The organism is Geomicrobium sp. JSM 1781026 (assembly GCF_041949955.1).
Lineage (GTDB): Bacteria > Bacillota > Bacilli > Bacillales > Marinococcaceae > Geomicrobium_A.
In genome coordinates this window covers 1-56,003 of the sequence record NZ_JBHFQF010000014.1, presented here as the reverse complement: position 1 = coordinate 56,003, position 56,003 = coordinate 1, and the positions used below count along the sequence as shown (strand labels likewise).

The 56,003-nt window shown below is 44.7% G+C and carries 70 protein-coding genes, 2 tRNA genes, 1 rRNA gene and 2 other annotated features (1 of these 75 running past the window's edge); all 73 genes read right to left on the bottom strand.

Annotation, left to right across the window (positions count from 1 at the left end; translation table 11 throughout):
- On the bottom strand, positions 1-1,263 hold the 5' portion of the coding sequence (locus tag ACE1TF_RS18865; RefSeq protein WP_375019047.1) for a PQQ-dependent sugar dehydrogenase. Its footprint begins 90 nt before the window's first position; the window shows 1,263 of its 1,353 coding nt (coding positions 1-1,263); it begins with the start codon at positions 1,261-1,263; its stop codon lies beyond the left edge, outside the window.
- A 551-nt stretch (positions 1,264-1,814) separates the two neighbouring features.
- Entirely contained in the window at positions 1,815-2,099 is a 285-nt protein-coding gene (locus ACE1TF_RS18860) for a hypothetical protein (RefSeq protein ID WP_375019045.1), read from the bottom strand.
- Positions 2,100-2,331: 232 nt separating this feature from the next.
- Positions 2,332-2,724, bottom strand: coding sequence for a 30S ribosomal protein S9 (gene rpsI, locus ACE1TF_RS18855; protein ID WP_042429318.1), 393 nt, complete (start codon positions 2,722-2,724; stop codon positions 2,332-2,334).
- Positions 2,725-2,741: 17 nt separating this feature from the next.
- The gene (gene rplM, locus ACE1TF_RS18850) at positions 2,742-3,179 is read right to left on the bottom strand and encodes a 50S ribosomal protein L13 (protein WP_042402185.1); all 438 of its coding nucleotides are present in this window, start codon (positions 3,177-3,179) and stop codon (positions 2,742-2,744) included.
- Positions 3,180-3,437: 258 nt separating this feature from the next.
- The gene (gene truA / locus ACE1TF_RS18845; RefSeq protein ID WP_375019042.1) at positions 3,438-4,193 is read right to left on the bottom strand and encodes a tRNA pseudouridine(38-40) synthase TruA; all 756 of its coding nucleotides are present in this window, start codon (positions 4,191-4,193) and stop codon (positions 3,438-3,440) included.
- 19 nt (positions 4,194-4,212) lie between these two features.
- Complete coding sequence (locus ACE1TF_RS18840) at positions 4,213-5,010, bottom strand: energy-coupling factor transporter transmembrane component T family protein (RefSeq protein ID WP_042402180.1); 798 nt, start codon at positions 5,008-5,010, stop codon at positions 4,213-4,215.
- A gap of 1 nt (position 5,011) precedes the next feature.
- Positions 5,012-5,866: an energy-coupling factor transporter ATPase gene (locus ACE1TF_RS18835; protein ID WP_375019040.1), complete on the bottom strand. Its 855-nt coding sequence runs from the start codon at positions 5,864-5,866 to the stop codon at positions 5,012-5,014.
- Positions 5,842-6,675 (bottom strand): energy-coupling factor transporter ATPase, encoded by an 834-nt coding sequence (locus tag ACE1TF_RS18830; protein ID WP_375019038.1) that lies wholly within the window; start codon positions 6,673-6,675, stop codon positions 5,842-5,844. Before ACE1TF_RS18830 ends, ACE1TF_RS18835 begins: the two co-directional genes overlap by 25 nt.
- A gap of 76 nt (positions 6,676-6,751) precedes the next feature.
- Positions 6,752-7,117, bottom strand: coding sequence for a 50S ribosomal protein L17 (gene rplQ, locus ACE1TF_RS18825; RefSeq protein ID WP_042402176.1), 366 nt, complete (start codon positions 7,115-7,117; stop codon positions 6,752-6,754).
- Positions 7,118-7,204: 87 nt separating this feature from the next.
- Complete coding sequence (locus tag ACE1TF_RS18820) at positions 7,205-8,149, bottom strand: DNA-directed RNA polymerase subunit alpha (RefSeq protein ID WP_042402173.1); 945 nt, start codon at positions 8,147-8,149, stop codon at positions 7,205-7,207.
- Positions 8,150-8,306: 157 nt separating this feature from the next.
- Positions 8,307-8,699: a 30S ribosomal protein S11 gene (gene rpsK / locus ACE1TF_RS18815; protein WP_375019035.1), complete on the bottom strand. Its 393-nt coding sequence runs from the start codon at positions 8,697-8,699 to the stop codon at positions 8,307-8,309.
- A gap of 22 nt (positions 8,700-8,721) precedes the next feature.
- On the bottom strand, positions 8,722-9,087 hold the full coding sequence (rpsM, locus tag ACE1TF_RS18810; RefSeq protein ID WP_042402168.1) for a 30S ribosomal protein S13: 366 nt from the start codon (positions 9,085-9,087) through the stop codon (positions 8,722-8,724).
- Between the two features lie 21 nt (positions 9,088-9,108).
- A complete protein-coding gene (gene rpmJ, locus ACE1TF_RS18805; RefSeq protein ID WP_042429335.1) occupies positions 9,109-9,222 on the bottom strand; it encodes a 50S ribosomal protein L36 in 114 nt (37 codons plus the stop codon).
- Positions 9,223-9,282: 60 nt separating this feature from the next.
- Complete coding sequence (gene infA, locus ACE1TF_RS18800; protein WP_042402165.1) at positions 9,283-9,501, bottom strand: translation initiation factor IF-1; 219 nt, start codon at positions 9,499-9,501, stop codon at positions 9,283-9,285.
- Positions 9,502-9,504: 3 nt separating this feature from the next.
- Positions 9,505-9,810 (bottom strand): KOW domain-containing RNA-binding protein, encoded by a 306-nt coding sequence (locus ACE1TF_RS18795; protein WP_042402162.1) that lies wholly within the window; start codon positions 9,808-9,810, stop codon positions 9,505-9,507.
- A gap of 18 nt (positions 9,811-9,828) precedes the next feature.
- Complete coding sequence (gene map / locus ACE1TF_RS18790) at positions 9,829-10,572, bottom strand: type I methionyl aminopeptidase (RefSeq protein WP_375019031.1); 744 nt, start codon at positions 10,570-10,572, stop codon at positions 9,829-9,831.
- Positions 10,569-11,222, bottom strand: coding sequence for an adenylate kinase (locus ACE1TF_RS18785; RefSeq protein ID WP_042402157.1), 654 nt, complete (start codon positions 11,220-11,222; stop codon positions 10,569-10,571). Before ACE1TF_RS18785 ends, map begins: the two co-directional genes overlap by 4 nt.
- 36 nt (positions 11,223-11,258) lie before the next feature.
- A complete protein-coding gene (gene secY, locus ACE1TF_RS18780) occupies positions 11,259-12,554 on the bottom strand; it encodes a preprotein translocase subunit SecY (RefSeq protein WP_375019029.1) in 1,296 nt (431 codons plus the stop codon).
- Entirely contained in the window at positions 12,554-12,994 is a 441-nt protein-coding gene (rplO, locus tag ACE1TF_RS18775; protein WP_042402154.1) for a 50S ribosomal protein L15, read from the bottom strand. Before rplO ends, secY begins: the two co-directional genes overlap by 1 nt.
- Before the next feature lie 31 nt (positions 12,995-13,025).
- A complete protein-coding gene (gene rpmD, locus ACE1TF_RS18770) occupies positions 13,026-13,214 on the bottom strand; it encodes a 50S ribosomal protein L30 (protein WP_042402152.1) in 189 nt (62 codons plus the stop codon).
- Positions 13,215-13,227: 13 nt separating this feature from the next.
- Positions 13,228-13,722 carry a 30S ribosomal protein S5 gene (rpsE, locus tag ACE1TF_RS18765; protein WP_042402149.1) on the bottom strand — a complete coding sequence of 165 codons (495 nt, stop codon included), beginning with the start codon at positions 13,720-13,722 and terminating at the stop codon, positions 13,228-13,230.
- A 21-nt stretch (positions 13,723-13,743) separates the two neighbouring features.
- Positions 13,744-14,106: a 50S ribosomal protein L18 gene (gene rplR / locus ACE1TF_RS18760; RefSeq protein WP_042402146.1), complete on the bottom strand. Its 363-nt coding sequence runs from the start codon at positions 14,104-14,106 to the stop codon at positions 13,744-13,746.
- Between the two features lie 75 nt (positions 14,107-14,181).
- The gene (gene rplF, locus ACE1TF_RS18755; protein ID WP_042402143.1) at positions 14,182-14,718 is read right to left on the bottom strand and encodes a 50S ribosomal protein L6; all 537 of its coding nucleotides are present in this window, start codon (positions 14,716-14,718) and stop codon (positions 14,182-14,184) included.
- Between the two features lie 30 nt (positions 14,719-14,748).
- A complete protein-coding gene (gene rpsH, locus ACE1TF_RS18750) occupies positions 14,749-15,147 on the bottom strand; it encodes a 30S ribosomal protein S8 (RefSeq protein ID WP_042402141.1) in 399 nt (132 codons plus the stop codon).
- A gap of 31 nt (positions 15,148-15,178) precedes the next feature.
- Entirely contained in the window at positions 15,179-15,364 is a 186-nt protein-coding gene (locus ACE1TF_RS18745; protein ID WP_042402139.1) for a type Z 30S ribosomal protein S14, read from the bottom strand.
- 39 nt (positions 15,365-15,403) lie between these two features.
- Entirely contained in the window at positions 15,404-15,943 is a 540-nt protein-coding gene (gene rplE / locus ACE1TF_RS18740; protein ID WP_042402136.1) for a 50S ribosomal protein L5, read from the bottom strand.
- Between the two features lie 26 nt (positions 15,944-15,969).
- On the bottom strand, positions 15,970-16,296 hold the full coding sequence (rplX, locus tag ACE1TF_RS18735; RefSeq protein ID WP_042429357.1) for a 50S ribosomal protein L24: 327 nt from the start codon (positions 16,294-16,296) through the stop codon (positions 15,970-15,972).
- 37 nt (positions 16,297-16,333) lie between these two features.
- The gene (gene rplN, locus ACE1TF_RS18730; protein ID WP_042402133.1) at positions 16,334-16,702 is read right to left on the bottom strand and encodes a 50S ribosomal protein L14; all 369 of its coding nucleotides are present in this window, start codon (positions 16,700-16,702) and stop codon (positions 16,334-16,336) included.
- A gap of 31 nt (positions 16,703-16,733) precedes the next feature.
- On the bottom strand, positions 16,734-16,997 hold the full coding sequence (gene rpsQ, locus ACE1TF_RS18725; RefSeq protein ID WP_042402130.1) for a 30S ribosomal protein S17: 264 nt from the start codon (positions 16,995-16,997) through the stop codon (positions 16,734-16,736).
- 20 nt (positions 16,998-17,017) lie between these two features.
- Positions 17,018-17,221 carry a 50S ribosomal protein L29 gene (rpmC, locus tag ACE1TF_RS18720; protein ID WP_042402127.1) on the bottom strand — a complete coding sequence of 68 codons (204 nt, stop codon included), beginning with the start codon at positions 17,219-17,221 and terminating at the stop codon, positions 17,018-17,020.
- Positions 17,211-17,645, bottom strand: a complete 435-nt coding sequence (rplP, locus tag ACE1TF_RS18715; protein ID WP_042402124.1) for a 50S ribosomal protein L16 — start codon at positions 17,643-17,645, stop codon at positions 17,211-17,213. Before rplP ends, rpmC begins: the two co-directional genes overlap by 11 nt.
- Positions 17,646-17,647: 2 nt before the next feature.
- Positions 17,648-18,307 carry a 30S ribosomal protein S3 gene (gene rpsC, locus ACE1TF_RS18710; protein ID WP_042402120.1) on the bottom strand — a complete coding sequence of 220 codons (660 nt, stop codon included), beginning with the start codon at positions 18,305-18,307 and terminating at the stop codon, positions 17,648-17,650.
- Positions 18,308-18,310: 3 nt separating this feature from the next.
- Positions 18,311-18,652: a 50S ribosomal protein L22 gene (gene rplV, locus ACE1TF_RS18705; protein WP_042402119.1), complete on the bottom strand. Its 342-nt coding sequence runs from the start codon at positions 18,650-18,652 to the stop codon at positions 18,311-18,313.
- A gap of 19 nt (positions 18,653-18,671) precedes the next feature.
- Positions 18,672-18,950, bottom strand: coding sequence for a 30S ribosomal protein S19 (rpsS, locus tag ACE1TF_RS18700; RefSeq protein ID WP_042402116.1), 279 nt, complete (start codon positions 18,948-18,950; stop codon positions 18,672-18,674).
- Positions 18,951-19,054: 104 nt separating this feature from the next.
- The gene (gene rplB, locus ACE1TF_RS18695) at positions 19,055-19,894 is read right to left on the bottom strand and encodes a 50S ribosomal protein L2 (protein ID WP_375019022.1); all 840 of its coding nucleotides are present in this window, start codon (positions 19,892-19,894) and stop codon (positions 19,055-19,057) included.
- 27 nt (positions 19,895-19,921) lie between these two features.
- Positions 19,922-20,209 carry a 50S ribosomal protein L23 gene (gene rplW / locus ACE1TF_RS18690; protein WP_042402114.1) on the bottom strand — a complete coding sequence of 96 codons (288 nt, stop codon included), beginning with the start codon at positions 20,207-20,209 and terminating at the stop codon, positions 19,922-19,924.
- Entirely contained in the window at positions 20,209-20,829 is a 621-nt protein-coding gene (gene rplD, locus ACE1TF_RS18685; RefSeq protein WP_042402113.1) for a 50S ribosomal protein L4, read from the bottom strand. The genes rplW and rplD overlap by 1 nt, the downstream gene beginning before the upstream one ends.
- Before the next feature lie 25 nt (positions 20,830-20,854).
- Positions 20,855-21,484, bottom strand: a complete 630-nt coding sequence (gene rplC, locus ACE1TF_RS18680; protein WP_375019019.1) for a 50S ribosomal protein L3 — start codon at positions 21,482-21,484, stop codon at positions 20,855-20,857.
- A gap of 70 nt (positions 21,485-21,554) precedes the next feature.
- Positions 21,555-21,863, bottom strand: coding sequence for a 30S ribosomal protein S10 (gene rpsJ / locus ACE1TF_RS18675; RefSeq protein WP_042402109.1), 309 nt, complete (start codon positions 21,861-21,863; stop codon positions 21,555-21,557).
- A 327-nt stretch (positions 21,864-22,190) separates the two neighbouring features.
- A complete protein-coding gene (locus ACE1TF_RS18670) occupies positions 22,191-22,343 on the bottom strand; it encodes a hypothetical protein (RefSeq protein ID WP_193744273.1) in 153 nt (50 codons plus the stop codon).
- A gap of 308 nt (positions 22,344-22,651) precedes the next feature.
- On the bottom strand, positions 22,652-23,842 hold the full coding sequence (gene tuf, locus ACE1TF_RS18665; protein ID WP_042402106.1) for an elongation factor Tu: 1,191 nt from the start codon (positions 23,840-23,842) through the stop codon (positions 22,652-22,654).
- A gap of 101 nt (positions 23,843-23,943) precedes the next feature.
- Entirely contained in the window at positions 23,944-26,022 is a 2,079-nt protein-coding gene (gene fusA / locus ACE1TF_RS18660) for an elongation factor G (RefSeq protein ID WP_042429367.1), read from the bottom strand.
- Positions 26,023-26,073: 51 nt separating this feature from the next.
- The gene (rpsG, locus tag ACE1TF_RS18655) at positions 26,074-26,544 is read right to left on the bottom strand and encodes a 30S ribosomal protein S7 (protein ID WP_042402105.1); all 471 of its coding nucleotides are present in this window, start codon (positions 26,542-26,544) and stop codon (positions 26,074-26,076) included.
- A 66-nt stretch (positions 26,545-26,610) separates the two neighbouring features.
- Entirely contained in the window at positions 26,611-27,030 is a 420-nt protein-coding gene (rpsL, locus tag ACE1TF_RS18650; RefSeq protein ID WP_042402103.1) for a 30S ribosomal protein S12, read from the bottom strand.
- A 187-nt stretch (positions 27,031-27,217) separates the two neighbouring features.
- On the bottom strand, positions 27,218-27,466 hold the full coding sequence (locus ACE1TF_RS18645) for a ribosomal L7Ae/L30e/S12e/Gadd45 family protein (protein ID WP_042402100.1): 249 nt from the start codon (positions 27,464-27,466) through the stop codon (positions 27,218-27,220).
- Positions 27,467-27,544: 78 nt separating this feature from the next.
- The gene (gene rpoC, locus ACE1TF_RS18640) at positions 27,545-31,156 is read right to left on the bottom strand and encodes a DNA-directed RNA polymerase subunit beta' (protein ID WP_375019014.1); all 3,612 of its coding nucleotides are present in this window, start codon (positions 31,154-31,156) and stop codon (positions 27,545-27,547) included.
- 113 nt (positions 31,157-31,269) lie between these two features.
- A complete protein-coding gene (rpoB, locus tag ACE1TF_RS18635; RefSeq protein ID WP_375019012.1) occupies positions 31,270-34,809 on the bottom strand; it encodes a DNA-directed RNA polymerase subunit beta in 3,540 nt (1,179 codons plus the stop codon).
- Between the two features lie 331 nt (positions 34,810-35,140).
- Positions 35,141-35,743: a class I SAM-dependent methyltransferase gene (locus ACE1TF_RS18630; RefSeq protein ID WP_375019010.1), complete on the bottom strand. Its 603-nt coding sequence runs from the start codon at positions 35,741-35,743 to the stop codon at positions 35,141-35,143.
- Positions 35,744-35,870: 127 nt separating this feature from the next.
- Complete coding sequence (rplL, locus tag ACE1TF_RS18625) at positions 35,871-36,233, bottom strand: 50S ribosomal protein L7/L12 (RefSeq protein WP_042402097.1); 363 nt, start codon at positions 36,231-36,233, stop codon at positions 35,871-35,873.
- Between the two features lie 39 nt (positions 36,234-36,272).
- Positions 36,273-36,773, bottom strand: coding sequence for a 50S ribosomal protein L10 (gene rplJ / locus ACE1TF_RS18620; protein WP_375019008.1), 501 nt, complete (start codon positions 36,771-36,773; stop codon positions 36,273-36,275).
- Positions 36,774-36,800: 27 nt separating this feature from the next.
- Positions 36,801-36,950, bottom strand: a sequence feature (ribosomal protein L10 leader region).
- A 48-nt stretch (positions 36,951-36,998) separates the two neighbouring features.
- Positions 36,999-37,697, bottom strand: coding sequence for a 50S ribosomal protein L1 (rplA, locus tag ACE1TF_RS18615; protein ID WP_375019006.1), 699 nt, complete (start codon positions 37,695-37,697; stop codon positions 36,999-37,001).
- A 166-nt stretch (positions 37,698-37,863) separates the two neighbouring features.
- On the bottom strand, positions 37,864-38,289 hold the full coding sequence (gene rplK / locus ACE1TF_RS18610) for a 50S ribosomal protein L11 (protein WP_042402090.1): 426 nt from the start codon (positions 38,287-38,289) through the stop codon (positions 37,864-37,866).
- Between the two features lie 137 nt (positions 38,290-38,426).
- Positions 38,427-38,963: a transcription termination/antitermination protein NusG gene (nusG, locus tag ACE1TF_RS18605; protein WP_042402087.1), complete on the bottom strand. Its 537-nt coding sequence runs from the start codon at positions 38,961-38,963 to the stop codon at positions 38,427-38,429.
- A 57-nt stretch (positions 38,964-39,020) separates the two neighbouring features.
- Positions 39,021-39,200, bottom strand: a complete 180-nt coding sequence (gene secE / locus ACE1TF_RS18600; RefSeq protein WP_042402084.1) for a preprotein translocase subunit SecE — start codon at positions 39,198-39,200, stop codon at positions 39,021-39,023.
- A gap of 250 nt (positions 39,201-39,450) precedes the next feature.
- Positions 39,451-40,119, bottom strand: coding sequence for an RNA polymerase sporulation sigma factor SigH (gene sigH / locus ACE1TF_RS18595; RefSeq protein ID WP_042402081.1), 669 nt, complete (start codon positions 40,117-40,119; stop codon positions 39,451-39,453).
- A gap of 71 nt (positions 40,120-40,190) precedes the next feature.
- Positions 40,191-40,703 (bottom strand): NYN domain-containing protein, encoded by a 513-nt coding sequence (locus ACE1TF_RS18590; RefSeq protein WP_042402079.1) that lies wholly within the window; start codon positions 40,701-40,703, stop codon positions 40,191-40,193.
- 4 nt (positions 40,704-40,707) lie between these two features.
- A complete protein-coding gene (gene rlmB / locus ACE1TF_RS18585; protein ID WP_042402077.1) occupies positions 40,708-41,457 on the bottom strand; it encodes a 23S rRNA (guanosine(2251)-2'-O)-methyltransferase RlmB in 750 nt (249 codons plus the stop codon).
- Positions 41,454-41,858 carry a Mini-ribonuclease 3 gene (locus ACE1TF_RS18580; RefSeq protein ID WP_042402074.1) on the bottom strand — a complete coding sequence of 135 codons (405 nt, stop codon included), beginning with the start codon at positions 41,856-41,858 and terminating at the stop codon, positions 41,454-41,456. The genes rlmB and ACE1TF_RS18580 overlap by 4 nt, the downstream gene beginning before the upstream one ends.
- A gap of 4 nt (positions 41,859-41,862) precedes the next feature.
- The gene (cysS, locus tag ACE1TF_RS18575; RefSeq protein WP_375019002.1) at positions 41,863-43,260 is read right to left on the bottom strand and encodes a cysteine--tRNA ligase; all 1,398 of its coding nucleotides are present in this window, start codon (positions 43,258-43,260) and stop codon (positions 41,863-41,865) included.
- Positions 43,261-43,265: 5 nt separating this feature from the next.
- Positions 43,266-43,916, bottom strand: coding sequence for a serine O-acetyltransferase (gene cysE, locus ACE1TF_RS18570; RefSeq protein WP_042402071.1), 651 nt, complete (start codon positions 43,914-43,916; stop codon positions 43,266-43,268).
- A gap of 183 nt (positions 43,917-44,099) precedes the next feature.
- Positions 44,100-44,318 (bottom strand) — a binding site (T-box leader).
- Positions 44,318-45,781, bottom strand: coding sequence for a glutamate--tRNA ligase (gltX, locus tag ACE1TF_RS18565; protein WP_375019057.1), 1,464 nt, complete (start codon positions 45,779-45,781; stop codon positions 44,318-44,320). (Overlaps the previous feature by 1 nt.)
- 43 nt (positions 45,782-45,824) lie before the next feature.
- Positions 45,825-46,298: a 2-C-methyl-D-erythritol 2,4-cyclodiphosphate synthase gene (gene ispF / locus ACE1TF_RS18560; protein WP_042402068.1), complete on the bottom strand. Its 474-nt coding sequence runs from the start codon at positions 46,296-46,298 to the stop codon at positions 45,825-45,827.
- Positions 46,295-46,996, bottom strand: coding sequence for a 2-C-methyl-D-erythritol 4-phosphate cytidylyltransferase (gene ispD, locus ACE1TF_RS18555; RefSeq protein WP_042402063.1), 702 nt, complete (start codon positions 46,994-46,996; stop codon positions 46,295-46,297). The genes ispF and ispD overlap by 4 nt, the downstream gene beginning before the upstream one ends.
- A 107-nt stretch (positions 46,997-47,103) precedes the next feature.
- Positions 47,104-48,201, bottom strand: a complete 1,098-nt coding sequence (locus ACE1TF_RS18550) for a PIN/TRAM domain-containing protein (RefSeq protein WP_042402060.1) — start codon at positions 48,199-48,201, stop codon at positions 47,104-47,106.
- A 149-nt stretch (positions 48,202-48,350) separates the two neighbouring features.
- On the bottom strand, positions 48,351-49,421 hold the full coding sequence (gene disA / locus ACE1TF_RS18545; protein WP_375018999.1) for a DNA integrity scanning diadenylate cyclase DisA: 1,071 nt from the start codon (positions 49,419-49,421) through the stop codon (positions 48,351-48,353).
- Between the two features lie 22 nt (positions 49,422-49,443).
- Complete coding sequence (gene radA / locus ACE1TF_RS18540) at positions 49,444-50,838, bottom strand: DNA repair protein RadA (protein ID WP_375018997.1); 1,395 nt, start codon at positions 50,836-50,838, stop codon at positions 49,444-49,446.
- 85 nt (positions 50,839-50,923) lie between these two features.
- Complete coding sequence (clpC, locus tag ACE1TF_RS18535) at positions 50,924-53,389, bottom strand: ATP-dependent protease ATP-binding subunit ClpC (protein ID WP_375018995.1); 2,466 nt, start codon at positions 53,387-53,389, stop codon at positions 50,924-50,926.
- Between the two features lie 17 nt (positions 53,390-53,406).
- A complete protein-coding gene (gene mcsB, locus ACE1TF_RS18530; protein WP_042402057.1) occupies positions 53,407-54,474 on the bottom strand; it encodes a protein-arginine kinase McsB in 1,068 nt (355 codons plus the stop codon).
- A complete protein-coding gene (mcsA, locus tag ACE1TF_RS18525) occupies positions 54,474-55,028 on the bottom strand; it encodes a protein-arginine kinase activator protein McsA (protein WP_375018993.1) in 555 nt (184 codons plus the stop codon). Before mcsA ends, mcsB begins: the two co-directional genes overlap by 1 nt.
- 17 nt (positions 55,029-55,045) lie before the next feature.
- Positions 55,046-55,516: a CtsR family transcriptional regulator gene (locus ACE1TF_RS18520; protein ID WP_042402052.1), complete on the bottom strand. Its 471-nt coding sequence runs from the start codon at positions 55,514-55,516 to the stop codon at positions 55,046-55,048.
- A 118-nt stretch (positions 55,517-55,634) separates the two neighbouring features.
- A tRNA-Ala gene (locus ACE1TF_RS18515) sits at positions 55,635-55,710 on the bottom strand.
- Between the two features lie 21 nt (positions 55,711-55,731).
- Positions 55,732-55,808 (bottom strand) — tRNA-Ile (locus tag ACE1TF_RS18510).
- 126 nt (positions 55,809-55,934) lie between these two features.
- Positions 55,935-56,003, bottom strand: a 16S ribosomal RNA gene (locus ACE1TF_RS18505); the annotation flags it as partial.

The window sequence follows — 56,003 nt, the reverse complement described above, 5'->3', positions numbered from 1 at the left end:
ACTTGCAATAAGGGCGCCGTCATCCGTTACAAGAATATCACGGAAACGTTCGCCTTCTTCAGTTAGCAGGCGTTCTTCTCCAACGACGAGGTCATCTTCAATAACGACACGCACGATATAGTTCGGGGCTAAACCACCGATGAACAAGTCGTTCTCCCATTCAGGAATGGCGTCGTTATCATAGAATGACATACCACTTGGTGCACTTGTTGGATCCCAATAATATACGGGTTCAACAAAGCCTTGCGCTTCGTGTTCAGAAATTCCATCATTAATTAATTCGCCCGTGTACTCAATCCCATAGGAAACAACTGGCCATCCATAGTTAGCACCCGGTTCAATAATATTCAGTTCATCCCCAGCTTGTGGACCGAATTCAACAATCCATAAGTCTTCGGTTTCAGGGTGGAAGTCCACACCTTGAATATTACGGTGACCGTAGCTGTAAATACCATCTAGTGCGTCTTCATCTTCGATAAATGGATTCGTGTCTACTGCTTCTCCATCTTGTGTGATGTGAATGACTTTACCTAAGTAAGCATCTAAGTCTTGTGCACGTTCGCGAATTGGATCATCTGACCGCTCACCCGTTGTTAAGAATAAGTTGTCTTCATCATCAAAGATAATACGTCCACCATAGTGTAAGTCACCATCATAAGCTGGTTCCGCTTGGAAGATGACTTCAAAATCTTCAAGTGAGTCTTCATCTTCTGATAAAACACCTTTACCGACTGCCGTTACCGTACCGTCTTCAAGATCTTGAGCAAACGTCATAAATACTAATCTTGATTCGTCAAAATCAGGTGCAATGGTCACATCAAGTAAACCACCTTGACCTTCGTTATTTACTTCTGGTGTACCTTCGATTGCATCTGAAACAGAGCCATCTTCAAGATTTACAATAAGAAGCTCTGCTGAATCTCTTTGCGTAACCAATAAGCGGTTTGTATCAAACTCTTCCATACCCCAAGACACATCAAGACCCTCAGCAACAACTTCCACATCAAGTTCTGCTTCAGTCTCTACTTCAGGTGCTCTTGTTTGTTCTGGAAATGCGGGTTCAAACTCAGTAACTTTTGGTTCAGATTCTGCACTTGTATCTGTACTTTCATCAGCGCCCTCGTCAACACTTTCTTCTGTTTCAGCATCCGAGTCATCCGTTGGTTCTTCGTCTGAAGTATCTCCATTGCCACATGCTGCCAAAGCCAATACAGTGATCAACATTGTGAAAGACATTAATTTTGACCACGAAAATTTCGTCATTCTTTTTCCTCCATTTCCTAAAAAACATTAACTGATTATAAGATATGAACGTCTTAACCAATTTTTGCTAGGGTTTCAAGGGGCTAAACTATACTCACAAAATGAGCACACCTGCGAAAGTAATACTATCAAAATTATCTCCCGTTGACAAATAAAGGAATGTACCTAAACACGAATACGTTTTTCTTTTTTAGGTGTTCAGGACTTCAACCCTAGAGCCCATGCACATGCCGGGCACACCCCAAAAAAAGCCGAGAGCAAAAGCGATCGGCTTTTAAAGGAATGATTTATCTTCACCAGGAAATAAAATGGCAAGAATAACAATATCGTCATCCACCCGTTCAAAGTACACTCTAAATTTTTTACGACCATACGTGATATTCATTCATATGGACCAAATTCTTCTGTATAGGTTTGACCAATAATCGGTTTTTGAAGTATATCATCGATTTCAAGAATGATCTGAGCGATAATCTAACGTTTCTTCTGGTGTAAAATAATCACTTTTATATTGTAAAAGTTTCTGTTTTACGACTGGAGGCCATATAACGCTAAGACTCGTCATGAATATAGTCCTCAGAAGACAGCGAATCTAAGAGACCTTTTGTGGAATGCCCTAAATCTTTCTCGTATTGTTTTTTGCTTTCTTTCATCATTTGATCAAGTGCAGGGTTAGCAGAAGCGTCATCCTGGATGGAAGGCTCTTTGTCATCTTCTTCTTGAAGAACGAGTGTAAACGTCCCTTTCCCAGGGATGGAAAATTGGCAAACAGAATTTTCACGGTTCATTTTCGAAATGTACCGCATCAATTCATGAACAGATTGAACATTCCCCATATCAAATACCATCCTCATCGATCATTTTCTGTTATTATATCACATATCAGAGCATCAGCTATCTGACTGGCGGATACGTCATCTTGACTTCGTCTGTCTCTCATCCTTTATTCAGTTCTCCCAATCAACTGGACAAACCCGTCTCTATGGACGTTACTTACGATTCCAATATAAAAACCCTCTTTGCTTTAATATGCAAAGAGGGCATAAACGTTGTTGTATAAAAGACTGCTTAACGCTTCGAGAATTGTGGTGCACGACGTGCAGACTTAAGACCGTATTTCTTACGCTCTTTCATTCTCGGGTCACGAGTAAGGAATCCTTTTTCTTTAAGAACTTTACGATATTCAGGATCAACGTCAAGAAGTGCACGGGATACGCCGAGCTGGATTGCGCCTGCTTGGCCTGTGTATCCTCCGCCATGAACGTTTACCTTAATGTCGTATTGTCCTTCTGTTCCTGTTTCAACGAATGGCGCGCGGACAACCATCTTCAACGTTTCGTAGTTGAAGTACTCATCCATATCACGCTTGTTAATCGTTACTTTCCCGCTGCCTGGTGTGACGAACACACGTGCAGTCGAGTTCTTACGACGGCCTGTACCGTAATATTGCAAAGCTGCCAATTCAAACCCTCCTCTAATTATCCGCGTAGCTCGTAAGCTTCTGGTTTTTGTGCTGCGTGCTTGTGTTCAGAACCTGCATATACGTGAAGCTTCTTGATCGTTTGACGACCGAGAGCGTTCTTTGGAAGCATGCCGTGAACCGCAAGTTCGATCATTTTCTCAGGCTTGTTCTTGCGCATGTCGATCGCGCGTGTTTCTTTAAGCCCACCGCGGTAACCGCTGTGACGATAGTAAACCTTGTCATTCCACTTGTTTCCAGTAAGTTCGATCTTCTCAGCGTTGATGATAATCACGTGATCACCTGTGTCAACGTGTGGTGTGAACTCTGGTTTATTCTTTCCACGTAGGATTGTCGCTACTTCACTAGCCAAACGTCCGAGCGTTTGACCTGCTGCGTCAATCACATACCATTTACGTTCAATTTCTTCTGCTTTAGCCATAAAAGTTGTACGCATGATGGAACCTCCTCGTTCATGATCATTCATTTATTTAGCAATCGTTTTTGTTCTCGTATATTTCATTCTCCGGGGCAGTGGAGTTTGAAATGCCAACTAACATCGTATAATATCCAGAGGAAAAAGTCAATTATTATCACGAAAAAAATGTTCGTCTATTGCCTGCAGGGAGCGCTTTTCGATGAGGTCATGATCTTCTGTAATTTTCCTCGTACACGGCTTTTCGGAATCGGTTTCTCATCCGCGCGCTCAGCCCGCTTATTCACCACGATACGCCACTTCCCATAAGTACAATCCTTGTGCAGGTGCCGTTTTTCCTGCAAGCCTGCGATCTTTCCCATCACGAATGGTTGTGATCTCTTCTACAGTGCGACGCCCCTGTCCGACTTCCAGTACAGTTCCTACAATAATTCTCACCATATTGTAGAGAAACCCCTCTCCGCGAAAGCGAAACATCAACGTATGCTCAGCGAATGGTTGTACATGTGCGAGCTTCAGTGTCCGGACTTTATCAACGACGCTCGTATTGCTTGCACAAAAGGATGAAAAGTCATATTTACCGACCAGTTTCTCCAATGCTTTGTTCATCGCTTCACTGTCTAAATGATCCGTATACACGTGATGGGTGTAGTTGCGCTGGAAAACATCACGGTTTTTACCGATTTGCACGTAATAGCGATACTCTTTTTCCACAGCATCGTATCTTGCATGAAAATCATCTCGAACGACTTCCACACGCTGGATGAGAATATCATCAGGTAAGAGTGACATAATTGCTTTTGGCCACCTCTCCTCAGGGATGGCTAGTTGTGAATCAAAGTGGACAACTTGTCCGACGGCATGCACACCGCTGTCCGTTCTGCCTGACGCGGTAACGTTTTCAGCATGTGCCATCCGGTGCAAAGTGCCGAGTGCTCGGCCAATCTCTCCTTGCACCGTACGCTTTTCTGGTTGCACTTGCCATCCAGAAAAATGAGTTCCATCGTACGCCAAAACCGCTTTTAATCTAGGCATCTTTTTTCACCTCTTGATTCTATGATCGTGCCATCCATAACAGGACACCTAGCGTAATTACGATGATGATGGCGATGGTGTCTCGTAGCTTCCACTTCAACACACGCAACTTTGTTCTGCCTTCACCGCCTCGGTATCCTCTTGCATCCATTGCTGTTGCCATGTCCTCGGCTCGTTTAAACGATCGTACAAATAGCGGAATGATAAATGCAGTCATCGTATTCAATCGCGTCTTGAGTGAACCTTCAGTGAAGTCTGCCCCTCTGGCGGACTGTGCCTTTAAGATGCGGTCAGCTTCAAGTAAGAGCGTCGGTATGAGGCGAATGCTTATAGCCATCATTAACGCAATTTCATGAGAAGGTACCCCGATTTTTTTGAAAGGTCGTAGGTACGCTTCAAAACCGTCGGTTAAGTCAATTGGCGATGTAGTTAACGTAAGTAATGATGCAATAATGACAAGTGATCCAATTCGAACGGCGATATAAAAACCTTGAACGAGTCCGCCAGAATAAATGGACCATCCAAGAAACGTAAATAACACTTCTCCTTCATTTGTAAAAAACGCATGCAAAAAAAACGTGAAGAAAATTAATATAAAGATCGGCAACATGCCTTTTAAGAAAAACTTAAGCGGTACACGTGATAATAAAACAAATATAACAATTGCACCGACTAGCATACTGTTTGTTACCGCATCATTGGCAAAAAATACGATGACTGCCATGAGAAGTAGCGCTAAGATCTTCGATCTAGAGTCCAAGCGGTGCAACGGTGATTTCACCGGAATGTATTGTCCAATCACAATGTTTTGGAGCATATTACTTGCCCCCTTCATTGCGAATGGCCGTTGCCATTTGTTTAGCACTTAAAAATGATTCGTCAATTGATAGGCCACATCGGTTAAGCTTCTCTCTAATTCTGACAGCAGCGGGCACTGCAAGCCCTAGGCTTTGCAGGCGGTCCGAATCTTGAAACACCTGCTCTGGTTCCCCTTGCAAAACTGGGTTGCCGTCACCCATCACGACGACCTCATCGGCATATCGAAATGCATCTTCCATATCATGAGTTACAAGTACGGTCGTCAATCCGTTTTCTTTATGCCATGCTTCAAACAAATCCAATAATGCTCGGTGTCCGGCAGGATCTAAGCCCGCCGCCGGTTCATCAAGAATCAACACTTCTGGGCGAGTAGCAAGAACACCTGCAATGGCAACTCTACGCATTTGCCCCCCACTTAGTTGAAACGGGGAGCCGTCACGTACATCTTGTGGTAATCCGACCAGGTCGAGCAGCTCAGGAATTCTTTTGCTCACTTCGTCCGCGTCCATCCCATGCTGAATTGGACCAAATAGAATATCTTCCTCTACCGTTGAGCCAAACAGTTGATGTTCTGGATATTGAAAGACCATACCTACTTTCCGCCGGAGAGGCTTAACGAACTTTCGTTTCGTTTTTCGATGGAAGCTTGTATTTCCGACGGTAACTTCTCCTTCAGTAGGAAGAAGCAGACCGTTAACGTGTTGCATGAGTGTTGATTTACCTGAACCAGTACTGCCAACAATCGTCGTGAAGTTGCCTGAACGAATCGTTAGATTCACATCTTCCAATGCTTTTTTTTCAAATGGGGAGCCAGGCATATATGTATAACTTACGTTGTTGAATGTAATTTGCACAGCATCTTCACCCACTCATCCTCATCTAGCATATACGCTTGTTGTTTGTTGTCATTTAAGTATGCTTGTACTTCAAGAAAGTACGGCAAGTGAAAATTACGATCCATTAAGAACGCTGGATCTTGAAAGAATGCTTCCGTTGACATATCTTTTACAATTGTTCCTTTTTCCATAAACACAACACGGTCGGCTTGCATTGCTTCTTGCAAGTCATGAGTAATCATAATGAGGGTGAATCCTCGATCATGCAATTCATTCATTGTCTTCATCACTTCTTTGCGACCTTCGGGATCGAGCATGGATGTTGATTCATCAAAGATCATGATGTCTGGGCGTAACGCAAGAATGCCCGCTATAGCAGCTCGCTGCTTTTGACCTCCTGAAAGACGATGAGGTTCGGAATCAAGATGATCATTAATCGCGACCTGCTCACTCGCCGCTTGAATACGCTCAATCATCTGCTCACGACCGATACCTGCATTCTCCAGTCCAAAAGCAATATCGTCGCGAACGGTCGCTGCGACAAATTGGTGGTCAGGGTTTTGAAAAACCATCCCAGCTTTTTGGCGTATTTCCCAAATATGATCTTCTTCATCTGTTCGAAGCCCATCAACCTCTGTCGTTCCTGATGTGGGGATAAGCAGTGCATTTAGCATTCGGGCAAGCGTTGATTTCCCCGAACCGTTCGTTCCGAGTATCGCTATCCATTCACCACGATAAGCTTGAAACGAAAGATTGTTTAAGATCCACTCTTGCTCTTCTTCATATGTAAAATAAAGATCACGACAATCAATAATGGTTTTCTGCACAGGAGCTTCCCCCAATCTGGTTGCTAGTATAAGAAAAAGGCAGTGACGTGTGAGATCGTCCTGCCTAAGTGAGAAATTATACGAGTTCGATGACAGCCATCGGTGCACCGTCACCTTTACGTGGCTCCATCTTAACGATGCGCGTGTAACCACCTTGGCGATCTTCATAACGTGGACCAATGTCACTGAACAATTTCTGAACTGCAGTTTCGCTGTCTGCATCCTCCGTCACGTTCTCATTGCGAATGAAAGATGCCGCTTGACGACGAGCGTGAAGATCGCCGCGCTTTCCGAGCGTAATCACTTTCTCGACGAGTGGGCGTAAAGCTTTTGCTTTCGCTTCTGTCGTCACAATCTTTTCGTTGATGAGCAAATCGGTTGCAAGATCGCGGAAAAGTGCCTTACGCGCAGAACTGTCACGTCCTAGCTTTGCGTATGCCATTTTCGTTCCCCTCCTTCATCATGAGCCTGTATTCTTTGTTGTTACACATTAGAAAGAAGACCGATCAGCCGTCTTCTAATGAGAAACTTACTCTTCATTTCTTAGCCCGAGACTTAATTCTCCAAGCTTTTCTTGTACTTCTTCAAGTGATTTACGGCCAAGGTTGCGCACTTTCATCATGTCTTCTTCAGACTTCTGAGTAAGTTCTTGAACCGTATTAATGCCGGCGCGTTTTAAACAGTTGTACGAACGGACAGATAAGTCCAGTTCTTCAATTGTCATCTCCAGCACTTTCTCTTTCTGGTCTTCCTCTTTTTCCACCATAATCTCCGCATTCTGCGCTTGATCGGTCAAGCCAATGAAGATGTTTAGGTGCTCGTTCATAATCTTAGCGCCAAGAGATACCGCTTCTTCCGGACGGATGCTACCATCTGTCCATACATCAAGCGTTAGTTTGTCGTAGTTTGTAATCTGACCCACACGCGTATTCTCCACTTGGTAGTTTACACGAGAGACCGGTGTAAAGATGGAGTCAATCGGAAGAACGCCAATCGGCAAGTCTTCATGATTGTTCCCTTCAGCCGGAACATAGCCACGCCCGCGCTTAGCTGTCATACGCATATGAAGCTGTGCACCTTTCGTAAGCGTTGCAATGTGAAGGTCTGGGTTCAAGATATCAACATCACTGTCATGATTAATATCACGCGCAGTTACGACACCTTCTCCGTTTGCATCGATTTCAAGCACTTTCTCTTCGTCAGAATGAATGTTCAGAGCTAACTGTTTCAAGTTCAAAATGATCGTTGTAACGTCTTCTACGACACCCTCAACCGTTGAGAATTCATGAAGAACACTATCAATTTGAACATTGGTAATCGCAGACCCTGGGAGGGAGGATAATAGGATTCGACGCAAGGAGTTCCCTAAAGTCGTACCATAGCCACGTTCCAAAGGCTCCACAACGAATTTGCCGTACTTAGCATCCTCGCTGACTTCGATCGTTTCAATGCTTGGCTTTTCGATTTCAATCATTCGATTTCCTCCTTAAAAACGTCGGAATCCGAAAAGGCGTGCTCAGCACGTCTTTCCGCTTTTCCCTTAAAGGCAGTGATTGACACTGTTCACCATAACTCTGGCGCCCACATCTAACCATTATTGACACAATCCGGTTATTTTAACCTCTATGGTGTTAAACTCTCCGACGTTTCGGGGGACGACAACCGTTGTGAGGTACTGGCGTCATGTCACGAATGACATTCACTTCAAGGCCTGTTGCTTGCAAAGAGCGGATTGCTGCTTCACGTCCGGCACCAGGTCCTTTAACGGCAACCTCAACAGTTTTCATGCCGTGCTCCATCGCTGACTTCGCTGCGCTTTCTGCAGCCATTTGTGCAGCAAACGGCGTAGATTTACGAGAACCTTTAAATCCAAGGTTACCAGCACTTGCCCAGGAAAGAACGTTTCCTTGTAAATCTGAAATGGTCACGATCGTATTGTTAAACGTTGAGCGGATGTGAGCAATTCCTGAATCCACTTGTTTACGTTGGCGACGTTTACGTGTTGTTGTCTTAGGCTTAGCCATCTGAATAGACCTCCTTTATCATTTATTTCTTTTTATTAGCGATCGTCTTACGAGGACCTTTTACTGTACGTGAGTTGTTCTTTGTCTTCTGACCACGAGCAGGAAGCCCGCGACGATGACGAATACCACGATAAGATCCGATTTCAATAAGACGCTTGATGTTTAATGACTTCTCACGGCGAAGATCACCTTCTACGTTGTAGTTTCCTACAACTGTACGAATGCGTCCTAGTTCTTCATCAGTAAGATCACGAACGCGCGTTTCTGATGAAACGTTCGCTTCATCGAGTACTTTCTCAGCAGTCTTCTTACCAATCCCGTATACATAAGTGAGTGAAATCACTACACGTTTATCACGAGGGATATCGACACCAGCAATACGTGCCAAACTCATGCACCTCCTTGTTTTTTATCCTTGTTTTTGTTTATGCTTCGGATTTGAACAGATCACCATAACCGTACCTTTACGGCGAATGACCTTACAGCGTTCACAGATCGGTTTGACGGACGGTCTGACTTTCATCCTTTTTCCCTCCTTATGATCGGCATCCTTTGGGAGGCCACGTCTGCAGAACTGTGACGATTATTTATATCGATACGTAATCCTTCCCCTAGATAGGTCATATGGAGACAACTCCACAGTAACTTTATCTCCGGGTAAGATTCGAATAAAGTGCATTCGGATTTTGCCAGATACGTGCGCAAGAATCTTGTGTCCGTTATCTAACTCCACACGAAACATTGCGTTCGGTAAAGGCTCGATCACTGTGCCTTCTACTTCGATTACATCATCTTTGGCCATGGATTACTCTCCTTCCTTTATTATAACAGGTTTCTCCCTACAATACTGAATCAACCCGTGGCGGATTTTGGCATTGGTCACAAGACCTGTTTGCTCAAGACTTTCCTTCACCTCTCGGGAAGCAAACCCAAGCGCTCTTACATGGTTGATGTTTTTCTTCTTAGCAGTTTTGAACGTTCTTTGGTCGCCATCGGCAACAGCAACAAAGTGATCATCGAACTTGCCGACGACAATGTAGATTTTACCGTGGTCTCTACCTTTTGTCGCTTCAACAATTTCCCCGATTTGAAAAACCGGTACGTTCTCCATTTACGACCACCTTGTTTACTACTTGGTTAGAATTTCATATCCCGTGTCCGTGATGGCAATGGTGTGTTCAAAATGTGCGCAGTTCTTTCCATCAGATGTGACCACTGTCCAGTTATCATCCAGGGTATGAACGTATCTTGCTTGCATATTAATCATCGGTTCAATGGCAAGGACCATTCCGGGTTTTAGCTTAGGGCCTTTCCCAGGAGGACCGTAATGCGGAATCTGTGGATCTTCATGCAAGTTTTGCCCAACTCCATGACCCACATACTCTCTCACGACCGAAAATCCATGCTTCTCAACGTACGTCTGAATTGCATGAGAGATATTGGAGAGCCTTTCTTTCGGTTTTGCTTCTGCAAGACCTTCGTACAAGGCATCCCGGGTAACATCCAAGAGTTTTTTGTTCTCTTCGCTGATCGTCCCTACTGCATACGTCCAAGCGGAGTCCCCGTGATACCCTTGGATTTTAGCACCAATGTCGATGGAGATGATGTCTCCATCTTGCAAAACACGCTTTCCCGGAATCCCGTGAACGAGTTCTTCATTGACAGAAGTGCAAATGCTCCCTGTAAATCCATGATACCCTTTAAATGATGGTTCTGCACCACGTGAACGAATGTAAGAATCGGCAATTCCATCCAATTCACCCGTCGTTACACCAGGCTGAATGTATTTTTTAAGTTCAGCATGTGTCTCAGCAACGATTTGACCTGCCAGGCGCATAATGTTGAGCTCGCGCTCGGTTTTCGTGATAATCATGCACGAAGCCCTTTCAACAACTGATCAATTTCAGAGAAAACCTCGTTAATATCCTGGTCACCCTGAATATCTTTAAGGTAACCTTTATCTCCGTAAAAATCTTTCAGCGGTTGTTGCTGCTCAATATTCACCTCGAGACGATTTTTCACCGTTTCTGGCTTATCATCGTCACGTTGAATCAATTCACTGCCGTCTACATCACAAACACCGTCAACCTTCGGCGGATTATAGATCACGTGGTAGCTTCTGCCTGAAGATGGAGATACTCTTCGTCCAGCTAATCGCTCGACTAACTTCTCTTTTGGAACATCAATGTTGAGAACGTAGTCTAGCGTTCGGCCCATGTCAGAGAGCATATCCTCCAATGCTTTCGCCTGTACAGGTGTACGCGGGAAACCATCGAGCAGAAAACCGTTTTTACAATCATCTTGTTCAAGACGTTCTTTTACAATCCCAATGGTTACATCGTCAGGGACGAGTCCTCCCTCATCAAGGTAACTCTTTGCTTTTATGCCTAGCTCGGTTTCTTCCTTGATCGCTGCGCGGAACATATCGCCAGTGGAAATATGGGGAATTCCATACTCTCGACTAATGCGATCTGCTTGTGTTCCTTTACCAGCTCCGGGAAGTCCCATTAAAATTAAATTCATGATGTTACCTCTCCTATCATCGCTTTACCAAATGATTTATTTGATAAAACCTTTATAACTCCGTTTGATTAGCTGACCTTCGATTTGTTTCATCGTGTCAAGTGCAACACCAACTACGATGAGTAATCCAGTACCCCCGATTTGTATTTGTTGAGGCAACCCTAGCTGACTCGTAAAGAAAATCGGAATGATGGATACTGTGGCCAAAAACAGAGCGCCGACGAAGGTGAGGCGGTACAAGATGCGACGAATGGTAAGCTCAGTCGCTTTACCAGGTCTTACCCCAGGTATATAGCCGCCTTGTTTTTTCAAGTTTTCAGCCATAGTTTCGGGATTCACTTGCACAAACGTATAGAAATACGTAAATGCGATAATTAGGCCGACGTAAAAGATCAGGCCAATTGGATTGTTGTAATTAAAGTTATCAACGATCCATTGTGCAATGCCACTACCATCTGCAAAGAAACCAGCTACTGTTGGTGGGAAAATAAAGAGAGCCATTGCGAAAATGACTGGAATTACCCCCGCCGAGTTTACTTTGAGTGGAAGGTGTGTGGATTGAGCACCAGCTGTATTGCCTTGCCCAACGACACGCTTTGCATATTGGATCGGAACTTTTCTAATCGCTTGTTGTACGAAGACAACACCAACGATAATGAGTAAAACTGCTAACGCCAATAAAAGAATGGTGACGACACCCATGAAAATCTGGTCGCCTTGATCTTGAATTTGCGTTGCATAGATCATGTTCACACCATTAGGTATACCAGCAGCAATACCTGAGAAGATGAGAATCGAAATCCCGTTTCCGACGCCTTGTGCGGTAATTTGTTCCCCTAACCACATCAAGAACGTTGTACCTGCTGTCATGATTAAAGCAATCATGAGATACGTCGTAACACTCGGATCAGGAATTAATCCAGGGAATTGCGTGTTAAAGCCGATTGACATTGCTAATGCTTGAACAAATGCTAACACAACAGTGAAATATCTAGTAAACTGCGCAAGCTTTCTACGCCCTGCTTCGCCTTGCTTCGACCATTCCGTAAATTTCGGAACAACGTCCATTCTTAAAAGCTGGACGACAATCGAGGCAGTAATATAAGGGAAGACTCCCATCGCGAAGATCGAGAAGTTCCCTAACGCCCCGCCCCCAAATGTATCTAGGAAACCAAAGGCGCTTGCTTCATCTTGAAAAGATAACTGATCACTGTCTGCCCCAGGAACCGGTATGAACGTACCCATACGGTATACGACGAGCATTAACAAGGTGAATAAAATCTTGCGGCGCAGATCAGCGACTCGAAAAATATTGGCGAGCGCCTTAAACATTAGACCACCTCTGTTGTACCGCCGGCTCCTTCAATCACCTTAACTGCAGATGCAGAGAACTTGTTTGCCTTTACGGTAAGTTTTTTGTTTAGACTACCGTTACCAAGTACTTTGATCCCATGATTCTCTTTTTTAACAACACCGTTTTCGATGAGAAGCTCTGGTGTAATCTCTGTACCTTCATCGAATTGATTCAGTGTCTCAACATTTACAATGCTATACGTTTTGCGTCCTGGGTTCGTGAACCCACGTTTAGGCAAACGCTTGTAAATTGGATTTTGACCACCTTCAAAGCCTGGACGTACATTCCCGCCTGAACGAGACTTTTGACCATGCTCACCGCGTCCAGCACGATTTCCGCGTTTCGCACTGTAACCACGACCTACACGAATACCGCGTTTGCGGGATCCTTCAGATGGCTTCAACTCATGTAGTTTCATCAACTCACACCTCCTGTCTTTTCAATTATGACTAACCTTTAATTTCTTTAACGTTCAAAAGGTGGGATACTTTGTTAACCATTCCTCGGATCGCTGGATTATCTTCTTGTACGACCGAGTGATTGACTTTACGAAGCCCAAGTGTCTTCACCGTCACGCGTTGATCTTCAGGACGCCCGATAAGACTGCGTTTGAGGGTGATTTCTAGCTTATTTGCCATGACATTTCCCTCCTTATCCTAGCAACTCTTCAACGCTTTTACCGCGAAGTTTTGCTACGTTTTCTGCAGTTTTCAATGAAGTTAACCCTTGCAATGTGGCACGAACCATATTGATTGGGTTGTTTGAACCGTGAGATTTAGATAAGATGTCTCCAACACCGCCAAGTTCTAGCACGGCACGAACCGGTCCACCCGCAATAATTCCAGTACCTTCGCTAGCAGGCTTAAGAAGTACTTTACCTGCTCCGAAACGTCCGATAAGTTCGTGAGGAATTGTTGTTCCAACACGTGGTACACTGATCAGATTTTTCTTTCCGTCTTCAATCGCTTTGCGAATAGCTTCTGGTACCTCTAGGGCTTTTCCGATTCCAAAACCAACATGTCCGTTACGGTCTCCGACAACAACAACCGCTGCGAAACGGAAGCGACGGCCACCTTTTACAACTTTTGCTACACGGTTGATGGCAACAACCTTTTCTTCAAGATCCAGTTTGTTCGGATCGATCATGTAATTTCCCTCCTTCGACCTTTAAAATTTCAATCCTGCTTCGCGCGCTGCATCTGCAAGCGCTGCAACACGTCCGTGGTATACGTTCCCGCCGCGGTCAAATACGACGTTATCGTATCCTTTTTCAGTGGCACGTTTCCCAACTAGCGCTCCTACTTCTTTTGCAGCTGCAACGTTTCCTCCGTGGTCTACGTTAATGTCCTTATCCATTGTGGACGCAGCAACAACTGTTACCCCTTTTTGATCATCGATCAATTGAGCGTAAATGTGGTTCGCTGAACGAAATACGTTAAGACGCGGGCGCTCTGTCGTGCCATGCACCTTAAGACGAATGCTCTTTTGGCGACGCTGGCGCGCAGTGTTCTTTGACATTTTCTTCGCCATGAGAATGTTTCCTCCTTTCGTGCCGTTCGCTGGTTTCGTTTGTACCGAGCAAACAAAACCGGTTCATCTATAAAATTACTTACCTGTTTTACCTTCTTTACGACGAATCATCTCTCCGCTATAGCGAATTCCTTTACCTTTGTAAGGTTCAGGCTTACGCACAGAACGAATGTCAGAAGCAATCGCACCTACAAGCTGCTTATCGATTCCTTTTACAACAACTTTGTTGTTTGCAGGAACGTCAATTTCGATGCCTTCGATCTTGTCGAACTCAACAGGGTGTGAATACCCGACGTTAAGGACGAGTTTCTCGCCAGACTTCGATGCACGATAACCAACACCAACAAGTTCTAGTGTTTTCTCGAAACCATTCGTTACACCTTCGACCATGTTGCCAATAAGGCTTCTTGTCGTTCCGTGTAAAGAGCGGTGGTCTTTATGATCTGATGGACGGCTTGTAGTAAGCACGTCATCTTCAATCGAAATCTTAATGTCTGTATTAAACGTGTTGGACAGTTCGCCTTTTGGTCCTTTGACCGTTACGTGACCACCATCCAACGTAATCGTAACATCCTTAGGAATCTCTAAAGGATTTACACCGATACGTGACATAATGTCGCACCTCCATTCTTCAGTAACTTCTTACCAAACGTAAGCGAGTACTTCGCCTCCGATATTCTTTTGACGCGCTTCTTTATCAGTCATTACCCCTTGAGATGTTGAAATGACTGCGATACCTAAACCACTGAGTACACGTGGAATCTCTTCTGATTTCGCGTATACACGAAGACCAGGCTTACTAATTCTTTTTAGACCTGTAATTACTCGTTCGTTTTGCTCCCCGTACTTCAAGAAGATGCGAAGAACACCTTGTTTTTTATCATCAACGAATTCTACATCGCGAACGAATCCTTCACGTTTGAGGATTTCTGCTACTTCGCGCTTCACGTTTGAAGCTGGAAGTTCTAGTTTATCGTGACGTACAGTGTTCGCATTGCGAATTCTTGTTAGCATATCTGCAACCGGATCTGTCATAACCATATTGATGTACCTCCTTCCTTATATAAGGCTCTTACCAGCTGGCTTTTTTCACACCAGGAATCTGGCCTTTGTATGCAAGCTCTCGGAAACAAATCCGGCAAAGCTTGAATTTACGAATGACGGAGTGTGGCCGTCCACAACGTTCACAACGTGTATATTCACGAACTTTATACTTTTGAGGACGTTGTTGTTTGGCAACCATTGATTTTTTTGCCAAGAGTCTTTCCCTCCTTCATGTTTAGATGAATATCGTTCATTATTTTTGGAATGGCATTCCGACTTCTGTAAGAAGTGCTCTGGATTCTTCATCCGAATCAGCCGTAGTTACAATTACGATATCCATTCCGCGTACTTTATCAACTTTGTCGTACTCAATTTCAGGGAAAATCAACTGTTCTTTTACACCAAGCGTGTAGTTTCCACGACCGTCAAATGCTTTGTTTGACACACCACGGAAGTCACGTACACGTGGAAGGGATACATGGATCAATTTCTCAAGGAAATCATACATGCGCTCTCCGCGAAGTGTAACTTTTGCTCCAATTGGGTTGCCTTCACGAAGCTTAAAGCCAGCGATTGACTTTTTCGCTTTTGTAACGACTGGCTTTTGACCAGAGATCGTCGCAAGCTCTTCTACCGCGCTATCGAGTGATTTAGGGTTGTTTACGGCTTCACCGACACCCATGTTAATCACAACTTTTTCGATCTTTGGTACGGCCATGACCGAATCGTATTTGAATTGCTCGTGTAGACGAGGCACAATTTCTTGTTTGTAACGAGTTTTTAAAGCGTTCATGATCAAGGACCTCCTTTCAACAGGTGTTACTTATCGATCACTTCACCTGATTTTTTTGCAACACGTACTTTTTTGCCGTCTTCGTGCTTGTAACCCACTCGCGTTGGTTCTCCGCTTTTCGGGTCAATGAGCATCACATTAGAAACATGGATGGCTGCTTCCTCGTTAAGAATACCGCCTTGTGGGTTTTCTTGAGTTGGCTTTGCATGTTTCTTTACTACATTTACGCCTTCGACGATCACTCGCTCTTTACTCGGAAGAGCTTTAAGGATCACGCCTTCTTTTCCTTTATCTTTACCAGTGATTACTTTGACTTTATCGCCAGTTTTCACGTGTAATTTTGGCTGCGCCATTTAGTCGCACCTCCTCGATAACCGTTGTTTCGTATCTTTAAAGTACCTCAGGTGCTAGAGATACGATCTTCATATATTGCTTATCACGTAACTCACGTGCAACTGGTCCGAAAATACGTGTACCTCTCGGCCCTTTGTCGTCACGAATGATTACTGCTGCGTTTTCATCAAACTTGATATATGAACCGTCGTTACGACGAACGCCACTGCGTGAGCGTACGATAACGGCGCGGACAACTTCACCTTTTTTGACAACGCCACCAGGTGTTGCATTCTTGACTGCACACACGATCGTGTCACCAATGTTCGCTGTCTTACGTCCAGTACCACCAAGTACTTTAATGCATTGTACTTCACGAGCACCAGAGTTATCTGCTACTTTCAATCTTGATTCTTGCTGGATCATGTCATTTGCCTCCCTTCAACAAAAGGATGTCTTAGATAATCACGGATTCTTCAACGATTTTCACGAGGCGGAAGTACTTATCTTTGGAAAGCGGACGTGTTTCCATGATGCGTACGATATCTCCGACTTTTGCTTCGTTGTTTTCATCGTGAGCTTTGTATTTCTTTGAGTAACGAACACGCTTGCCGTATAACTTATCACGTTTATACGTTTCAACAACAACAGTGATTGTTTTATCCATTTTGTCGGATACAACACGGCCCGTTAATTCTTTACGATTATTACGTTCAGTCATTACGTTTGCCCCTCCTTTAATTATCCACGAGTAATGCCAAGTTCTCTTTCACGAAGAACTGTATTGGCTCTAGCGATTTCTTTACGTACGTGACGGATGCGGGCAGGATTATCCAACTGACCAGTAGCTAGCTGGAAACGAAGGTTAAACAATTCTTCTTTCAAAGACTTTGTTTCTTGTTCGATCTCAGTCGTTGTCAGATCTCTAATTTCTTTAGCTTTCATTTGCCTCACCACCCATATCTTCACGTTTCACGAATTTGCATTTAATCGGAAGCTTGTGAGACGCAAGACGCAATGCTTCACGTGCCACCTCTTCGTTTACACCTGCAATTTCAAACATGATTTTACCTGGCTTTACGACAGCTACCCAGCCTTCAGGAGCACCTTTACCGGAACCCATTCGAACTTCTAGAGGCTTTGCTGTGTAAGGCTTATCAGGGAAGATTTTAATCCATACTTTACCGCCACGTTTCATGTAACGAGTCATCGCGATACGTGCTGATTCGATTTGACGGTTCGTTACCCAAGATGGTTCAAGGGCTTGAAGACCGTATTCACCAAAGTTTACTTCTGTTCCGCCTTTCGCACGACCTTGCATACGGCCACGGAATTGGCGGCGATATTTAACGCGTTTAGGCATTAACATGTTTAGTTGCCTCCTTCCTCGTTGCTCTTACCTTTCGTGGGAAGGACTTCTCCACGGTAGATCCAGATCTTTACGCCGATTTTACCGAAAGTCGTATCAGCTTCAGCTGTTCCGTAATCAATGTCGGCACGAAGTGTATGAAGTGGCACTGTACCTTCACTATAGCTTTCAGAACGAGCCATATCTGCTCCACCAAGACGTCCATTTACTTCTGTACGAATCCCTTTTGCTCCAGAACGCATTGTGCGTTGGATCGATTGCTTCATCGCACGACGGAAACTCACACGGTTTTCCAATTGACGAGCAATGTTTTCTGCTACTAGACGAGCGTCCATGTCAGTAACTTTCACTTCAGAAATGTTGATATGAACACGCTTGCCAGTAATTTCATTTAGCTTCTTACGAAGTGCTTCGACTTCAGAACCACCCTTACCAATTACCATTCCTGGTTTCGCAGTATGGATGTTGATGTTTACACGACGAGCAGCACGTTCGATTTCGATTTTAGACAATGATGCATCTTTGAGGCGATCTTCAAGGAATTCACGAATCTTAATATCTTCATGCAAAAGATCTGCATATTCCTTCCCAGCGTACCATTTCGATTCCCAATCACGAATGACGCCGATACGAAGACCGACAGGGTTTACTTTTTGACCCACGCTCTATCCCTCCTCCTTCTCAGAAACAATAATTGTAATGTGACTAGTGCGCTTGTTGATTCTAGACGCACGACCTTGGGCTCTTGGGCGGAAGCGCTTCAAGGTAACTCCTTCATCTACAAATGCTGCACTTACGTATAAGTTTTCAGCATCGAGTTCGTAATTGTGTTCAGCGTTCGCAATAGCAGAATTGAGAACCTTCTCAACGATCGGCGAAACACCTCTTGGTGTATGACGCAAAATTGAAATGGCTTCTCCAACTTCCTTACCTCTGACAAGATCAACAACCATTCTTGCTTTACGAGGAGCAACACGAACTTGTTTCGCAACAGCTTTAGCTTGCATGAGTGAACCTCCTCTCTAATTAGCGGCGTTTCGTTTTCTTATCGTCTTTATCATGTCCACGATACGTTCTTGTTGGTGCAAACTCTCCGAGTTTATGTCCAACCATATCTTCTTGAATGTAAACCGGAACGTGTTTACGACCATCGTAAACAGCAATTGTATGACCTACAAATTGCGGGAAGATGGTAGAACGACGTGACCATGTTTTAATGACAGATCTGTTGTTATCATCCATTGCTTCAATTTTGTTAAGCAAGTGGCTATCGGCAAAAGGGCCTTTTTTAAGACTACGTCCCATGTGAATGCCTCCCTTCAAATGTATAAAACGACGTTGACAGCGCCCGACACAGCAAAGGCGTTGCTGTTATCAGGGGCGCAGCAATCGTCTGGCCTTCTCGGCAATTACTTACGCTTCGCGTTGCGACGACGAACAATATACTTGTCAGAGTCTTTCTTGCCTTTACGCGTTTTGTAACCAATTGCTGGTTGACCCCAAGGAGATACTGGTGCAACACGACCGATTGGCGCGCGTCCTTCACCACCACCGTGAGGGTGATCCGCTGGGTTCATTGCAGAACCACGTACAACTGGGCGTTTGTTCATCCAGCGACTACGGCCTGCTTTACCAACATTAATGAGTTCATGCTCAAGGTTTCCAACCTGACCGATTGTCGCACGGCACGTTGAAAGGATCAAACGGTTTTCACCAGAACGAAGGCGAATTAACGTGTATTTTCCTTCACGACCAAGAATTTGTGCTTGTGATCCTGCAGCACGAGCGAGTTGTCCGCCGTGGCCAGGCTTCAATTCGATGTTGTGTACGTTCGTACCAACTGGAATATCTTTAAGCTCAAGTGCGTTACCGAGTTTAATGTCAGCTTCTGATCCAGAGTAGATTGAGTTGCCGACTTTTAGACCTTTAGGTGCTAAGATGTAACGCTTTTCTCCGTCCATGTAGTGGATGAGTGCAATGTTCGCCGAACGGTTTGGATCGTACTCAATTGTCGCTACTCGTCCTTCTACTTGGTCTTTGTTACGCTTAAAGTCGATCATACGGTATTTACGTTTGTGACCGCCACCTTGATGACGTGTTGTCAAACGACCTTGGTTGTTACGACCTGCCTTTTTAGACAGTGGCGCAAGCAAAGAGCGCTCAGGTGTGTTCGTTGTAATTTCAGAGAAGTCTTTCCCTGTCATGAAACGACGACCGTTTGTGGTCGGTTTATAACGTTTTACAGCCATTTTCATTTCCCTCCTTTACATTAAAACTTAAGCTTCGCCGAAGATCTCGATCTCTTCGCTGTCTGCTTTAAGTGTTACAATCGCTTTTTTCTTCGCAGGTTTAAAGCCTTCATAACGTCCGAAACGACGAAACTTTTGCTTGTATTTGATCGTGTTGACTTTCTCAACATCAACTTCGAAGATTTCTTCGATTGCTTGCTTGATTTGCGTTTTATTCGCTCTAATATCTACTTCAAACGTATACTTCTTATCTTCCATCAGTTCAGTAGAGCGTTCCGTAATGACCGGGCGCTTAATCACATCGCGTGCATCCATTAGCTAAGCACCTCCCCTACCTTCTCTGCAGCTTCCTTCGTAATGATCACTTTGTCGTACTTGATCACATCAAGAACGTTTACGCCAGTAGCTGTAATCGTTTTGACGTTCTGAAGGTTGCTAGCAGATCTTTCGATGTTTTGATTGCGCTCTGCAGTAACAATGAGTGTTTTCTCTGCGGACAGATTAGAAAGAATTTGTACCATTTCTTTCGTCTTTGGTGCTTCGAAGCTTAACTCATCAACAACAATCAATGCATCGTTTTGTACTTTATCAGAAAGAACTGAGCGAATCGCTAGACGACGAACCTTTTTCGGTAGGTTGTAGCCGTAAGTTCTTGGTGTTGGTGCGAAGACCACACCACCGCCTTTCCAAATTGGTGAGCGGTTTGAACCGTGTCTAGCACGACCTGTTCCTTTTTGACGCCAAGGCTTTGCACCACCGCCACGAACTTCAGAGCGAGTTTTCGCTTTCTGCGTTCCTTGACGAAGGGAAGCTTGTTGCATTACGACGGCATCATGAACAACACTTTCGTTTGGTGTAATACCAAAAACAGCATCAACAAGTTCGATGTCTCCAACTTGTGAACCGCTTTGGTTAAATACCGTTACTTTTGGCATGATGACTCCTCCTTTCTTCGAGACGTTAGTTGCCTTTTACAGCACTTTGAATTTTAACGTAGCTTTTCTTTGCTCCAGGAACGTTCCCTTTAATAAGAAGCAAATTACGCTCTTCGTCGATTTGTATGACTTCCAAGTTTTGTACAGTTACCTTTTCGCCACCCATTTGACCCGGGCCTTCCATGCCTTTGATAACCTTCGCATCTTGCATCGTACCGAGTGAACCCGGACGACGGTGATAACGAGAACCGTGGCTCATTGGACCGCGCGCTTGGTTATGACGCTTAATTGCACCTTGGAAACCTTTACCTTTTGAAGTACCGGTCACATCAATGATGTCTCCGACTTCAAATGTATTTACGTTGACCGCTTGACCGACTTCGTGAGTCCCAACATCCATGTTGCGGAATTCACGAGCGTAGCGCTTGGGTGCCGTGCTTGCTTTTTCAGCATGGCCTTTTTCCGGCTTGTTAGAACGATGATCTTTCTTGTCATCTGCACCTAACTGCACCGCATCGTAACCATCTTTTTCCTGTGTTTTCAACTGCATGACAACATTCGGATTTGCTTGAACGACAGTAACTGGAACGACTTCGCCATTCTCGCTAAAAATCTGTGTCATGCCGATCTTTGTACCCAAGATTCCTTTGGCCATCAGTCACACCTCCTATATTTTGTGTTCATAATTGTTTGTCCAAACTGCCATCCTATAACTGTGAATTGGATTATAGCTTAATCTCAATGTCAACGCCGGATGGAAGATCCAAACGCATTAAAGCGTCCACCGTTTGTGGTGTTGGACTGATAATATCGATGAGACGTTTATGCGTACGCATCTCAAATTGCTCACGCGAATCTTTGTACTTGTGAGTCGCACGTAAGACTGTGTATACCGAACGCTCTGTCGGTAACGGGATCGGTCCGGATACATTTGCACCTGAACGTTTCGCCGTGTCTACAATCTTCACTGATGATTGATCGAGAATACGGTGATCATACGCCTTCAATCGAATACGAATCTTCTCTTTTGCCATGTTTAGCCCTCCTTTTATCGCCTGATTTTCAGACCTACTCCGCAGAAATCCCCCCACACCCATCATGGCAAAGGGGCCGGGTGTGTCAGCAACCTTCTGCATCATCGCAAATGACAACATAAAAACAGGAAATCCGTGCGGATCTCCAACTTTGTCACACTTTTACTATTATAAAGGCTTTCACCTATGAATGCAAGAGTGGATTCATATTGTTTTTGTTCGTCTTTAAGCTCGCCAATTTGCGCGATCTTTTCACTTGATCTGTACATCAATTTTAACAAAATTGAACAGCCAATGATAGGTTTCTTGGCTGTTCATTTTCTTCCATTATTCTTTATCTTCTTTGAAGACCATATCAATTAATTGCTGAAAACCATCAACCTGTTCTGTAATAAGAAATACGGGAAGTAGCAAGACCGCTAAAACAAGTGCACCACTAGACAATGCCGACTTGACGACAATCTTTTGTATGAACTTCATAACCATTCCTCCTCGTAATTCCTTCAGTATACACCTCTGTTCAAAAATTGCTAGCTTTATTTTTATGTATGTAGTCACCTATCTTACATCCAACATGAAAAACCATTTGGTGATTGTTGAACAAATGACGGGCATGATGCACGTAGAAGAATCATGCGGAAAGTTTGATGCAGAGACTACCTGCCTACGCATGAGCAATTCTTGTATTCATACGTGCAAGGCACGTATTTCTCAGCATACATAACAGAAAAAAGCAGGCTAAGAATGAGTGACTCATTCCTAGCCTGCTTCTATTGTTTGTTCTGAGATTACTTCGTGATTGTAGAAACAACACCAGAACCTACAGTACGTCCACCTTCGCGGATTGAGAAACGAGTACCGTCTTCAATTGCGATTGGTGAAATCAATTCAACTTCCATTTCAGTGTTGTCGCCAGGCATAACCATCTCAACGTTCTCAGGAAGGTTAACAACGCCTGTTACGTCAGTTGTACGGAAGTAGAACTGTGGGCGGTAGTTGTTGAAGAATGGCGTGTGACGGCCACCTTCATCTTTTGAAAGTACATAAACTTCAGCTTTGAAGTTCGTGTGTGGAGTAATTGTACCAGGCTTAGCTAGTACTTGACCACGAGTGATGTCCTCACGGTCAACACCACGAAGAAGTGCACCAATGTTGTCACCAGCTTCAGCGTAGTCAAGAAGTTTATGGAACATCTCAACACCTGTTACTGTTGATTTTCTAGACTCTTCAGTGATTCCTAGGATTTCGATTTCGTCTCCTACGTTAAGAACGCCACGCTCAACACGGCCAGTTGCTACTGTACCACGACCAGTAATTGAGAATACGTCCTCAACAGGCATCATGAATGGCTTGTCTTTGTCACGCTCAGGAGTTGGAATGTAGTTGTCTACTTCGTTCATGAGCTCAACAATTTTCTCTTCGTAGCTTTCGTCACCTTCAAGTGCTTTGAGAGCAGAACCTGAAACAACTGGGATGTCGTCTCCTGGGAAGTCATACTCAGAAAGAAGGTCACGTACTTCCATCTCAACAAGCTCAAGAAGCTCTTCGTCGTCTACCATGTCAACTTTGTTTAAGAAAACAACCATTGAAGGTACACCTACGTTACGAGAAAGAAGGATGTGCTCACGAGTTTGTGGCATTGGGCCATCCGCTGCAGATACAACGAGGATCGCGCCGTCCATTTGTGCAGCACCAGTGATCATATTTTTAACGTAGTCAGCGTGACCTGGGCAGTCAACGTGTGCATAGTGACGCGTTTCAGTTTCGTACTCTACGTGAGAAGTCGCGATTGTAATTCCACGCTCTTTCTCTTCTGGAGCACCGTCAATTGCGTCATACGCCATTGCAGTACCTTTACCAGATTTTTTATGAAGTACAGTTGTGATTGCAGCAGTTAGTGTTGTTTTACCGTGGTCAACGTGTCCAATCGTACCAATATTGGCATGCGTCTTGGAACGGTCAAATTTTTCTTTAGCCATTTGAGGATATCCTCCCTTAAATTAATTTAAATTTATGAAGCAAGAAAGGAGGCATGCGCATTTCAATCACATATCACCTTTCTAGACTACTAACAAAGTCATTACTCTCCAGTGTTCTTTTTGATGATCTCTTCAGAAATACTCTTTGGTACTTCTGCATAATGATCAAAGAACATGGAGTACGTTCCGCGTCCTTGTGTGTTTGAGCGTAGCGCTGTCGCATAACCAAACATCTCAGATAGCGGGACAAATGCACGGATGGTTTGCGCGTTGCCGCGTGCTTCCATACCGTCAACACGTCCACGACGTGATGTAACGTCACCCATGACATCACCCATGTATTCTTCTGGAACAACGATTTCAACTTTCATGAGTGGCTCTAAGAGAACTGGCTGACAATGAGCTTTCGCTTCTTTAAATGCCATGGAAGCCGCAATCTTAAATGCCATCTCGTTGGAGTCAACATCATGGTAAGAACCATCGAATAGACGAGCTTTAACGTCAATGACAGGGTAACCTGCAAGTAGACCATTTTGAAGTGCTTCTTCAATTCCAGCTTCAACAGATGGAATGTATTCACGAGGAACGACACCACCAACGATGTTGTTTTCGAATTCGAAGCCTGCACCTTCTTCGTTTGGTCCAATCTCAACTTTAACGTGTCCGTACTGTCCACGTCCACCTGATTGTCGTACAAACTTACCTTCAAGCTCTGCAGATTTACGCAGTGTTTCACGGTAAGATACTTGTGGTGCACCAACGACCGCTTCAACTTTAAATTCACGTTTCATACGGTCAACGATGATGTCGAGGTGAAGCTCACCCATACCAGCGATAACAGTTTGACCTGTTTCTTCGTCAGTATACGTTTTGAATGTTGGATCCTCTTCAGCAAGCTTACCGAGGGCAACACCCATCTTATCTTGGTCGGCTTTAGATTTCGGTTCAACAGATAGTGAGATAACTGGCTCTGGGAAGTCCATGGATTCAAGAATCACAAGTTCCTTCTCATCACACAAAGTATCTCCTGTTGACGTATCTTTCAAACCTACACCTGCGGCAATGTCTCCTGAGTAAACCGTTTTGATTTCCTCACGAGTGTTTGCGTGCATTTGTAGAATACGACCAACACGCTCACGCTTATCTTTAGAAGCATTCTTCACGTATGAACCAGAATCAAGTGTTCCGGAATAAACACGGAAGAATGTCAATTTACCAACGTAAGGGTCTGTCATAACTTTAAATGCAAGTGCAGAGAATGGACCGTTGTCATCCGCTTCACGGATAACTTCTTCGTCGCTATCTACTTTGTGTCCTTTAATTGCAGGAACATCAGTAGGAGCTGGAAGATAGTCAATGACTGCATCGATCATCGGTTGAACACCTTTGTTCTTAAATGCGGAACCGCAAAGAACTGGGTAGAACTGTACCGAAAGTGTCGCTTCACGAACGGCAGTTTTGAGTTCTTCGTTGCTGATTGTGTCACCATCAAGGTAACGCATCATCAACTCTTCATCAAATTCTGCAACAGCTTCGATCAGCTTCTCACGATATTCATCAGCCAATTCACGGTGCTCATCAGGGATTTCACGTGTTTCAGTGTTTTGCCCTAAATCATCAAGATAATAGTAAGCTTTCATTTCTACAAGGTCAATGATCGCTTCAAAATCATCTTCAGCACCAATTGGAAGTTGAACTGGATGTGCATTCGCGTCTAGACGATCATTTAACGTCCCGACGGAGTATAGGAAGTCTGCACCCATCTTATCCATCTTGTTCACGAATACAATTCGTGGAACGTGGTAAGTGGTTGCTTGACGCCATACTGTTTCTGTTTGTGGCTCAACGCCAGATTGAGCATCGAGTACAGCAACAGCACCGTCAAGAACACGTAGTGAACGCTCTACTTCAACAGTAAAGTCGACGTGTCCTGGTGTATCAATGATGTTGATACGGTGGCCTTTCCAAGATGCTGTTGTCGCAGCAGACGTGATTGTAATTCCACGCTCTTGCTCTTGAGACATCCAGTCCATCTGAGAAGCGCCTTCATGTGTTTCACCAATTTTATGAGTACGACCCGTATAGAACAAAATACGTTCTGTAGCAGTCGTTTTACCGGCATCGATGTGTGCCATGATACCGATATTACGTGTTTTCTCCAAGGAGAACTCTCTTGCCATGGTTTACACTTTCTCCTTTCAGCTATCATTTACAACTGGATTGCGAAACGCTTACCAGCGATAATGTGCGAACGCTTTGTTTGCTTCAGCCATACGATGCGTGTCTTCACGCTTCTTAACAGCAGAGCCTGTGTTGTTTGATGCATCAAGAATTTCATTTGCTAGACGCTCTTCCATCGTTTTTTCTCCGCGAAGACGTGCATAGCTTACTAACCAACGAAGACCAAGTGTCGTACGGCGGTCAGGCTTTACTTCAATTGGTACTTGGTAGTTGGCACCACCGACACGGCGTGCTTTAACTTCAAGTACAGGCATGATATTTTTGAGTGCTTGATCAAAAACTTCAACCGGATCTTGACCACTGCGCTCACGGACGAGATCAAAAGATGCGTAAAGAATGTTCTGCGCTTTACCTTTCTTTCCATCCACCATGATGCGGTTAATCAAACGAGTGACCAACTTAGAGTTGTAGATCGGATCGGCAAGCACTTCACGACGAGGTACAGGACCTTTACGAGGCATAACCAACCCTCCTTTCTGTCTCAAACAAGACATCTGAATTCATTTCTTCTATAATAGTAAAGCTTATTATTTCTTTGCTTTCGCACGCTTCGTTCCATACTTAGAACGACCTTGCTTACGGTCTTGAACGCCTGCTGTATCAAGCGCACCACGTACGATGTGGTAACGAACACCCGGAAGGTCTTTTACACGACCACCGCGGATCAATACAACACTGTGCTCCTGAAGATTGTGTCCAATTCCAGGGATGTATGCAGTTACTTCAATTCCATTCGTCAAACGTACACGTGCATACTTACGAAGAGCAGAGTTCGGCTTCTTCGGTGTCATTGTACCGACACGAGTACATACCCCTTGTTTATGAGGAGAAGATAGGTCAGTTTGAACTTTTTTGAAGCTGTTATAGCCTTTGTTCAATGCTGGTGCATCTGACTTCTTCATTTTAGACTTACGTCCTTTTCGAACGAGTTGATTCATTGTTGGCATCGATATTTCCTCCTTTCACAACTTAATTCTCATGCAGCTTGCATTCATGAAATCCACCACGGTTTGTGTAGCGTTCAAAACCGCGTCATCATCGCGATTTTCAAGACCACCGTTCCAGGTGGTTCACAATTGGGCAAAAGTAAAGTTCTTACTGGACGGGCGAGAACGCCCGCCAGTAAAAACAGGACTACTTTTTTATAGCTACAGCCGCAGCATTAACTTCAATACCGCAAGCTTTGCCGAGCTTTTTCATAGATGGAACCATTACCAAAGGTATTTGCTTTTCATATGCGGTGTCCGAGACTTTACGAAGCAACTCATGGTCGGCATCTTCAGCAACGAATACTTCCGTCGCTAAACCGTCAGAGACCGCTTTTAATGTCCGCTTCAAACCAACATATCGTGTGCTAGCATTCATTACCTTATCATAACCCATTATCGCCACCTCAAATACAGGCGAATTACGCGCACTTAGATATCTTAACAAAGTGGAGATGATGTGTCAATACGGTTTTTAGTCGTAACCGATTGTCTCTGGTTCTAGTTCCACTTGCTTTCCTTCATCTGCTGTCTCGCCCTTGAGTGTTCGGTAACGTTGCATACCTGTACCTGCTGGGACGAGCTTACCGATAATAACATTCTCTTTTAAGCCAAGAAGTGCATCTCTGCGCCCTTTAATGGCCGCATCTGTGAGCACACGTGTCGTTTCTTGGAACGACGCAGCTGATAAGAACGAGTCAGTCTCAAGAGATGCTTTTGTAATCCCTAGGATAACTGGAGCTCCCACCGCTGGGCGCTTCCCTTTTCGAAGCACGTCGATGTTTGCTTTGTTGAAAGAGTTAACTTCAACAAGTGTTCCTGGAAGTACATCAGTGTCTCCAGAGTCATTCACGCGAATCTTACGGAGCATTTGGCGAACCATCACTTCAACGTGTTTGTCACCAATCTCTACCCCTTGCATTCGGTAAACCTTCTGAACTTCTTTCAAGAGGTACTCTTGAACCTCATCCAGACCGGTAACTTTGATCAATTCTTTCGGGTCAATGGAACCTTCAGTCAGTGCCTGCCCTGCTTCAACTTGATCGCCTTCGGATACTTTCAAGCGTGCACCATATGCGGTTGTATAGGAACGTGACTCATACTCTCCGCGAATGACAACATCTTTCTTGTCACCAGCGTCACGGATCTCTTCGATCGTTCCTTTGAGTTCTGTAATAAGCGCTTGACCTTTCGGATTACGCGCCTCAAACAACTCTTGGATACGCGGTAGACCTTGCGTGATGTCATCCCCAGCTACACCGCCCGTATGGAACGTACGCATCGTAAGCTGTGTACCTGGCTCACCAATGGACTGGGCTGCGATAATACCGACCGCTTCGCCGACTTCAACATCGCTTCCTGTCGCCAAGTTACGGCCGTAACATTTATTACATACACCGTGTGACGTGTCACACGTGAAGACAGAACGGATTTTCAATGATTCGACGCCTGCGTCAACGATTGTTTTTGCAGACTCTTCATTGATCAATTCATTCGGTCTGGCAAGGACTTCGCCGGTTTCAGGGTGTTTGACCGTTTGGAACGCAAAGCGACCAACGAGACGATCATAAAGGTTCTCAATTTCTTCAGTACCTTCTCTAATCGGTGAAACAACGAGACCGCGATCCGTGCCGCAATCATCCTCACGAACAATGACGTCTTGGGCAACATCAACAAGACGACGGGTCAAGTAACCAGAGTCTGCTGTCTTCAATGCCGTATCGGCTAGACCTTTACGGGCGCCGTGTGTCGAGATAAAGTACTCGAGTACGGTTAGACCTTCACGAAAACTGGACTTGATTGGAAGCTCAATGATTCGACCAGACGGGTTCGCCATTAGACCACGCATACCCGCAAGCTGCGTAAAGTTTGAGGCGTTACCACGTGCTCCGGAATCACTCATCATAAAGATCGGATTCGATTTGTCGAGTGTTTTCATTAGGCGGCTTTGGATGTCGTCTTTTGCTTCACTCCAAATCGAGATGATCTTGTCATAACGTTCCTCTTCCGTAATGAGACCTCTTCGGAACTGTTTCATCACTCGGTCTACTTGCAATTCAGCTGCATCAAGAATTTCACCTTTTTCAGCGAGTACTACGATGTCAGCCACACCTACGGTAAGGCCAGCTTTTGTTGAATAGTAGAAACCAAGGTCTTTCATTCGGTCAAGCATTCGGGATGTTTCAGTGACTTGAAACTTCTTGAACACTTCAGCGATGACATCTCCGAGGAACCCTTTCTTGAAAGGAGCAACGACTGGCCGTTCAGCTATTGTTTTCTTAATATCTGTATCACTTGTAACAAAATATTCTTTTGGCGTTTCTTGTTCAAGGTTAATCGCCGTTGGCTCATTGATATACGGGAACGACTCCGGAAGAATTTCGTTAAAGATCAACTTACCGGTGCTCGTTAATAAAATACGGTCTTCTGTGTTCTCAGGGAATGTCGTTTTGTTCAATGACCGAACAGGAATTCCTATACGTGTATGCAAATGCACATAGCCGTTTTGGTAAGCGGTGAGTGCCTCATCGCTATCCTTAAACACCGTACCTTCTCCAACTGCACCTTCACGTTCGAGCGTCAAGTAATAGTTACCAAGAACCATATCTTGTGAAGGAGTTACAACTGGTTTCCCGTCTTTCGGATTCAAGATGTTTTGTGCAGCAAGCATGAGTACGCGCGCTTCTGACTGTGCCTCGGCTGAAAGTGGCACGTGAACCGCCATTTGGTCACCATCAAAGTCGGCGTTATACGCGGTACATACGAGTGGGTGCAGCTTGATTGCGCGCCCTTCTACAAGGATCGGTTCAAATGCTTGAATTCCAAGACGGTGAAGGGTTGGGGCTCGGTTTAATAAAACCGGATGCTCCTTGATCACTTCTTCAAGCACATCCCAAACTTCAGGCTGTACACGATCAACTTTACGTTTTGCGCTTTTAATGTTGTGCGCTTGACCTTTAGCAACAAGCTCTTTCATTACAAAAGGCTTAAATAGTTCTAGGGCCATTTCTTTCGGAAGACCGCACTGATACATCTTTAAGTTCGGACCGACAACGATTACGGAACGACCAGAGTAGTCAACACGCTTTCCGAGTAAGTTCTGACGGAAACGACCTTGCTTACCTTTCAACATGTGCGAAAGTGATTTCAACGGTCGATTACCAGGACCCGTTACCGGACGGCCACGACGACCATTATCAATAAGTGCGTCTACAGCTTCCTGGAGCATCCGCTTCTCGTTTTGAACGATAATGCTCGGGGCACCAAGATCTAAAAGACGCTTCAGACGATTGTTACGGTTAATGACTCGACGATACAAATCATTCAAGTCAGACGTCGCAAAACGACCGCCATCCAATTGAACCATCGGACGAAGCTCAGGCGGGATGACTGGCAATACATCCATAATCATCCAAGAAGGGTGATTTCCAGAGTTACGGAACGCTTCAATCACTTCAAGGCGCTTGATCGCACGAGTACGACGTTGCCCTTGAGCCGTTTCTAATTCATCTTTTAGCGCTTTTACTTCTTTTTCTAGATCTAAATCAGAAAGAATCTTCCGGATCGCTTCAGCACCCATTTGTGCCGTGAACGTACGACCATACTTGTCGTAGTATGCGCGGTATTCTTTCTCAGATAGCAACTGCTTATATTCAAGTGGTGTATCGCCTGTATCTGTCACAACGTAAGAAGCAAAGTAAATCACTTCTTCTAACGAACGTGGAGACATATCCAATACGAGCCCCATACGACTTGGGATCCCTTTAAAGTACCAGATATGAGAAACAGGTGCGGCTAGCTCAATGTGCCCCATGCGTTCACGACGAACTTTGGCACGGGTAACCTCAACACCGCAACGATCACAAACAACGCCTTTGTAGCGGACGCGTTTGTATTTCCCGCAGTGACATTCCCAATCCTTTTGTGGACCGAAAATACGCTCACAAAATAGCCCGTCTTTCTCTGGCTTTAACGTTCGATAGTTAATGGTTTCGGGCTTTTTCACTTCACCACGAGACCAACTACGGATCTTGTCTGGAGATGCAAGACCAACTTTCATGTATTCAAAATTATTGACATCGATCAAAGGGTGACCCTCCCTTTCCTGCGCTCTGTTGTCAAAGGGGCTGAGTGACGGGTAACAGTAGCAAAAGAGGTAAAGAGCCCCGCACGGGGCTTTCCTTTACCGATTGCAAAACCTTAGGCGTTTTCCGTTGTTTCAAGCTTCAGGTTCATTTTATCATTCGATTGCTCTTCTTCGTCGTCCAGCTCTTTCATTTCAATCTCTTCTTCGTTGCTTGATAGCATTTTTACATCCATACCGAGACTTTGGAGTTCTTTAATCAATACTTTGAATGATTCTGGAACCCCAGGTTCAGGCACGTTTTCGCCTTTCACGATCGCTTCGTACGTTTTCACACGTCCAACAACGTCATCGGATTTCACCGTTAAAATCTCTTGAAGTGTGTACGCAGCACCGTATGCTTCAAGTGCCCAAACTTCCATCTCTCCAAAACGCTGACCACCAAATTGAGCTTTACCACCCAACGGTTGTTGCGTAACGAGAGAGTATGGTCCAGTAGAACGTGCATGCAATTTATCATCAACCATGTGCGCCAACTTAATCATGTACATGACGCCGACAGACACACGGTTGTCGAATGCATCTCCAGTACGACCATCATAAAGAATGGTCTTACCGTCTCTTGCCATACCTGCTTCTTCTAGCGTCTCCCACACATCTTCCTCGCGAGCACCATCAAATACTGGAGAAGCGACGTGGATACCTAGCTGACGTGCAGCCATTCCAAGGTGCATCTCAAGCACTTGTCCGATGTTCATACGCGATGGTACTCCAAGCGGGTTAAGCATAATGTCGATTGGTGTCCCATCAGGAAGATACGGCATATCTTCTTCAGGAAGAATTCGTGAAATAACACCTTTATTCCCGTGGCGTCCAGCCATCTTGTCACCTTCGTTAATCTTACGCTTTTGCACGATGTATACGCGCACAAGCTGATTAACACCTGGTGGCAATTCATCACCATCGTCACGGTTGAAAATCTTCACATCGAGGACAATTCCATCGCCACCGTGAGGTGCACGAAGTGATGTATCACGAACTTCACGTGCCTTCTCACCAAAGATCGCATGAAGCAGACGTTCTTCTGCTGTCAGTTCAGTCATCCCTTTCGGGGTTACTTTACCGACAAGAATGTCGCCGTCTTTCACTTCAGCACCTACGCGGATAATTCCGCGCTCATCTAAGTTTCGAAGCGCATCTTCACCGATGTTTGGAATGTCGCGTGTAATCTCTTCTGGACCGAGTTTCGTGTCCCGAGCCTCTGATTCATACTCTTCAATGTGAATGGATGTGAATACATCATCTTTCACGAGTCGCTCACTTAGAATGATCGCATCCTCATAGTTATAACCATCCCAGGTCATAAAGCCAACGAGAACGTTGCGACCAAGAGCCATCTCACCTTTATCCATAGAAGGTCCATCAGCAAGAACTTCACCTTTATCTACGATGTCGCCTTCAGACACAATTGGACGTTGGTTGTAACTCGTTCCTTGGTTCGAGCGAATAAACTTCGACATACGATACACTTGATCGTCTGTCTCAACTTCTTTGCCATCAACGTCAACGAGCTTGCGAATACGAATCTCACGAGCCGTTACTCGTTTTACAATGCCGCGTTCTCTTGCAACAACAGCAGCTCCCGAGTCTTTCGCCGAAACATACTCAATGCCTGTTCCAACAACGGGTGCTTCTGGCTGCAACAACGGTACGGCTTGACGCTGCATGTTCGCTCCCATTAACGCTCGGTTGGAGTCGTCATTTTCAAGGAATGGAATGGATGCAGTCGCCGCGGAAACGACCTGTTTCGGTGATACGTCCATATAATCAATACGATCTTTAGAAACGATTGTATTCTCTTCACGGAAACGTGCAATAATATCATCATCAACAAACGTTCCATCGTCATTTAACTTCGCATTCGCTTGCGCAACAACGTAGTTGTGCTCTTCATCTGCAGTCAAGTAATCAATACGTTCGGTGACTCGCCCAGTTTCTGGGTCAACACGACGGTACGGAGCTTCCATAAAACCAAACGCATTCACTTTTGCGTAACTCGATAACGAGTTAATCAAACCGATGTTCGGCCCTTCTGGAGTCTCAATCGGACACATCCGACCATAGTGGGAGTAGTGAACGTCTCGTACTTCCATTCCGGCACGCTCTCTTGTCAAACCACCAGGCCCTAGTGCAGATAAACGACGCTTGTGTGTAAGTTCAGCAAGTGGGTTCGTTTGATCCATGAACTGAGATAGCTGTGAGCTACCAAAGAACTCTTTGATGGAGGCGATCACTGGGCGAATGTTAATTAAAGCCTGCGGTGTTATCTGGCTAGGGTCTTGAATTGACATACGCTCACGAACCACACGTTCCATTCTAGAAAGCCCGATACGGAATTGGTTCTGTAACAATTCACCAACAGAACGAAGACGACGGTTTCCTAAGTGGTCAATATCGTCAGTATTTCCGACCCCGTGAAGAAGGTTAAAGAAATAACTGATCGAAGCGATAATATCTTCCGCTGTAATGTTCTTGATGCTCTTATCAATCACACCGTTACTAATGACCTGAATCGTTTGCTCGCCTTCAGGGTCGTTCGGTGCATAAATCTTAATCGATTGCACATTAATATCGGCGTCTTCAACAACACCGTCGGCAACGGTATACGTTTTAAACCCAAGATCGTTCTCAATGTAAGGCATGAGGCGGTCTAATGTGCGACGATCAATCTGTGTGCCTTCTTCAGCAATCACTTCGCCAGTTTCAGGGTCTGCTAATGTTTCAGCTAGCACTTGGTTAAATAAGCGATCTTTAATATGGAGCTTCTTGTTAATCTTATAACGTCCAACATTTGCAAAGTCGTAACGCTTCGGATCAAAGAAACGTGATTCCAATAGACTACGGGCGTTATCCACCGTCGGCGGCTCACCTGGGCGAAGACGCTCATAGATTTCTAATAAAGCTTTCTCTGTATCTTCCGTGTTGTCTTTCTCTAATGAGTTTCTCAAGTATTCGTTCTCACCAATGAGATCAACGATGTCTTGGTCGGAACCAAAACCTAAAGCACGAAGGAGTACCGTTACAGGGAGCTTACGTGTACGATCAATACGTACGTATACAATGTCTTTTGCATCGGTTTCTAGCTCTAACCACGCACCACGGTTTGGAATGACCGTAGCCGTGAAGCCTTTCTTACCGTTCTTATCAGTCTTGCGACTGTAATATACACTTGGAGAGCGGACGAGTTGGGAAACGATGACTCGCTCGGCACCATTAATTACAAAAGTACCTGTATCCGTCATCAACGGAAAGTCGCCCATGAATACTTCTTGTTCTTTCACTTCGCCTGTTTCTTGATTCATTAAACGAACTTTCACCCGTAAAGGCGCTGAATATGTTACATCCCGCTCCTTTGAATCCTCAACAGAGTACTTTGGTTCACCTAAGCTGTAATCGATGAATTCCAGCACTAGATTTCCCGTAAAATCTTCAATCGGTGAAATGTCTTGAAACATCTCACGAATCCCTTCGTCAAGGAACCATTGATATGAAGCTGTCTGAATCTCGATGAGATTAGGAAGATCAAGAACTTCACTAATCCGCGCGTAGCTTCTTCGCTGGCGATGGCGTCCATACTGAATGAGTTGACCTGTCAACGAATTCACCCCTCAAATCCGCGTATTTTTTACTGATCCCAATAGCCTCGGCAAGACTCTGCCATTTTTGTTAAAATGGGGGAAACAATCATCTAGGATGATGCCGATCGTTATATAAAACGGCGGGAAAACCGTGTAAAAAACCGAAAAAGGTTCATATTATACAGGATAAAAATACCAACCTCTTTTACTCGTATTCACTTAGTCTTCCCGACCGCAATAACCTTTATACTCCTCTTTTTATCGAAAAAAATGCATAAAAAGAGACGGTTATACGCATTAAATGATAGTATCACAAATTCAACAACCGGTCAAATATTCTTTTCTTTTTTTATTTCCGACTCCGAAAAAGTGAGTACCCTTTTCGTTTCGCTACCTCTTCAACGTCACCAAACAACTCCACTAATTTCTTTTTGGCTGACGGGGCCCCTTGCTTCTTTTGAATGACGACCCACAGCTCACCACCATTCTCTAAAACCCGGTGCACATCTTCAAAGATTTGATGGACAACGTCTTTACCCGCTCGAATTGGCGGATTCGTCACGACGGCTGCAAATCGCAAATCATCCGGAATACGTTCAAGAACAGACCCTTGAACAACCGTGACTTGTGAATCGACTTTATTTTTTGTTGCGTTCTCTTTAGAGAGGGCTACTGCTCGTTCATTAATGTCGGTCATCCATACATGGCGGTTGCTAGTTTTAGCAATCGCGATGCCAAGCGTCCCGTAACCCGAGCCGACATCAAGAATACCTCCTGCTACTTCAGGTTCGACGAACGTCTCCAAAAGAAACCGACTGCCAAAGTCGACCTCACCTTTTGAAAATACCCCCCGATCGGTACTGTACGTCACACGCTCACCGTTCACATCAATACTGACTTCTCCGCGTTCGCTCCCGACCGTAGGTTTTGAATCATAGTAGTGACTACTCACGCCACACACCCCTTTTATCCACTAGCTTTTAAATCTAGTCTAACACGCCCAAACCTTCGAATACTCTCGAAATCTATCGATAAAAAAACTTCCCTGCAAGAGATACAGGGAAGTTTGTGTGGAACAATTACTTGATTTCGACTTCAGCGCCAGCTTCTTCAAGTTGGCTCTTCATGTCTTCAGCGTCGTCTTTGCTTACGCCTTCTTTAAGTGTTTCAGGGGCGCCGTCAACAAGAGCTTTCGCTTCTTTAAGACCAAGGCCTGTGATTCCACGAACCACTTTGATAACACCGATTTTAGAAGAACCAGCAGAAGTAAGAACGACGTTGAATTCAGTCTGCTCTTCAGCAGCACCTGCGTCTCCGCCACCTGCAACTGCAACTGGTGCAGCAGCTGTAACACCAAATTCTTCTTCGATTGCTTTAACAAGGTCGTTCAATTCAAGGACAGTCATGCCTTTGATTTCTTCAATGATTTGCTCTTTAGCCATTGTATATTTCCTCCTTCAGGAATGTGTAATAGTAGGTGCTTACGCACTTTCTTCTTCTTTTTGGTCTGCAACTGCTTTTGAAGCCAACGCGAAGTTTCTGATTGGTGCTTGTAGTACGCTAAGAAGCATAGATACAAGTCCTTCGTAAGAAGGAAGTTCAGCAATCTTCTTGATGTCTTCAACAGGCGTTACGATTCCTTGGATGACGCCCGCTTTAATTTCAAGCGCTTCGTTATCCTTAGAGAAATCGTTGAGTACTCTTGCAGCTGCTACTGCATCTGTCTTGCTCGTTGCTACGGCCGTCGGACCTGCGAGAGCTTCGTCCAGTTCAGTATAGTTCGTTTCCGCTGTCGCACGACGTGTTAACGTGTTTTTGTACACTTTAAGCTCAACGTCTGCTTCACGAAGCTTCGTACGAAGCTCCGTGTCTTGGCTTACGCTAAGACCGCGGTAATCAACTAAGATGATGGACTCACTGTCGTTAAATTTACCGATAATCTCGTTAACAACGGCTTGTTTCTGCTCGATTACACTGCTCATCATTCCACCTCCTGAAAATTTGCCGTTCAGAGGATCAAAAAACTCCCCTGCCTATGCATACACACAGACAGAGGAGATTCAGAAGGACACAATCGTGTCTATTCTATCAAATCGATACCTCGGCAGGATTTACGCACAATGTGCACCTACTGTCTGCGGCAGTATAGTTATTCATTAGCCGTTCTCATTATATATAGCGGCCGATCAAATGTCAATACGGAAAAATTAGCTAGTGAAGCCAGACGTACTAACTTTCACACCCGGTCCCATAGATGAAGATACAGCAATGTTCTTCATGTACGTACCTTTCGCTGCAGAAGGCTTCGCTTTTGCAAGGATATCGAGAATGGTTTTGAAGTTCGCTAGCAGTTGCTCTTCAGTAAAGGATACTTTTCCAATTGGAACGTGTACATTTCCTGCTTTTTCAACGCGGTATTCTACTTTACCCGCTTTGATTTCGTTAACAGCTTGAGTCACATCCATTGTTACTGTACCCGTTTTCGGGTTTGGCATTAGACCTTTTGGTCCAAGCACACGACCTAATTTACCAACTTGCGCCATCATGTCTGGTGTTGCAACAACGACGTCAAAGTCCATCCAACCTTGTTGGATTTTGTTTACAAGGTCTTCTTCACCAACGAAGTCCGCGCCTGCTTCTTCAGCTTCCTTCGCTTTTTCACCTTTTGCAAATACAAGAACACGTTGAGTTTTGCCCGTACCATTTGGAAGAACGACCGCGCCACGGATTTGTTGATCCGCTTTACGAGGGTCTACGCCAAGACGCACAGCTACCTCAACTGTTTCATCAAAGTTTGCCGGAGCAACTTTTTTCACAAGCTCAATGGCTTCGCTTGCAGTGTATTCTTTCGTAACATCGACTTGTTTCTTTGCGTCTTCGTATTTCTTACCGTGTTTCTTAGCCATATCTAACAACTCCTCTTTTTGTGGTTTTAACGGTTTGACCTCCCACGCTTAATCGCTAGAGAAGATTCATTCCTAGAGAAAGACAATCATACAAGAATCAAGGTTGCGAAAGCCCGATTTTCGCCGGTGATCGCAACCTTTCTTGCCGTTCTATTGCGACTAATCGTTAGCCTTCAACAGTGATCCCCATGCTACGCGCTGTACCTTCAATCATCTTTACAGCAGCATCAAGATCAGCAGCGTTTAAGTCTTCCATCTTCGTTTCAGCGATTCCACGTACTTGTTCAGCAGTTACTGATGCAACCTTCACTTTGTGCGGCTCTCCAGAACCAGATTGTACTCCAGCTGCTTCTTTAAGAAGAATCGCTGCTGGTGGAGTCTTCGTCACAAATGTGAATGAACGGTCTTCATAAACAGTAATCTCAACAGGAATAATAGTTCCTGTTTGCTCCTGTGTACGTGCGTTAAACTCTTTACAGAAGCCCATGATATTTACACCAGCCTGACCAAGGGCAGGACCGACCGGTGGTGCCGGGTTAGCTTTACCTGCAGGAATCTGTAGCTTCACTACGGTTTGAACTTTTCTAGCCACGCGACACACCTCCTTCGTTCGTAATGTGGTGTTTCGGGCAAACGTGCCCTCCCACTTGTTGACAACTACCAATTGTGATAGTTGATGCAAACATTAAAATCTTATCATCCAGCGGGATGAAGCGCAAGTGGAAATTGTTATGAGAGTTTCTCAACTTGATGGAATTCTAATTCTACCGGTGTTTCTCGACCAAACATGTTCACATGCACTTTTACTTTCTGTTTCTCAAGACTAATTTCCTCAACCGTCCCTGTGAAATCAGTAAACGGTCCTTCTTTTACTTTCACCGACTCTTTAATTTCTAAGTCAATTTCTGCTTTCGGAGCTTCCACGCCCATCTGCCTTAGAATCGAATCCACTTCATCTGGCAAAAGCGCTGTCGGTTTTGATCCCGCGCCCGAAGAGCCGACAAATCCAGTAACTCCTGGTGTGTTACGAACCACATACCAAGAGTCATCCGTCATGACCATCTCAACGAGAACATATCCAGGAAATGTCTTACGATTTACCGTTTTCGTTTTGCCGTTCTTTGTTTCTGTTTCTTCTTCTACCGGAACGAGGACACGGAAAATTTTATCAAGCATTTCCATTGATTCTACTCGTTTTTCAAGGTTCGCTTTCACTCGGTTTTCATACCCAGAGTACGTATGAACAACATACCAGTTCTTATCCATAGGGTCATCAGTCAATCGCGACTGCTGTCCTCCTCTCATCATTCATAATCATGTCAACTACAAGAACAACCGTACAAGTTCTGAAAAGCCGTAATCCACAACTGCAAAGAAGATCGACATGAAAATAACTGTAATCAATACAATTTTCGTATATTTATAAAGCTCGCTTGGTGTCGGCCACGTTACTTGTTTCATTTGTTTTCCGACTTCTTTTAGAAATTGAACAGGATTCGTCACTTGCAAGACACCCCCATAGGTCGTCGATTTATTTCGTTAAACATAAAAAAACAACCGCATTCACGGTGGTTGTTGTTGTGATCATGTATACATTCATTATAGACCAGACAAGTTATCTACTATACAGAGTGCAGAATATCATAATTGCCCATTCATGTCAATATGAGGGGGCGCGTGACGGACCACCCCCTCTACATCTCGCCTAACAATAAAGCAAATGAAGATTCTGCTATTTCAAATTGCGCGAATATTAACCCGGCACGTTTCTCATTTCGATATACCGTTCTAACTTTCTCTTTACACGTTGCAATGCATTGTCGATTGACTTGACGTGTCGATTTAAATCTGCGGATATCTCTTGGTACGATTGTCCGTCTAAATAAAGGCGAAGTACCTGTTGTTCTAAATCACTAAGCACTTCATTAATTTTCCCTTCAATGTCTGTGAGTTCCTCTTGATTAATTAACATTTCTTCAGGGTTACTAATGAGCGAGCTACAAACTACATCCATAAGAGTACGGTCGGACTCCTCATCATACATAGGCTTGTCCAATGAAACATAGGAGTTTAATGGAATGTGCTTTTGGCGCGTCGCTGTCTTAATAGCCGTAATTATCTGACGAGTGATACACAACTCCGCAAACGCTCTGAACGAAGAAAGCTTGTCCCCGTTAAAATCGCGAATCGCTTTGTACAAACCAATCATACCTTCTTGGACAATATCTTCATGATCTGCCCCGATCAGAAAGTACGATCTCGCTTTCGCGCGGACAAAGTTCTTGTACTTGTGAATGAGTTGTTCCAAAGCAGCGGAGTTCCCATAACGAACAGCTTCTACTAGTCTTTCATCTTCGGTAGCAAAGTTTCTTTCAGTGTTTTCGACAAATGGCTGACTCTTCTCTAAGACGTGTGCGTTCATGACAATCCCTCGCCCTCGACTTCGGTGTATAGTAACTAAGTATATAGTAGTCAAGAACGAGAATCAATAAGTCATTGCCCTTTTCGACGCCATTTGTCAAAGAATTCAGCAACTTCCTCACTAAGCGCAATTTTTCCTTGGTTTGGCTCACGCTCGACATCTTTTACTGTCTGCCTAATGCTTTTTTCGACATCAACAAGCTGGTTTCTTAGCTCCCGAGCGGAGGTTCGAAGAGCACCACTACCAAAAATGACACGTTGTTCGAGGTAATCAGAAGTTGCCACATATACTTGCGTGTTCACATTCTTTAACTTTTTGACGAGCTTCTCAATTCGCTCGTCTGCAGTTTCCTTTTCTTTTGTATAGATGACTTCAACTCGGAATTGCTTCTCTTTAGCACCAATCCCTCTGACAAGGTGGGCATCGAATACGATGACAACAGTACGACCTGTAATCGCCTGGTATTCTGCCATTTGCTCAATAAGCATATCTCTTGCGTCTACGAGGGAATGTTTTTTTCGTTCCACGAGTTCTGGCCAGTCGCCAATGATGTTATATCCGTCCACAACAACATACTCTTTCATCGAGTTACCTTCCTAACGGGTAGCGTTTTCGCTGCACTTCAAACATAAACAGACTACCCGCTACTGCAGCGTTTAAGGATGTCACATGACCGTGCAACGGAATTTGATAAAGAAAATCACACGATTCTTTCACGAGACGGCTCATCCCCTTACCTTCGCTACCAATGACAAGACCAATGGCCATGCTCGCATCTAGCTCCCGGTAATCTCCTTGTCCAGAGGCGTCACTACCCACAATCCAAAGCCCGCGGTCTTTGAGCTCTTTCATTGTTCGCGCCATATTTGTAACCTTAACGACCGGAACGTGGGAAATGGCACCGGCAGAAGCTTTTGCTACGATCGAGGTTAGACCGCTCGCCCCCCGCTTCGGGATGATAACGCCATGGGCGCCAGCTGCATCTGCGGTTCGTAAAATTGAACCTAGGTTTTGTGGGTCTTCAATGCCGTCACAAAGAATGAAGAACGGGGCTTGTCCACGATTACTAGCAGCAGAAAATAACGTCTCGATATCTGCATACGCATGTGCGGCGATCGAGGCGATAATTCCTTGATGGTTTTGATGACCAATGAGTGCATCAAGCTTCTTTTTAGGCACGGTTTGAATGACGATATTTTGCTCTTTTGCTCGTGTGATCGTCTCTTGGATGGATGCTTTTTTCACTCCATCTGCTACCCAAATCTTCTGTATCGATTGCGAGGAACGCAGTCCCTCTATTACAGCATTTCTCCCCGCGAGCCACTCTTCATCATTCATGTGTCTTCCCCCTCGTCAATCTTTGCGACTGCTTCTCGTAATAACTGATTTTTACGTTCTTGGTCACCACTCATATGGACGTAACCAATCACCGCTTCAAACCCTGTACTATACCGGTAGGTTCCTGGGTCGGTGTTCTTTGGAACACTGCCTGATTTCGCATTACGACCTCGTTTAGCAATGGCTGTCTCTTCTTCCGTTAAAACGCCCTCATCAAGCCAATACGTGAGCACACTGGCTTGTGCCTTTGCACTCACGTAAGAGGTAGCCGCTCGATGTAAATCGTTAGGGCGACCGTACCCAGCGTAGACAAGATAAGACCGTACATACAGCTCATAAACTGCATCGCCAATGTATGCCAAAGCTAGACCGTTTAACTGTTTATAGTCTGTTCCGCGCATAGGGTTAGCCCCTTTTCCATCGTGTACCTTGTGCTGTGTCTTCGAGGATGATTCCTTTTTCCGTTAGCTGATCGCGAATCTCATCTGCTTTTTGAAATTGCCGATTTTCACGCGCTTCTTTTCTCTGCTGAATAAGTGTATCCACTTCTTCATCAAGCAGTTCTTCTTCAGGAATGAACGCCACACCTAACACACGGCCCCACTCCTCAAACAATTGCAGCATCGCATCGAGTACGTTAGTGGACGTGTTAGCTTCATCAAGGTAACGATTACCTTCCTTGACGAACTCAAACATCGTTGTGATCGCATTGGCTGTATGAAAATCATCGTCCATTTCATCAATGAAACGTTTCTTGTACTTCTCCATACGATTTAACCAGACTTCAGATTCGCCAAGGTTGGCACTTTCTTTTCTTCGATGCTGTACATTTTGGATAAAGGTTTGGATGCGCCCAAGCCCTGATGCGGCTGATTCCAACAACTCTTGGTTGAAATTTAACGGATGTCGATAATGCGCTTGTAGGATGAAAAAGCGAACGACTTTAGGGTCATGTTGCTCGATGAGTTCATTGACGAGTACAAAGTTTCCAAGTGACTTTGACATCTTTTCGTTGTCAATTTGGATATATCCGTTATGCAACCAGTAGTTTGCCATCTGCTTGCCCGTTAGCGCTTCCGACTGAGCCACTTCATTCTCATGGTGTGGAAATGTGAGATCCTGGCCTCCTGCATGAATGTCAATCGTGTCACCAAGGTATTTCTTCACCATTGCTGAGCATTCAATGTGCCAACCTGGACGTCCCTCACTCCAAGGGCTCTCCCATTTAATCTCTTTGTCTTTCGCTTTCTTCCAAAGCGCGAAATCAAGGGGGTCTTTCTTCTGTTCTCCTACTTCAATTCTAGCGCCTGAGCGCAATTCATCGACGGCTTGCCCAGATAACTTCCCATAATCCGGGAATGCTTTCGTATGAAAATATACATCTCCACCGGCTTCATACGCATAGTCCTTCTCAATGAGCGCTTCAATAAACTCAATAATTTCATCCATCGTGTTTGTCACACGCGGATGGGCATCTGCTTCTCGCACACCGAGCGCTTCTGTGTCTTCATGGTATTTTTCAATAAAGCGTTCAGCTAGTTGGAACACATCTTCTCCGGCATCTTGTGCTGCCCGAATGATTTTGTCGTCCACATCCGTGAAGTTCGACACATACTCGACGTCATACCCTTTATATTCGAGATACCGACGGACCATATCAAAAACAACCGCCGGCCTCGCATTTCCAATATGAATATAGTTATATACGGTTGGTCCGCACACATACATCTTTACACGGTTTTCTTCAAGCGGTGTAAAAACTTCTTTTCTGCGCGTTAATGTATTGTACATATGAATCGCCATATCACTCACTCCTCATCCAGTCTTTGCTTGCATTCTTTAAGCTCGCGCCTTAGACGCTCCACTTCTTTTTCAAGTAGCCGGAACCGATCATTTTCAGGGTCGGGCAATAAGTGATGGTGTAGGTTCTCACTCACACGGATGCCATCTTGAATGACAACACGTCCTGGAATCCCTACGACCGTACTGTTTCGTGGCACCTCATGCAAAACGACAGCACCTGCACCAATATTAGAGTTTCTTCCAATCGTCATTGAACCGAGCACTTTAGCTCCCGATGCAAAAAGCACGTGATCCTCTACTGTCGGGTGGCGCTTTCCTTTTTCCTTCCCTGTACCCCCAAGGGTCACTCCTTGATAAATCGTAACGTCGTTGCCGATTTCGCACGTCTCTCCGATGACAACGCCCATGCCATGATCAATAAACAGCCGTTGCCCAATTTGCGCCCCTGGATGAATTTCAATGCCGGTAATAAAACGGCTAAGCTGGGAAAGCACCCGCGCTAATAGATAGAACTTCTTCTTCCAAAGCCAGTGGGCGATGCGGTGTGCCCATATCGCATGAACACCGGAATACGAGAGGATAACTTCAAAACGACTCCGGGCAGCTGGGTCTCGTTGAAAGACAACATCGATATCACTTTTGAATGTCCGCCACATAGTTTCCCTCCCAATGGTATGCACCTTACATTGTATTGTGTATCCTAAATCAATCATTCCGTTCATTTGCATAGTATTGTCTTTAGTATCCCCTAATTGCAGATGACTAAGCTATACTGTAGCAAAATTCTCTTTACCTGACGAAAGAAACGGCTTAAAAAAAGCGCCTCTGTGCATGTTCTGCACAGAGGCGCTTTTGCGCGGTTCCACTCTGTATACGCCAGGTTGATCGGGCGTGACTCTTTGTAGATAACGGCTACTCACCGCCCGCGCCTACTTGAAACTTGTTCAACGCGAGACTCAAAGGGGCATTCACAAAGCGTGTCCATCGGTCGTTCCCACTATCCGACCGTCTCTGTAAAAGACGACTGCATTGCTACTTATCCTTATCGATGTTCAGTTTATGAAGATTGTTGTGCCGCTTTGTTTACACGTGCGAGCACGGCATCTTTACCAATTAGCTCAATCGCTTTTGGCAACTCCGGTCCATGCGTTTGTCCCGTGACAGCTACACGAATCGGCATAAAGAGTTGTTTTCCTTTAGCACCTGTTTCTTTTTGCACCGCTTTGATTGCTTTTTTGATCTCATCGGCTTCAAATACATCTAATTGATCAATTTGTCGTGCAAGAGATTCCATCACTTGCGGAACATGCTCAGCACCAATTACTTCCGCAGCTTCTCCCTCATAGTCTACGTGTTCCTTGAAAAAGAGTTCCGTTAACTCAACGATTTCAGCCGCGTAGTGCATTTGCTCTTGATAAATCCCAACGAGAGACGTTACCCACGCATGCTCATCTGCTGACAGGTTTTCAGAAATCCGACCCGCTTTTTGTAGAAATGGAATGGATAGCTCGGTTACGCGCTCCACATCCGCTGATTTCATATACTGATTTCCTACCCAAGCCAACTTACTTTCATCAAACACTGCTGGAGCCTTCGATACCCGCTCCAAGCTAAACTGCTCAATCAAGTTATCCATCGTAAAGATTTCTTCCTCGCCAACGGGTGACCAACCGAGTAAAGCAAGGAAATTCACGAGTGCTTCAGGAAGGTATCCGTAATCTTGATATTGCTCAACAAATTGCATGATTGACTCGTCACGTTTACTCATCTTTTGTCGGTCTGGGTTGAGGATGAGCGGTGCGTGAGCAAATGTGGGTGATGTGAACCCTAATGCTTGATAGATCATGACCTGACGTGGCGTGTTGGATAGGTGTTCTTCTCCGCGAATAACGTGGGAAATCTTCATAAGATAATCATCCACGCTCACTGCGAAGTTGTACGTCGGAACACCATCGGTTCTCGCAATAATAAAGTCACCGATACCATCTGTATCAAAAGAAACTTCACCCCGGATTGCATCATCAATATGAATTGTTTCACTACCAGGTACTTTAAAACGAACAACAGGTTCGATACCTTTCGCTTCATAAGCGGCCCGCTCATCTGCAGTAAGGTTCCGATCCCGCCCGCTATACTTAGGCATCTCCCCACGGGCGAGCTGCTCCTCACGTTCTTTTTCAAGCTCTTCGCTCGTCATGTAACAATAATACGCGAGGTCTTGGTCAAGAAGTTGTTGAACGTACTTCTCATACGTATCCATCCGCTCCATACTGCGGTACGGACCAAACCCACCATCTTCGTCTGGACCTTCATCCCAAACAACGCCGAGCCACTTCATGCTATTTAGCAATTTGTCGGTTGCGGCTTCCACATTTCGTGCTTGGTCCGTATCTTCAATTCGTATAATAAATTTCCCGTTATGGTGCTTTGCAAAAAGATAGTTAAACAATGCTTGCCTCGCACCACCAATATGCAAGTGCCCTGTCGGACTTGGTGCAAAACGCACGCGCACATCCGTCATATCGATCACCGTCCCTTTTCCTTGGTCATTAGTATATCATGATTTACTCGGCTTGTAGAAGAACGGTCGCCATCGCTGCAATTCCTTCTTGTCTGCCCGTAAATCCTAATTTTTCTGAAGTGGTCGCTTTTACATTCACTTGGTTCAACTCTGCATCTAACAGTCCAGCAATTCGTTCTCTCATCGGCAGAATATACGGAGCCATTTTTGGCTTTTCTGCGATAATCGTACAATCTAAATTCCCTAAAACTAGTCCTTCATTTTTGACCATTTCGTACACATGCTCGAGTAGCACAGACGAATCAGCACCTTTAAATGCCGGGTCAGTATCTGGAAAGTGCTTGCCAATATCTCCTTGTGCAATCGCACCTAAAAGCGCGTCGCTGATGGCGTGCAACAACACATCGGCATCAGAATGACCTTTCAGACCTAGCGGATACTCTAGCTTTAATCCACCAATGATGAGATCTGTGTCCTCTGCAAACGCGTGTACATCAAAGCCTTGTCCAATTCTCACTGGCCTGCCTCCTTTGCTCTTAACTCAAGTAAAATTGTCGCTAGTTTAATGTCATATGGGGTTGTAAGCTTCATGTTCTCCCGACTTCCTTCTACAATACGGACATGCTTACCTAGACGCTCCACGAGGCTCGCATCATCGGTTCCATAAACATTTGCTTCTTTTGCATGTGCATGTGCATTCTTAATCAATGCAAAAGGAAACGCCTGCGGGGTTTGCACTGCCCATAACCCATCCCGCGGGATCGTCTCTTGAATGAGCTCTTCGTTTACTTTTTTTACCGTATCAGTCACTTGTACAGCCAATACCGCTCCGTGTTCAGCATCTACACGATCAACGAGTCGGTGTAGGTCGCGTTCTTGAACGAAAGGACGTGCACCATCATGAATGAGTACGACGCGGTCGCTAGGTTGATCGATCACCTTCAATCCCTCGTACACACTATCTTGGCGCTCCGCCCCACCAACAATGACATCGGTGAGCTTTTTCAGTTTATATGTTTGGAACAACTGTTTCATTTCCTGCACTTCATTCTCATTAACGACGACGATCATTTCATCGCACGATGAATCATTTTCAAATACGCGTAACGTATGTATAATCACCGGGTCATCTTCAAGCATAATAAATTGCTTATTCTTACCCGCTTGCATTCGTTTGCCTTGCCCAGCAGCAAGAACGACGACTGAATAGTTCATAACCCGTGTGCCCCTATCCGAATCATTTCATGTGCCATTCTTTATCATACAACCGAAATACCGCGAAAAGCAACTCGTACATCCGTGCTCTTCGCGGCATTTCCATACTATAAAGCTTTCTCTTTATGCATTTGCTTCGGCTTGGCAAAAATCATTCGGCCTGCACTTGTTTGCAATACACTCGTCACGACAACATCAATTTGCTGTCCGATATATTTATGCCCTTCCTCAATCACAATCATCGTCCCATCATCAAGGTAACCGATGCCTTGGTTCGCCTCTTTCCCATCCTTAATCACTTGCACGTGCATCTCTTCTCCTGGAAGCACGACGGGCTTTACGGCATTGGCTAGGTCATTAATGTTAAGAACCGGTACACCTTGAAGATCGCACACTTTATTCAAATTGAAGTCATTGGTCACAACAATTCCAGATGTCTTTTGCGCCAGCTTCACGAGCTTGCTATCAACACCTTGTACATCATCAAAATCGATATCTTCAATCTTCACTTGTACGGGTAATTCCTTTTGAATCTGATTCAAAATATCAAGCCCTCTACGACCTCGGTTTCTCTTCAACGCATCCGATGAATCAGCAATGTGTTGAAGTTCGTCCAATACGAACTTAGGAATGACAACGGTCCCTTCCAAAAATCGCGTCCGACATACGTCTGCAATTCTTCCATCAATGATGACACTCGTATCAAAGATCTTTGTCGGTACACCTTTATCGCTACTAGACTCTTGTTTGGAGTCCTTGTTCGAGCCTTTACCAAAGTTGCTGACGAGCGAAATCAGCTCATCTCGCTTTTGTGATCCGATACGATAACCAAAGTAACCAAACAGCACCGTGAGAAAGATCGGCAATATTTGACTAAAGACCGAAAAGGATATTTCACCCAAAGGAATTCCAATTAGATACGCGACCATGAGTCCAAGCAACAGACCGATCGTTCCAAAAAGCACGTTTGTAATCGGTGCTTTCACAATCGCTTCCTCTGCAATGCTCAATGCGCGTGTAATCGGATCTGCTAACCAGAGGGAAAGCACGAAAAACAATCCCCCGCCAAGTAATCCTCCAATATAATCGCTTGCCATCCATCCAGGGATCTCAACCGATAATAATGATATAAGTTCAGGATAAAAGATAAAGCCGAGCGCCCCACCAAGAATGACAAAGAACACTTGGACGATACGTTTTAACATTTTCAGTCACCTCCTGTAATCATTATGGACAGAAATAGAAAGGGTTAATCTTTTAATCTGTGATTTTTCAATGATCTTTCAATTAATTCACTTCCAGATCACTGGATATTACTATTCAGTGTAAACGGATTACCTGCTTTGTTGGTCGTTTAAATATGACGATCAATAAACAATTGCTCTTGCACACGGTTTAGCCCTTCTTTTACAAGCCTTGCCCTTGCCTCTCCAATACCATCCACGCTTTCTAAGTCTTCGAGACTCGCTTCATGAACCTCCTGTAGCGTATGAAAATAAGAAATGATATTCTCAATAATCGACGGTGGCAACCTCGGTATACGGTGCATAAGACGATACCCTCTAGAGTGAAGAACATGCTGCTGTTCAATGTCAGCACTAAGCTTCAGGAATTCGCGAATGTATTCATCATTCAACGCGTGCTGATCAGAAGCGATCTGCAAGTCATGGAAGGCTTTCGCCGCTGACACTCCCTCATGTTCAACGTAATCTTTTAAGAGTAACAATGCCTCTCGCTCAACGTTCGCTAAAAGCTCATTTAATTGCATCGTAATCAAACGGCCTTCATTGCCTAGCTCGTGGACATACGTAATTAATTCTCGTTTTACCCGTAGTACCATCTCCACACGATGAATGACTTGAGAAACATCTTGAAAAGTAACGAGCCTCTCAAACTCTAGCGCCCCTAAATTGGTCATACTTTGATCCAATACAGCCTTGTACTTTTCTAATGTTTGTATCGCTTGGTTTGCCTTCGTGAGGATCACACTCATATCTTTAAGAGTATACTGGTGCTCACCTTGATAGAGTGTAATGACATTTCTCCTTTCAGATATTGCGATAACGAGGGCTTTCGTTTGCTTAGCTACCCGCTCTGCTGTACGATGACGCATCCCGGTTTCGTTTGAGCTAATTTTACTATTAGGAATGAGTTGTACATTCGCAAACATAATTTGTTGAATATCTTTACTTAAAATAATTGCGCCATCCATCTTCGCGAGTTCATACAGTTGGGACGGGGAGTAATCAGCTTGAATTTGAAATCCACCATCGACGACTTCTTTCACTTCGTCACTAAATCCAATGACAACCAAGCCCCCTGACCCAGCACGTAATACATTATCAATGCCATCACGCAATGGTGTACCTGGCGCTAAAAACGGAAATACATTCTCAATAAAGTGTTTGCGGCTCGCTTCCCTCATGAGGTTCTCTCTCCCTTTTCAATTACCACTTTTTCGCACGTTCTCCTAACATCACATCCAATGCTTCTTCTAACGTCTGAACACCGATACACTCAATGTCTGCAGGCACTTTCCAACCGCCCAAATTCTTTGACGGTACGATGCAACGTTTAAATCCTAGCTTCGCACTTTCTTTAACGCGCTCTTGGATTCTAGATACCCTTCTTATCTCTCCAGTCAAACCCACTTCACCTATGGCCACATCTGTTGGTTGTGTCACTTCATTCCGAAAACTTGATGCAATACTAACGGCAATTCCTAAGTCGACTGCAGGTTCGTCCAATTTCACACCACCCGCAACATTAATGTACGCATCTTGATTTTGTAACAACATTCCTACACGCTTTTCAAGCACAGCCATGAGCATAGAAACACGGTTATGGTCAACGCCGGTTGATGTTCGTCTTGGGTTGGCATAACTCGTCGGAGCGACGAGCGCCTGCAATTCAACGAGTACGGGGCGCGTCCCTTCAAGAGAGGCTACAACGGTCGCACCAGCTACCCCTTCTGTCCTTTCCTCCAAAAATATTTCTGAAGGGTTTAACACTTGCCGCAGCCCTTCTTCATTCATTTCAAAGATCCCAATTTCATTCGTCGAGCCAAAACGGTTTTTTACCGCTCGTAATATCCTGTACGTATGATGGCGCTCTCCTTCAAAATACAAAACAGCGTCTACCATGTGCTCCAGCATTTTCGGTCCGGCAATCGATCCTTGTTTTGTCACGTGACCAACGACAAAGACAGCGATCCCTTTTGATTTTGCCATGTTCATAAAAATGCCTGTAGACTCTCGGACTTGCGCGACACTACCCGGAGCGGATGTTATATCTGACGTTTGCATCGTCTGAATCGAGTCAATAATGACCACTTCAGGTTGAATGCTCTCCACTGCGCGATCAATTCTTGTCGTATCCGTTTCTGTATACACGTATAAATCTTTCGCCTGAGCATGCAAACGTTCCGCACGCATCTTCGTCTGTTTCACAGATTCCTCCCCGGATATGTACAACACTTTCTTGTTATCCGCAGCTAATATCGCTGATAACTGCAAAAGCAACGTCGATTTCCCAATACCCGGGTCACCACCAACCAACACGAGGGATCCAGGAACAATTCCTCCGCCGAGCACTCGGTTAAGTTCAGATAACTTCGTCGTCAATCGCGGTTCATCTTCTCTTGTTACTTCAGTAATCTTTTGTGGTTCATTTGTTGTTCCTGAGGCGATTGATCGAGTGCTCACTGAACCTCTTGTCGTTTTTGGTGTTTCCAGTTCCTCAACGAGTGTATTCCAGTTCTGACAACCTGGGCAGCGGCCCATCCATTTCATTGATTCGTAGCCACACTCTTGGCATACGAATTTCGTTTTTGTCTTCGCCATATTCTCCCCCTATGTAAAACGTCGTTTTTTCTATGATTGTGTTACAAAAAAAGCCGGGAGCACCCGGCTTTTTCGTGAGTCATGATTACTTAGCTTCTTGAGCTTCCTTAAGGTCAACGACAAACTCCCCATCACGATACGTAATGACTGCCGTCTCCCCTTTTTTAATTCTTCCACGTAACAGTTCTTCAGATAATCGATCTTCTACTTGCTTCTGTAGGGCACGACGTAAAGGTCGTGCACCGTACTCAGGGTCAAACCCTTCATCCGCAATCTTTTCTTTTGCTTCATCGGTGAGTACAAACGTAATCTCTTGTTCAGCCAAACGGTTTTGCAGTTCTGTAGCCATTAGCCCAACAATTTCTTTAATGTGTTTCTTCTCTAAGCTGTGGAAGACGATCGTTTCGTCAATACGGTTAAGAAATTCTGGTCTGAACGTCTTTTTCAGTTCTCCAATGACCTTATCTTTCATATCACCGTATTTAGCGTCTTCGGTTTGTGTCGTGAACCCGACGTATTTGTTTTCCTTGAGCGCACTTGCACCGACGTTTGACGTCATGATAATCGCTGTATTTCTAAAATCAACCTTCCGTCCTTTTGAGTCAGTGAGATGACCATCTTCTAACACTTGCAGTAGAATATTGAACACATCTGGGTGCGCCTTTTCGATCTCATCTAAAAGAATAACGGAATACGGCTTTTGGCGGACCTTTTCAGTCAGTTGTCCACCCTCGTCGTAACCGACGTAGCCTGGAGGTGAACCAACGAGTCGACTCGTCGAGTACTTCTCCATATACTCCGACATGTCAACGCGAAGAACTGCGTCTTCGTCACCAAACAGCGTCTCGGCAACTGCACGTGCTAGTTCTGTTTTCCCGACACCCGTAGGACCTAGGAAAATAAACGAGCCGATTGGACGCTTCGGATCTTTCAAACCTGCCCTTGCACGGCGAACGGCTTTAGAGACGGCAATGACCGCTTCATCTTGACCGACGACACGGTCATGAAGAATGTCTTCCATTTTAAGCAAACGCTCTGTTTCTTCCTCAGCAAGTTTTGTTACTGGGATTCCAGTCCAACTCGCCACTACTTCAGCAATATCGTTCATGGACACTTCTGTGTTTTCTTGCCCTTGCTTTTCTTTCCACTCATCTTTGAGCTGATCCAATTCCTCACGAAGGCGCTGCTCACTATCCCGAAGAGACGCTGCCTTTTCAAATTCTTGACTTTGGACCGCTGCGTCTTTCTCTTTACGTGTTTCTTCTAGCTTTTGTTCCATATCTTTCAAGCTAGGTGGAGCCGTATATGAACGCAAACGGACTTTTGATGCCGCTTCATCAATTAAATCAATCGCTTTATCTGGCAAGAACCGATCGGAAATATAACGATCAGACATCTTAACAGCCTCAGAGATGGCCTCATCTGTAATCGTTACCCTGTGGTGCGCCTCGTATCGATCTCTTAATCCGAGTAAGATTTGCTCTGACTCTTCAAGTGTTGGCTCGTCAACAGTAATTGGCTGAAAACGTCGCTCTAATGCTGCATCTTTTTCGATGTACCGACGATACTCATCGAGAGTAGTCGCCCCAATGCACTGAAGCTCCCCTCTTGCAAGCGATGGCTTTAGAATGTTTGAGGCATCAATTGCTCCTTCTGCACCCCCTGCGCCAATTAACGTGTGAAGTTCATCAATAAACAAGATCACATTACCTGCTTGACGAATTTCTTCCATAACTTTTTTCAAACGATCTTCGAATTCACCCCGGTATTTCGTCCCCGCGACGACGGTTCCCATGTCTAATGTCATCACACGCTTACCGCGCAACGTCTCTGGAACTTCATTAGCGACAATCGCTTGTGCAAGACCTTCTGCTACAGCTGTTTTACCAACGCCAGGCTCCCCAATAAGCACTGGGTTGTTTTTCGTACGTCTGGACAATACTTGAATCACACGTTGAATCTCATTTCCTCGGCCAATAACAGGATCAAGGTTTTCTTCCTTGGCAACACTCGTCAAATCACGTGCAAGGCTATCAAGGGTAGGTGTGTTTACGTTGCCACCTGCAGCACCTCCGCTTTGTCCTGCACCAGCACTACTGGAAGATTCATTGCTACCTAGCAGTTGTAATACTTGTTGGCGAGCTTTATTTAAACTAACACCTAGGTTGTTTAATACACGTGCAGCTACTCCCTCACCTTCTCGAATCAGACCGAGAAGAATGTGTTCCGTACCTACATAGGAATGACCGAGTTTCCTCGCTTCATCCATCGACAGTTCAATAACCTTTTTAGCACGGGGTGTGTAGTGTGGTGTTTCTTGCGTGCTCGTGCCGTTGCCTTCAGCGCCAATCAAGTTCTCAACCTCTGTCTGCACTTTTTCTGAACCGAGATTTAACGCTTGAAGCGCCTTTGCTGCAATGCCATCACCTTCACGTAGCAAACCGAGAAGAATATGCTCCGTTCCGATATTCGTATGACCGAGTCGAACCGCTTCTTCCTGTGCTAAAGCTAATACTTTCTGTGCTCTCTCTGTAAAACGGCCAAACATCATGGTCGACCACCTCCACTTTATATGTTTTCAAGCTTCAATCGTTCTCGAATTAATGATGCCCTTCGCTCGTCACGTTGCTCTGTTGATAATGCTTTTTGAGCGTATTGCTGTAAAAACGCCGGTTGAATAAGAATCATCAAATCATTTAATACACTGCTGTCAACACCTTGAATCAGATTAAGATCAATCCCTAAACGTAAATTCGATAAATGTTGACCCGCCTCTTTTGATTCTATGATACGACTGTTCGCAAGGATACCATAAGAGCGATAAACTTGATCTGCTAGCTGTAATTTTTTCGACTCATACAACTTCTCACGGGCCAGTCTTTCCCGTTCAATAAGCTGAAGGACAACGCTTCGTAAGTCGTCAATAATATCTGTTTCAGTTTTTCCGAGTGTCATCTGATTTGAAATTTGGAACAGGTTACCTCTTGCTTCACTGCCTTCACCGTATATGCCGCGAACGACAAGCCCGATCTGATTTACTGCCGGGATAATGCGCGAGAGTTGAGATGTCGTCACAAGCCCAGGTAAATGCATCATAACCGATGCCCTCAAGCCAGTACCCACATTCGTTGGGCAGCTCGTTAAATATCCCCTTTTCTCATCAAACGCGTAATCAACATTCGCTTCAATCCAATCATCAATCGCATTTCCCATTTCATAGGCTTGAGTCAATTGAAGACCCGGTGATAAACATTGAATACGCAAGTGGTCTTCTTCATTCACCATAATGCTTATAGATTCATCCTCACTTAAAACAACTGCAGCTTCGGAAGATCCTTCGGCTAGCTGTGGGCTTGTTAAATGTTTCTCTACAAGTACTTGCTTTTCAATGTCGGAAGAGTCCTTCATGGAGAACCAAGACAAGTGACCGACACCATCAAGCTCCTTGTTTGCCAATCGTGCGTGCAAATGTTTATACAGCGCTTGTGCGGCATCGTTTGATGATTTAAAAGGAAAAGGATAATCTTCCAAATTTCGAGCTAAGCGAATTCTACTGCTCAACACAATATCATCTTCGGGACCTGACTGCTTCATCCAAGGACTAATCGCCTTTGAAATAAATTGCTCTAGCGACATTATTCATCGTCCCCCTTGTCTACAGCAGATCTCAATTGCCGAATTTCATCGCGAATCATTGCTGCTTGCTCAAACTCTTCCTTTTGAATATAGCCTTGCATACTCTCTTGTAGCTTTGTTATCTTTCGCTCTTGCTCTAGTCGACCTCCTACACGTTTCGGTATTTTTCCTCTATGAACATGATTGCCACCATGTACGCGTTTTAGTATCGGTTCGAGCTTTTCTTCGAATGCTTTATAACAGTAAGAACAACCAAAGCGGCTATTTTGCACAAATGCTTTGTATTTCAACGAGCATTTCGGGCAGGCAAGATCTGGTTTTTGCTTTTTTACCTGCGACAGACTCCCGAGTGAAGAGTTCGCTTTAATCTCACTAGGGTCTAGGTTCAGCATGCCTGACAATAGATCGTGTATAGAGTAACTATTCGTTCCCGGCAACGCTTCTCCTTTTTCTTTAGCACAAAACTCACATAAGTGCTTTTCTGTCTTTTGCCCGTTTACAACCTTCGTAAATTTTAACGTTGCGCGCCGCTCTTCGCATTGCTGACAGAGCATCTGCATCCCTCCCGGCGTCAGACTTTATATTTTAAGCGATCTAGCATCGCTTTTAGTACGTTCGCCCTTAGTGTGTCACGATGAACAGCAGAAGTTAATGCGAGCACTTCTCGCTGTACGACCGCCTCCATTAAAACCGCTTCACGCTTTGTCACGACTTTCTCCTCATACAGCCGATAAATGACACTGTTAGCTGCAGACTGGTCAATGCGAGCGCCAATCAAATGGAGTAACTGATCGATGAGCTCCAAGTCATCAGAGTGATCTACCTTTTTGATGCGGATATATCCGCCTCCACCTCTTTTACTTTCCACAATATAGCCTTTTTCAACCGTAAATCGTGTGCGAATCACATAATTTATTTGCGACGGAACACATTCAAAGTGCTTCGCTAACTCACTTCTTTTAATTTCAATTAAATTTCGTTCTTCTTCAGTTAAGATCGCTTTCAAGTATTGCTCAATCACATCAGATATATTATTGCTCATATCCACACCCCCTGACCTTGACTATCTTTGACTTTAATATAATATATTTGCCGCTTTGTTGCAAGTGAACCAACACAAAAAAAGACAAGCAGATCTGCTTGTCTTGAATCATTATGTATGGTGGAGCCTAGCGGGATCGAACCGCTGACCTCCTGCGTGCAAAGCAGGCGCTCTCCCAGCTGAGCTAAGGCCCCATATGTTGTTGTTTAGATAGATGGTGGGCCTGAGTGGACTCGAACCACCGACCTCACGCTTATCAGGCGTGCGCTCTAACCAGCTGAGCTACAGGCCCATCTATATTCAACGATTCATAATATTGTCCGCTGAAAACTGAATGAAAAATAAGCGATTTCCTGCCCTCTCTCGTAAGAGAGGGCGTATCTTATCTCTTCCGCTCAGGAAGAGTAAGTCTCCATAGAAAGGAGGTGATCCATCCCCACCTTCCGGTAGGGATACCTTGTTACGACTTCACCCCAATCACCGGCCC

Coding starts and splice junctions, on each gene's coding strand:
- ACE1TF_RS18860 (WP_375019045.1), bottom strand. CDS start 2,099: ATGGGGAATGTTCAATCTGTTCATGAATTGATGCGGTACATTTCGAAA.
- rplM (WP_042402185.1), bottom strand. CDS start 3,179: ATGCGTACAACTTTTATGGCTAAAGCAGAAGAAATTGAACGTAAATGG.
- truA (WP_375019042.1), bottom strand. CDS start 4,193: ATGCCTAGATTAAAAGCGGTTTTGGCGTACGATGGAACTCATTTTTCT.
- ACE1TF_RS18840 (WP_042402180.1), bottom strand. CDS start 5,010: ATGCTCCAAAACATTGTGATTGGACAATACATTCCGGTGAAATCACCG.
- rplQ (WP_042402176.1), bottom strand. CDS start 7,117: ATGGCATACGCAAAGCTAGGACGTGACAGTTCTGCGCGTAAGGCACTT.
- ACE1TF_RS18820 (WP_042402173.1), bottom strand. CDS start 8,149: ATGATTGAAATCGAAAAGCCAAGCATTGAAACGATCGAAGTCAGCGAG.
- rpsK (WP_375019035.1), bottom strand. CDS start 8,699: ATGGCTAAGCCTAAGACAACAACACGTAAACGTCGCCAACGTAAACAA.
- rpmJ (WP_042429335.1), bottom strand. CDS start 9,222: ATGAAAGTCAGACCGTCCGTCAAACCGATCTGTGAACGCTGTAAGGTC.
- infA (WP_042402165.1), bottom strand. CDS start 9,501: ATGGCCAAAGATGATGTAATCGAAGTAGAAGGCACAGTGATCGAGCCT.
- ACE1TF_RS18795 (WP_042402162.1), bottom strand. CDS start 9,810: ATGGAGAACGTACCGGTTTTTCAAATCGGGGAAATTGTTGAAGCGACA.
- map (WP_375019031.1), bottom strand. CDS start 10,572: ATGATTATCACGAAAACCGAGCGCGAGCTCAACATTATGCGCCTGGCA.
- ACE1TF_RS18785 (WP_042402157.1), bottom strand. CDS start 11,222: ATGAATTTAATTTTAATGGGACTTCCCGGAGCTGGTAAAGGAACACAA.
- secY (WP_375019029.1), bottom strand. CDS start 12,554: ATGTTTAAGGCGCTCGCCAATATTTTTCGAGTCGCTGATCTGCGCCGC.
- rplO (WP_042402154.1), bottom strand. CDS start 12,994: ATGAAACTACATGAGTTGAAGCCATCTGAAGGATCCCGCAAACGCGGT.
- rpmD (WP_042402152.1), bottom strand. CDS start 13,214: ATGGCAAATAAGCTAGAAATCACCCTCAAACGCAGTCTTATCGGGCGT.
- rpsE (WP_042402149.1), bottom strand. CDS start 13,722: ATGATCGATCCGAACAAACTGGATCTTGAAGAAAAGGTTGTTGCCATC.
- rplR (WP_042402146.1), bottom strand. CDS start 14,106: ATGGCGAAGAAAATGTCAAAGAACACTGCGCGCCAGCGTCGCCAAAAG.
- rplF (WP_042402143.1), bottom strand. CDS start 14,718: ATGTCACGTATCGGTGTAAATCCTTTAGAGATTCCTAAGGATGTTACG.
- rpsH (WP_042402141.1), bottom strand. CDS start 15,147: ATGGTTATGACAGATCCGGTTGCAGATATGCTAACAAGAATTCGCAAT.
- rplE (WP_042402136.1), bottom strand. CDS start 15,943: ATGAACGCTTTAAAAACTCGTTACAAACAAGAAATTGTGCCTCGTCTA.
- rplX (WP_042429357.1), bottom strand. CDS start 16,296: ATGGCGCAGCCAAAATTACACGTGAAAACTGGCGATAAAGTCAAAGTA.
- rplN (WP_042402133.1), bottom strand. CDS start 16,702: ATGATCCAGCAAGAATCAAGATTGAAAGTAGCAGATAACTCTGGTGCT.
- rpsQ (WP_042402130.1), bottom strand. CDS start 16,997: ATGACTGAACGTAATAATCGTAAAGAATTAACGGGCCGTGTTGTATCC.
- rpmC (WP_042402127.1), bottom strand. CDS start 17,221: ATGAAAGCTAAAGAAATTAGAGATCTGACAACGACTGAGATCGAACAA.
- rplP (WP_042402124.1), bottom strand. CDS start 17,645: ATGTTAATGCCTAAACGCGTTAAATATCGCCGCCAATTCCGTGGCCGT.
- rplV (WP_042402119.1), bottom strand. CDS start 18,652: ATGCAAGCTAAAGCTGTTGCGAAACAAGTTCGTGTTGCTCCTCGTAAA.
- rpsS (WP_042402116.1), bottom strand. CDS start 18,950: ATGGGACGTAGTCTTAAAAAAGGCCCTTTTGCCGATAGCCACTTGCTT.
- rplB (WP_375019022.1), bottom strand. CDS start 19,894: ATGGCTGTAAAACGTTATAAACCGACCACAAACGGTCGTCGTTTCATG.
- rplW (WP_042402114.1), bottom strand. CDS start 20,209: ATGGATGCACGCGATGTGATTAAGCGCCCGGTCATTACGGAACGCTCT.
- rplD (WP_042402113.1), bottom strand. CDS start 20,829: ATGCCAAAAGTAACGGTATTTAACCAAAGCGGTTCACAAGTTGGAGAC.
- rplC (WP_375019019.1), bottom strand. CDS start 21,484: ATGGCCAAAGGAATCTTGGGTACAAAGATCGGCATGACACAGATTTTT.
- rpsJ (WP_042402109.1), bottom strand. CDS start 21,863: ATGGCAAAAGAGAAGATTCGTATTCGATTGAAGGCGTATGATCACCGT.
- ACE1TF_RS18670 (WP_193744273.1), bottom strand. CDS start 22,343: ATGAAGTTCATACAAAAGATTGTCGTCAAGTCGGCATTGTCTAGTGGT.
- tuf (WP_042402106.1), bottom strand. CDS start 23,842: ATGGCTAAAGAAAAATTTGACCGTTCCAAGACGCATGCCAATATTGGT.
- fusA (WP_042429367.1), bottom strand. CDS start 26,022: ATGGCAAGAGAGTTCTCCTTGGAGAAAACACGTAATATCGGTATCATG.
- rpsG (WP_042402105.1), bottom strand. CDS start 26,544: ATGCCTCGTAAAGGTCCTGTACCTCGTCGTGAAGTGCTTGCCGATCCG.
- rpsL (WP_042402103.1), bottom strand. CDS start 27,030: ATGCCAACAATGAATCAACTCGTTCGAAAAGGACGTAAGTCTAAAATG.
- ACE1TF_RS18645 (WP_042402100.1), bottom strand. CDS start 27,466: ATGGGTTATGATAAGGTAATGAATGCTAGCACACGATATGTTGGTTTG.
- rplL (WP_042402097.1), bottom strand. CDS start 36,233: ATGGCTAAAGAGCAAATCATTGAAGAAATCAAAGGCATGACTGTCCTT.
- rplJ (WP_375019008.1), bottom strand. CDS start 36,773: ATGAGCAGTGTAATCGAGCAGAAACAAGCCGTTGTTAACGAGATTATC.
- rplA (WP_375019006.1), bottom strand. CDS start 37,697: ATGGCTAAGAAACACGGTAAGAAATACGAAGACGCAAAGAAACAAGTC.
- nusG (WP_042402087.1), bottom strand. CDS start 38,963: ATGGATAAGAACTGGTATGTTGTTCATACGTACTCTGGGTATGAAAAC.
- sigH (WP_042402081.1), bottom strand. CDS start 40,119: ATGAACGCACACGTCTTAGAGAAGAGTCAGCCATTTGTCGAAAACACT.
- ACE1TF_RS18590 (WP_042402079.1), bottom strand. CDS start 40,703: ATGAAAGAGTATGTTGTTGTGGACGGATATAACATCATTGGCGACTGG.
- rlmB (WP_042402077.1), bottom strand. CDS start 41,457: ATGAATGATGAAGAGTGGCTCGCGGGGAGAAATGCTGTAATAGAGGGA.
- ACE1TF_RS18580 (WP_042402074.1), bottom strand. CDS start 41,858: ATGCGCGGAACAGACTATAAACAGTTAAACGGTCTAGCTTTGGCATAC.
- cysS (WP_375019002.1), bottom strand. CDS start 43,260: ATGGCGATTCATATGTACAATACATTAACGCGCAGAAAAGAAGTTTTT.
- cysE (WP_042402071.1), bottom strand. CDS start 43,916: ATGTGGCGGACATTCAAAAGTGATATCGATGTTGTCTTTCAACGAGAC.
- gltX (WP_375019057.1), bottom strand. CDS start 45,781: ATGACGGATGTGCGCGTGCGTTTTGCACCAAGTCCGACAGGGCACTTG.
- ispD (WP_042402063.1), bottom strand. CDS start 46,996: ATGAACTATTCAGTCGTCGTTCTTGCTGCTGGGCAAGGCAAACGAATG.
- ACE1TF_RS18550 (WP_042402060.1), bottom strand. CDS start 48,201: ATGTTAAAACGTATCGTCCAAGTGTTCTTTGTCATTCTTGGTGGGGCG.
- disA (WP_375018999.1), bottom strand. CDS start 49,421: ATGAGGGAAGCGAGCCGCAAACACTTTATTGAGAATGTATTTCCGTTT.
- radA (WP_375018997.1), bottom strand. CDS start 50,838: ATGGCGAAGACAAAAACGAAATTCGTATGCCAAGAGTGTGGCTACGAA.
- clpC (WP_375018995.1), bottom strand. CDS start 53,389: ATGATGTTTGGCCGTTTTACAGAGAGAGCACAGAAAGTATTAGCTTTA.
- mcsB (WP_042402057.1), bottom strand. CDS start 54,474: ATGTCGCTAGAGCAATTTATTTCAAAGGCGATTAGTCCTTGGATGAAG.
- mcsA (WP_375018993.1), bottom strand. CDS start 55,028: ATGCTCTGTCAGCAATGCGAAGAGCGGCGCGCAACGTTAAAATTTACG.
- ACE1TF_RS18520 (WP_042402052.1), bottom strand. CDS start 55,516: ATGAGCAATAATATATCTGATGTGATTGAGCAATACTTGAAAGCGATC.